21 protein-coding genes and 1 pseudogene (2 of these 22 only partly in view) are annotated in these 57,671 nt (G+C 63.2%); 9 read left to right on the top strand and 13 right to left on the bottom strand.

Translation table 11 applies throughout. The features are described from left to right. The 4 genes from T3A99_RS07810 to tam all read right to left on the bottom strand — a co-directional run. Nucleotides 1–1,296 carry the 5' portion of a glycoside hydrolase family 15 protein gene (locus T3A99_RS07810; protein ID WP_322834187.1) on the bottom strand. 528 nt of this gene lie to the left of the window's left edge, so only the first 1,296 of its 1,824 coding nucleotides appear in the window; its start codon is at nt 1,294–1,296; its stop codon lies off the left edge, out of view. After that, nucleotides 1,289–2,089, bottom strand: a complete 801-nt coding sequence (locus T3A99_RS07805; protein ID WP_076383881.1) for a glucose 1-dehydrogenase — start codon at nt 2,087–2,089, stop codon at nt 1,289–1,291. The genes T3A99_RS07810 and T3A99_RS07805 overlap by 8 nt, the downstream gene beginning before the upstream one ends. A gap of 267 nt (nt 2,090–2,356) precedes the next feature. Beyond that, the gene (locus tag T3A99_RS07800) at nt 2,357–3,490 is read right to left on the bottom strand and encodes a cupin-like domain-containing protein (RefSeq protein WP_322834186.1); all 1,134 of its coding nucleotides are present in this window, start codon (nt 3,488–3,490) and stop codon (nt 2,357–2,359) included. A 76-nt stretch (nt 3,491–3,566) separates the two neighbouring features. Further along, nucleotides 3,567–4,337, bottom strand: a complete 771-nt coding sequence (tam, locus tag T3A99_RS07795; protein ID WP_047230458.1) for a trans-aconitate 2-methyltransferase — start codon at nt 4,335–4,337, stop codon at nt 3,567–3,569. A gap of 145 nt (nt 4,338–4,482) precedes the next feature. On the opposite strand from tam, the gene T3A99_RS07790 reads away from it, so the two are divergent. From T3A99_RS07790 to T3A99_RS07770, 5 genes are all read left to right on the top strand, one after another. Further along, complete coding sequence (locus T3A99_RS07790; RefSeq protein ID WP_047230459.1) at nt 4,483–5,217, top strand: thioesterase II family protein; 735 nt, start codon at nt 4,483–4,485, stop codon at nt 5,215–5,217. Between the two features lie 263 nt (nt 5,218–5,480). Continuing rightward, on the top strand, nt 5,481–17,999 hold the full coding sequence (locus T3A99_RS07785; protein WP_322834185.1) for a non-ribosomal peptide synthase/polyketide synthase: 12,519 nt from the start codon (nt 5,481–5,483) through the stop codon (nt 17,997–17,999). Next, the gene (locus tag T3A99_RS07780) at nt 17,999–31,528 is read left to right on the top strand and encodes a non-ribosomal peptide synthase/polyketide synthase (protein WP_322834184.1); all 13,530 of its coding nucleotides are present in this window, start codon (nt 17,999–18,001) and stop codon (nt 31,526–31,528) included. The genes T3A99_RS07785 and T3A99_RS07780 overlap by 1 nt, the downstream gene beginning before the upstream one ends. Next, on the top strand, nt 31,525–34,755 hold the full coding sequence (locus T3A99_RS07775; RefSeq protein ID WP_274091407.1) for a non-ribosomal peptide synthetase: 3,231 nt from the start codon (nt 31,525–31,527) through the stop codon (nt 34,753–34,755). The genes T3A99_RS07780 and T3A99_RS07775 overlap by 4 nt, the downstream gene beginning before the upstream one ends. A 493-nt stretch (nt 34,756–35,248) precedes the next feature. After that, nucleotides 35,249–37,717, top strand: a complete 2,469-nt coding sequence (locus T3A99_RS07770) for a TonB-dependent siderophore receptor (RefSeq protein ID WP_274091408.1) — start codon at nt 35,249–35,251, stop codon at nt 37,715–37,717. Nucleotides 37,718–38,879: 1,162 nt separating this feature from the next. Here T3A99_RS07770 and T3A99_RS07765 read toward each other — a convergent pair. From T3A99_RS07765 to pvdM, 5 genes are all read right to left on the bottom strand, one after another. Continuing rightward, a complete protein-coding gene (locus T3A99_RS07765; protein ID WP_322834183.1) occupies nt 38,880–43,037 on the bottom strand; it encodes an amino acid adenylation domain-containing protein in 4,158 nt (1,385 codons plus the stop codon). A gap of 14 nt (nt 43,038–43,051) precedes the next feature. Beyond that, nucleotides 43,052–44,710 (bottom strand): cyclic peptide export ABC transporter, encoded by a 1,659-nt coding sequence (locus T3A99_RS07760; protein WP_274090774.1) that lies wholly within the window; start codon nt 44,708–44,710, stop codon nt 43,052–43,054. Nucleotides 44,711–44,948: 238 nt separating this feature from the next. Then, nucleotides 44,949–45,824 (bottom strand): formylglycine-generating enzyme family protein, encoded by an 876-nt coding sequence (locus T3A99_RS07755; protein WP_047229293.1) that lies wholly within the window; start codon nt 45,822–45,824, stop codon nt 44,949–44,951. Between the two features lie 24 nt (nt 45,825–45,848). Continuing rightward, on the bottom strand, nt 45,849–47,129 hold the full coding sequence (locus T3A99_RS07750) for an aminotransferase class V-fold PLP-dependent enzyme (protein WP_322834182.1): 1,281 nt from the start codon (nt 47,127–47,129) through the stop codon (nt 45,849–45,851). Next, nucleotides 47,126–48,496 carry a pyoverdine-tailoring dipeptidase-like protein PvdM gene (gene pvdM / locus T3A99_RS07745; protein WP_139049535.1) on the bottom strand — a complete coding sequence of 457 codons (1,371 nt, stop codon included), beginning with the start codon at nt 48,494–48,496 and terminating at the stop codon, nt 47,126–47,128. Before pvdM ends, T3A99_RS07750 begins: the two co-directional genes overlap by 4 nt. 244 nt (nt 48,497–48,740) lie before the next feature. Between pvdM and T3A99_RS07740 the strand changes: the two genes are divergently transcribed. After that, complete coding sequence (locus tag T3A99_RS07740) at nt 48,741–50,357, top strand: PvdJ/PvdD/PvdP-like protein (RefSeq protein WP_274090772.1); 1,617 nt, start codon at nt 48,741–48,743, stop codon at nt 50,355–50,357. Between the two features lie 200 nt (nt 50,358–50,557). On the opposite strand, the pseudogene T3A99_RS07735 reads toward T3A99_RS07740, so the two are convergent. The 4 genes and pseudogenes from T3A99_RS07735 to T3A99_RS07720 all read right to left on the bottom strand — a co-directional run bounded on the left by T3A99_RS07735 (nt 50,558) and on the right by T3A99_RS07720 (nt 55,487). Beyond that, nucleotides 50,558–50,863 (bottom strand): annotated as a pseudogene (locus T3A99_RS07735) (DUF6124 family protein). A gap of 96 nt (nt 50,864–50,959) precedes the next feature. After that, nucleotides 50,960–52,354 carry an efflux transporter outer membrane subunit gene (locus tag T3A99_RS07730; protein WP_322834181.1) on the bottom strand — a complete coding sequence of 465 codons (1,395 nt, stop codon included), beginning with the start codon at nt 52,352–52,354 and terminating at the stop codon, nt 50,960–50,962. Nucleotides 52,355–52,364: 10 nt separating this feature from the next. Further along, nucleotides 52,365–54,335, bottom strand: a complete 1,971-nt coding sequence (locus T3A99_RS07725; protein ID WP_274090770.1) for a MacB family efflux pump subunit — start codon at nt 54,333–54,335, stop codon at nt 52,365–52,367. Beyond that, nucleotides 54,336–55,487, bottom strand: coding sequence for an efflux RND transporter periplasmic adaptor subunit (locus T3A99_RS07720; RefSeq protein ID WP_107322215.1), 1,152 nt, complete (start codon nt 55,485–55,487; stop codon nt 54,336–54,338). Nucleotides 55,488–55,609: 122 nt separating this feature from the next. Between T3A99_RS07720 and T3A99_RS07715 the strand changes: the two genes are divergently transcribed. From T3A99_RS07715 to T3A99_RS07705, 3 genes are all read left to right on the top strand, one after another. Then, nucleotides 55,610–55,927, top strand: a complete 318-nt coding sequence (locus tag T3A99_RS07715) for a hypothetical protein (protein WP_274090769.1) — start codon at nt 55,610–55,612, stop codon at nt 55,925–55,927. Nucleotides 55,928–55,954: 27 nt separating this feature from the next. Then, nucleotides 55,955–56,437 carry a sigma-70 family RNA polymerase sigma factor gene (locus tag T3A99_RS07710; protein WP_173406737.1) on the top strand — a complete coding sequence of 161 codons (483 nt, stop codon included), beginning with the start codon at nt 55,955–55,957 and terminating at the stop codon, nt 56,435–56,437. Nucleotides 56,438–56,582: 145 nt separating this feature from the next. After that, nucleotides 56,583–57,671, top strand: partial view of a lysine N(6)-hydroxylase/L-ornithine N(5)-oxygenase family protein gene (locus T3A99_RS07705; RefSeq protein WP_274090768.1) — the 5' portion only. It continues 246 nt past the right edge of the window; 1,089 of the gene's 1,335 nt are visible here — the first part of the coding sequence; its start codon is at nt 56,583–56,585; the stop codon falls past the right edge of the window.

Genomic DNA, 57,671 nt, shown 5'->3' with positions numbered 1-57,671 from the left:
GGGCAAGGAGCGTTTGACCGCGAGGCGGATGGCGCGATCGACGGCGACCCAGCACATCAGCCGCGAATGCAGGAAGTGGTGCTTCTCCCCGCGCATTTCCCAAATACCCACGTCTTTGTCCTGCCAGATATCACAGACCTGATCGACCACATTGACGACGTGTTTCCAGCCCTGATGGGAAATGGCTTCGCCGTATTTGTTGACCAGGTACACCGCGTCCATCAATTCGCCGAAGATATCCAACTGCACTTGTTTGTAGGCCAGGTTGCCGATGCGCACCGGCTTGGCATGACCAAAGCCGCTGAGGTGTGGCAGTTCGACTTCAGGTAGCTCCAGCCTGCCGTCCAGGCCGTACAGGATGTTGACTTTGATCGGCTGATCGCAGCAGTCGCTGACCCGGCTCCGCAGAAAACGCATGTAGGCGTTGGCTTCTTCAACGAAGCCCAGGCGCATGAACGCGTAAACGGTGAAGGACGCGTCGCGGATCCAGGTGTAGCGATAGTCCCAGTTGCGCTCGCCGCCACGGGTTTCCGGCAGGCCGAAAGTGGCGGCGGCGAGGATGGCGCCGTGTTTGCGTGAGGTCAGCAGTTTCAGCGCCAAGGCCGAGCGGTTGACCATTTCCCGCCAGCGCCCGCGATAGGTGGATTGGCCAATCCAGCCGCGCCAGAACGCCAGGGTTCGCTCCAGGCATATTGCGCTGATGTCATCCTGAAGCCGCGGGTCGTCAATCCCGCCCAGCAGGAACTCGGCGCTCTGGCCTTGTTCCAGCGTGAACTCGGCCACCGCCGCCCGGTCGTCCAGGGTCATGGCCTGATCGGAACACAAACGCAAGCCAGGTTGCCCCGGGGCTTCGAAGCAGATGTGATCGCCGTCACGGTGTGCGCTGGTGAGGCTGCGGGCGTAGTCGTGGCGGACCGCGCAGCGCATGCGAAACGTCGCACTGCCGAGGGTCATGCTCACCTTGCGGATCAATACCGGCAGGTCATCCTCGCTGTCGCCGATGGGCAGCAGGTCGGTGATTTCCACCACGGCGTCATCACTCAGCCAGCGGGTTTGCAGTACGTTGGTGTCAGGCAGGTAGATCTGCTGGCGACGGGCGTGGGGCAGGTCCGGCGCCAGTTGAAAGATGCCCGCGTCCGGCGTGTCCAGCAGCGAGCAGAAAATTGATGGGCTGTCGAATTCCGGCCAGCAGAAAAAGTCGACACTGCCTCGGTCATTCACCAGCGCAGCACTGCGCATGTCGCCGATGATGCCGTGGTTCTCGATAGGGCTTTGGGTTTCGTGATAGTCAGCCATTGCCGTGGAACCCCGGATAAAGGCTCATCCCGCCATCGATGAACAACGTGGTGCCTACCACGTAATCGGACAAGTCCGACGCCAGCCAGACCACCGCGTTGGCGACATCTTCCACATCGCCGATACGCCCGTAAGGAATCAGCTCTAGCAATTTCTGCTCCTGTTCGCCTTCAGTGACCTCGCGGTTGATGGCCGTGCGGATCGCGCCGGGCGCGATGCTGTTGATGCGGATGCGCTGGTGGCTGATTTCCTGGGCCAGACTCTGCATCAGCAGATGGACGCCGCCCTTGGAGGCAGCGTAGTTGATGTGACCGGCCCAGGGGATGCGCTGGTGCACTGAGCTCATGTGGATGATTTTGCCGGCGGCCCGGGACACGCCCTGGCGAATGCCCTGCTGATTGAAAATCCGCAGGGCGGCACGGGCGCAGAGGAACTGGCCGGTCAGGTTGGTGCCGATCACGGTGTTCCAGTCCTCCAGGCTCATGTCGACGGCGGCGGCGTCTTTTTGCAGGCCGGAGTTGGCGACCAGGATGTCCAGCGTGCCAAAGGCTTCGACAGTCTGGGCGAACAGTCGCTCGACATCCGGCTCCTTCGACACATCGGCACCGACGGCGATGGCGCGTCCACCGTTGGCGTTGATTTCACGGGCCAGGTCTTGCGCCGGGCCGGCGCTGGAGTGGTAGTTGAGCACCACCGCGGCACCGGCGTCTGCCAATGCCCTGGCCGCGCCTGCACCAATGCCGGAACTGGCGCCGGTGACCAGGGCAACCTGTCGGGCGAGGGATATCTGCATGGTCTAGCACCTTGAGTTGAGGGCTTTACCTGCTGACTGGTATGAGGTGCGTGGAGTTCATTTGGGTGAAGCAGTCTTCACGATGGAATGAACGCGCCACCCATGGCGAACACAAAACCTGTGGCGAGGGGATTTATCCCCGCTGGGCTGCACAGCAGCCCCAGAACCTGGCAACGGTGATGTGGCAGACAGTTTGAATGGGGCCGCTTCGCGCCCCAGCGGGGATAAATCCCCTCGCCACAAAGGCCGCTCGCCTCAAGTCAGCGCTCACCAACCCCGCCCCGAATTCACCCAGAAGTTCACTGACAACGAAGTGGACACCGACTCCACCTGATGGAACCAGCCTTCAGGCAGGAACAGCAGATCCCCGGCCTCCAGCGTCACCCGCAGGAAGGTCACGTCACGGGCGCGGGGGAAGCGCTGGTAGTCCGGCGCGTCCGGGTTGAAATCGCAACCGTCCAGGCCGCCTTGGGGCGCCGTGGACCAGGTGCCGAGGGCTTCTCGGTGATGGGGGGCGGCGAGGGTGAAGATTTTCTGGCCCCAGACCTGGGCGAACAGGTTGTCGGTGTCGTCGCGGTGCAGCGGGGTGAGGGTGCCCTTTGGGCCGATCCAGATGCGTGGCGGGATGAACAGAGACGGGTCGAAATAGGGCGGGTAGTTGATTTGCTCCATCAATTGCGCCGGCAGGATGTTGTTGCCCATGTAGGCCGGCGGTTCACCATCGGCGTCCTTGACCGCCGGGCTGTCCAGAGAAGCAATGAAATCGGCCATGGACGTGGAGCGGAAGTCCCGCTCGGTGGAGAAGGTTTTCTTCACGTAGTCGCCGTGGCGGGTGATGCCTTGCAGCTCGGCAAAATGCACCAGGGATTCTTCGCGACTGAGCTTGAACAACGGCCAGTCCTGCAAGGCATTGCTGATGACCACCGGAATGCCATGGGGCAGGTAGCGCGCTTGAAACGCTTGCACCGACAGCTCGCTGCGCGGGCGACGCTCCACGCTGCGCTGGGTCGGCAGGCTGGCGGTGAGCTTTTCGCTGAAGCGCGGCGGGGTGGGATAACGCTTGTTCATGTCGACCTTTTCCACCGCGCCACTGCCGTGGCGGGCATGCTCGATGATCTGCGGCAACAACGTCGCCAGGCCCATGTTGCCGCCGATCTTCAGGCGTCCGCTGGCAAACAGCTCCTCGACATTGGCCAGGCCGGCCATGATCCCGAGAAAGTCCTTTTCCGCCACTTCAATGGTCACGTCGGGGCTGCTGTGGCGACCGGCCTGGGTGCGGCTGCTGGTTCTGACCTCCGACCAGTAAGCCTGCTGGGGGCCGAACACGAATTGGAAAACACCTTCGATACCAACGGCGCCCGCGTTGGCGAACAGTTTGCCCAGAATGGTTTGCAGGTCCACGGCGGTCACTCTTGTGGGTTTTGGTCTGAGCAGGTAACGAGGGCCGGGACCGGAAATTTAACCCTCGCTGCTTCGTTTAGCGGGTCGCGACCATGAACACACGGGGGAAGGGCAGCAGTACCGTTCCATCGTCCATGGCCGGATAAGCCTGTTCAACGGCGTTGAGATACTGTTGCAGGTATTGCCCGCGTTGCACCTCATCCAGCGGGTCGAGAAACGGCCGCAAGCCGCTGCCCTTGAACCACTCCACCACGCCGGCGGCGCCCCCGGCCAGCGGGTGATGGTAGGTGGTGCGCCACACGTCGACACGGGTGCAATGGGGCTTGAGGATCGAGTAGTACAGGCTGGCATCGGCCACTTCCGTGCGCGTATCGGCGGCTCCGGCCAGTTGGCTGGCCCAGGGCCCATTGGCGGCGATTTCCCGCATCAAGCGGTGGGACGGCTGGTGCAGGGTGTCGGGCATCTGGATCGCCAGGTTGCCACCCTCGGCCAGTTTGCTGACCAGTGACGGCAGCAGGGTTGCGTGGTCGGGCAGCCATTGCAGCACCGCGTTGGCGAAGATCACATCGAAGGGACCGGGTTCGTCCCATTGGCCGATGTCTGCGGTGTCGAAGGCCACTTCGGGCAAGCGCTGACGGGCGGCCTGTATCATGTCGCTGGAACTGTCCAGGCCACGCACCGTTGCCCCGGGAAAGTGCTCCACCAATAATTCTGTGGAATTGCCGGGGCCGCACCCCAGGTCGATCACCGAGCGCGCCTGCCCCGGCGGGATGGCCGCCAGCAGGTCCCGGGCCGGACGGGTGCGTTCCTGTTCAAACGTGACGTATTGCTTGGCAGACCAGGTCATGGCGTTCTCCTTTGCGATGGGGCGAGCCGAGATGCCGCCAGTATAGGGGGCGTGTGAGGCCATGGGGCAGGTACGGCGACACTGACTAATTCAGACTGTCGCCAGTTCGTTATCTTCCATACACAACTGATCGGAGAAAACCGCGGTGACTCAACTGACCTTGCTATGCCTGCCGTATTCCGGCGCCAGCGCCATGGTTTACAGCCGCTGGCGGCGCAAGGTGCCGCAATGGCTGCAGGTGCAGCCGGTTGAGCTGCCAGGGCGCGGGGCGCGTTTCGGCGAGCCGCTGCACACCGACATGGGCCCGTTGGCGATGCAACTGGCCCGGGAACTGCGCCCCACGCTCCAGGCCCCTTATGCGCTGTTCGGCCACAGCCTGGGCGCATTGCTGGCCTGCGAAATCGCCCATGCCTTGCGTGAGCTGGGTTGCCCGGAACCGGTAGCGCTGTTCGCCTCGGGCACCGCAGCGCCGACGATGCGCGCCGATTACGACCGCGGTTTTGCCACACCGAAAACCGATACTGAATTGATCGAACAACTGCGCACCCTCAATGGCACCAGCGAAGAAGTCCTGGCCAATGAAGAATTGATGGCCCTGACCTTGCCTGTGCTGCGGGCGGATTTTCTGCTGTGCGGGCGCTTCCAGCCGCGAACCCGAGCACCGCTCAAATGCCCGGTGCACGTGCTCGGCGGCACCACCGACAAGGCCAGCACCGAGCAACTGATCGGCTGGAGCCGGGAAACCTCCGGCAGCTTTTCGGTGGACATGCTGGCGGGCGGGCACTTTTTTATCCATGAGCACGAGGCCAGGGTGCTGCGCCTGATCAAGGATCAGTTGAGCGTGCATCATCGACGGCATGGGTTGGCAATCAGCGCCTGATGCATTGATTCACAAACAATCTGCTTTTGTGGCGAGGGAGCTTGCTCCCGCTGGGTTGCGAAGCGACCCCTACCAGGCGTCGGTTCTTTTGCGGCCGGGAGCTTCTGCGACTGCTGCGCAGTCGAGCGGGAGCAAGCTCCCTCGCCACGGATTTCCCTCTTTCCTGACCTCTATTCTCAAGCGCTAATTTTTCCGGTCTGCATTCGTTTTATAGGGACGACATGCCTTTGTGCCTTGTGCCCACTGATTCCGGATACCCAGAAATGAATGCTGAAGACGCCTTGAAACTTGCTCGCCGGTTTATCGGGTTGCCCCTGGACAAGCGCCGGATGTTCCTGGCGGCGCTGGACAAGGAGGGCGTCGAGTTCAGCGGTTTCCCCATCCCTCAGGGCGTTGAAGCCGAAGATCGCCAAGCCTTGTCCTACGCCCAGCAGCGCATGTGGTTCCTCTGGCAACTGGAGCCCGGCAGCGCGGCCTACAACCTGCCGGGGGCGGTGCGGCTCAAGGGCGCGTTGAGCCTGACGGCGCTGGAGCAGGCCTTCGCCAGCCTCGTCGCGCGTCACGAAACCCTGCGTACGGTGTTCCAGCGTCAGGCGGACGATAGCCTGTTGCAAGTGCCGACCTGCGCGCCGCTGCTGATCGAGCAACAGGATTTCAGTGCCTTGCCGGCCGCCGAGCGCGAACAGGCGGTGGCCGAGGCGGCGCAGCAACAGTCACTGCTGCCGTTCGATCTGGCGGTCGGGCCGCTGCTGCGGGTCAAGCTGCTCAAGCTCGACGAGCAGGAACACGTGCTGTTGCTGACCTTGCACCACATCGTTTCCGACGGCTGGTCGATGAACGTGCTGATCGACGAATTCATCCGCTGCTATGACGCCCATGAGGCGGGGCAGTCGCCGCAACTCGCGCCGCTGCCGATCCAGTACAGCGATTACGCCCTGTGGCAGCGCCGCTGGCTCGAAGCGGGCGAGCAGGCGCGGCAACTCGAGTATTGGCAGGCGCAACTGGGCAGCGAGCATCCGGTGCTCGAACTGCCGACCGATCACTCGCGCCCGGCCATGCCGAGCTATCGCGGCAGCCGTCATGAGTTTGCCATCGATGCCGCTTTGGCGGAGCACCTGCGCAGCACCGCCCAGCAGCATGGCATCACGCTGTTCATGCTGTTGCTCGGCGCGTTCAACGTGCTGTTGCATCGCTACAGCGGCCAGTCCGATATCCGCGTCGGTGTGCCGATCGCCAACCGCAATCGCGATGAAATCGAAGGCCTGATCGGCTTCTTCGTCAACACCCAGGTGCTGCGCACCGAACTGGACGGGCAGACGCGGGTTGCCGATTTGCTGCGCGCAGTCAAAGAGACCGCGCTCGGTGCCCAGGCCCATCAGGACCTGCCATTCGAGCGTCTGGTCGAAGCCCTGAAGCTGGAACGCAGTCTCAGCCATACGCCGCTGTTCCAGGTGATGTACAACCATCAGCCGCACGTAGCCGACCTCACCACGGTCAGCACCGCGTCCGGGCTGGAACTCGGCATGCTCGACTGGCAGGGTCGCACCACCCAGTTCGACCTGACCCTGGACACCTACGAAAAGGCCGGCAAGCTGCACGCCGCGCTGACGTACGCCAACGACCTGTTCGAAGCGCCAACCATCGTGCGCATGGCCCGGCATTGGTTGCGTTTGCTGGCGGCGATGGTCGCCGATCCGTCGCAACGCATCGGCGAATTGCCGCTGCTCGACGCCGATGAGCACAAAACCCTGGTGCACGGTGGCAATGCCACGGCCCAGCGCTATCCGACCGACCGCTGCATGCATCACCTGATTGAAGCCCAGGTGGCGCGCACCCCGGATGCACCGGCGTTGTTGTTTGGCGAACAAAGCCTGAGCTACGCGCAACTGGATGCCCGCGCCAACCGCCTGGCCCATCTGCTGCGTGAGCGCGGTGTGCGGCCGGACACGCTGGTGGGGATCTGCGTCGAGCGTTCGGTGGAAATGGTGGTCGGTCTGCTGGCGATCCATAAAGCCGGCGGCGCCTATGTGCCGCTGGATCCGGAGTACCCGCAGGATCGCCTGGCCTACATGATCGAAGACAGCGGCATCGCCTTGCTGCTGACCCAGCGCTCGCTGGCGGCGGAGCTGCCAACCAATGGCGTCAGCGTGATTCTGCTCGATCAGCCGAGTGGCTGGCTCGACGGTTACAGCGAGCGTCGCCCCGAGGTGACAGTTGATCCGTTGAGTCTGGCCTATGTGATCTACACCTCCGGTTCCACTGGCAGACCCAAGGGCGCGGGCAACAGTCACGCGGCCCTGGTCAACCGTGTGTGCTGGATGCAGCAGGCTTACGGTCTGGATGACAGCGATGCGGTGTTGCAAAAAACGCCGTTCAGCTTCGACGTGTCGGTGTGGGAATTCTTCTGGCCGCTGATGGCCGGTGCGTGTCTGGTGGTGGCCGCGCCGGGTGCGCACCGCGACCCACTGCAATTGATCGATATCATCAACCGTTACCGCATCAGCACGCTGCACTTCGTGCCGTCGATGCTGCAGGCGTTTATCCATGAGCCGGGCGTGCAAACCTGTGAAGGGCTAAGGCGCATCGTCTGCAGCGGCGAAGCCTTGCCGCTGGATGCGCAGAAACAGGTCTTCGCCAAACTGCCGAACGCCAGCCTCTACAACCTGTACGGGCCGACCGAAGCGGCCATCGACGTGACCCACTGGACATGCGTCGACGAAGGTGCCGATTGCGTGCCGATCGGTCGGCCGATCGCCAACCTGCGCACTCACGTGCTCGACGCGCAATTGGCGCCGGTGCCGTACGGCGTGCCTGGCGAGTTGTACCTGGGCGGGGCGGGGCTGGCGCGCAGTTATCACCAGCGCCCGGCGCTGACCGCCGAGCGTTTTGTACCGTGCCCCTTCCATGACGGCGCGCGCCTGTACCGCACCGGCGACCGGGTGCGCCAGCGTGCCGACGGGGTGATCGAATACCTTGGCCGCCTCGACCATCAGGTCAAGCTGCGTGGCCTGCGCATTGAGCTGGGCGAAATCGAAACCCGCCTGATGCAGCACCCGCTGGTGCGCGAGGCGGTGGTGTTGGTGCAGGACGGCAAGCATCTGGTGGGTTATCTGGTGCTGGAAAACACCCACCCGCACGAGCAGTGGCAGCAGGACGTCAAAGCGTGGCTGCTGGGCAGTCTGCCGGAATACATGGTGCCGACCTACCTGATGCCGTTGGCCGGATTACCGGTCACCGCCAACGGCAAACTGGACCGCAAGGCCCTGCCGCAACCGGATGTGGCGCCGCAGCAGGCGTTCGTCGCGCCGCAGGATGCGCTGCAGATCGCGCTGGCTGAAATATGGCAGGACGTACTCGGGCTGGAGCGGGTCGGCCTCGAAGACAATTTCTTCGAGCTGGGCGGTGATTCGATCATCTCCATTCAAGTGGTGAGCCGTGCGCGGCAGGTCGGTATCGGCATCAATCCGCGTGATCTGTTCCAGTACCAGACCGTGCGCAGCCTGGCCCTGGTCGCCAGCCTCGACCATCACAGTGCGGTGGATCAGGGGCCCATCACCGGCGCGGCTCTCCTCGGGCCGATCCAGCAGCAGTTTTTCTCGCGGCCGATGAACGCCCGTGAGCACTGGAACCAGTCGCTGCTGCTGACCGCTCGCGAGCCCTTGAATGGGCAATGGCTCGATGCGGCGCTGACCTGCGTGATCAATCATCACGATGCCCTGCGCCTGCGCTTTGTGCCAGGCGCAGACGGCTGGCAGCAGAGCCACGGACCGCTGCGGCAAAGCGCTGATCTGTGGCTGCGCGATGCCCAATCCGCCGAGCAATTGCATGCGCTGTGCGACGAGGCGCAGCGCAGCCTCTCCCTGCAAGAAGGGCCGCTGTTGCGCGCCATGTTGGTGAATCTGGCCGATGGCAGTCAGCGGCTGGCGCTGGTCATCCATCACCTGGTGGTAGACGGTGTGTCGTGGCGGGTGTTGCTGGAAGATTTGCAGCAGGCTTACGAGCAACTGGCGGCGGGTGGCGGCGTGACCTTGCCAGCCAAGACCAGTGCGTTCCAGAACTGGACCGCGCGTCTGAACGCCGAAGCGTCGCGCTTCGACGATCAGTTGGCCTATTGGAAAGCCCAGCATCAGGACGCGCTGGACCTGCCGTGCGATCGTCCCCAGGGCAGCCTGGAAAATGCCCACGGCGCGAAGATCGAATGGCGTCTGGATGCCGAACTGACCCGACAATTGCTGCAACGGGCGCCTGCCGCGTATCGCACCCAGGTCAACGATCTGCTGCTGACCGCGCTGGCCCGCACCATCCGTCACTGGAGTGGGCAGCCGGACACGCTGATCGAACTGGAAGGTCATGGCCGTGAAGCGCTGTTCGATGACATCGACCTGACCCGGACGGTGGGTTGGTTCACCAGCCTGTTCGCGGTGAAACTGACGGCCAGCGACGATCTCGGTGGGTCGATCAAGGCGATCAAGGAACACCTGCGCGGCGTCCCGGACAAAGGCCTGGGTTATGGCGTGCTGCGTCATTTGGCGGCACCTTCGGTGCGCGCCGAACTGGCGGACCTGGCGCCACCGCGCATCACGTTCAACTATCTCGGCCAGTTCGACCGGCAGTTCGATGAGGCGGCGTTGTTCGTGCCCTCCAGCGAAGGCAGTGGCGTCGCCCAGGACCCGACGGCACCCCTGGCCAACTGGCTGACCGTGGAAGGTCAGGTCTATGGCGGCGAACTGGCGATGAGCTGGGGTTTCAGCCGTGAGATGTTCGACCGCGCGACCGTGCAGCAACTGGTCGATCGATACGCCATTGAGCTCAAGGCACTGATCGAGCATTGCGCCAACCTGGTCACGCCGCAAGCCACACCGTCGGATTTCCCGATGGCGCCTGTCACTCAGGCGCAACTCGACGGGCTGCCGGTGCCGGCCGGCCAGCTCGACGATCTCTATCCACTGTCGCCGATGCAACAGGGGCTGTTGTTCCACACCCTCTACGAGCAGGCCGCCGGCGAGTACGTCAACCAGTTGCGGGTGGACGTGCAAGGCCTGGACACCGAACGTTTCCGCGCCGCTTGGCAAGCCACCGTCGATGCGCAGGACATCTTGCGCAGCGGCTTCGTCTGGCAGGGGCAATTGCAGCAGCCGCTGCAGATCGTCCACAAAAAGGTGCAACTGCCGTTCACGGTGCTGGACTGGCGCGAGCATAGCGATCCGTCGCAGGCCCTTGCCGCGCTGGCCGATAGCGAGCGCGCGCAAGGTTTCGATCTGAGCCAGGCGCCGCTGTTGCGCCTGGTGCTGGTGCAGACCGGCGCCGGGCAATGGCATTTGATCTACACCTATCACCACATCTTGATGGACGGCTGGAGCAATTCGCAGCTGCTCGGTGAGGTGATGCAACGCTACAGCGGCCGCACGTCGGCCAGCGCCATCGGGCGCTATCGCGATTACATCGCCTGGCTGCAACGTCAGGACGGGCAATTGAGCGAGGCGTTCTGGAGCGCTCAACTGGCGACTTTGGAGGAGCCGACCCGCTTGGCGCGAGTGATGTCCGCCAGCGAAATCCACAGCGGTCATGGCGATCACTTCCAGACCCTGGATGTCCCGCGCACCCAGGCCCTGGAACAGTTTGCCCGCCAGCAGAAAGTCACCCTCAATACCCTGGTGCAAGCGGCGTGGCTGTTGTTGCTGCAACGCTATACCGGTCACGACTGTGTGGCCTTTGGTGCCACTGTGGCCGGGCGTCCGGCGGACTTGCCGGGCATCGAGCAACAGGTCGGCCTGTTCATCAACACGTTGCCGGTGATCGCCGCGCCGCGCCCGGATCAGTCGGTCGGCGCCTGGCTGCAAGCGGTGCAGGCGCAGAACCTCAGCCTGCGCGATTTCGAGCACACGCCGTTGGCCGACATCCAGCGCTGGGCCGGGCAGGGCGGCGAAGCGCTGTTCGACAACATCCTGGTGTTTGAAAACTACCCCATCGCTCAGGCCCTGCAAGAAGGCGCCGGGCAGGGCGTGGTGTTCGGTGAGGTCACTCACCAGGAGCAAACCCATTACCCGTTGAGTGTTGCGGTGACCATTGGCCAGAGCCTGGCGCTGCACTACAGCTTCGACCGGGCGCATTTCAGCCCGGCGGCCATCGCCGGCATCAGCGAGCACTTGTTGCAACTGCTGGAACGCTTCGCCGAATCGGCGCTGCGCAACCTGGGGGAAATCGCCTTGGCCGGCGCCCAGGAGCAGGCTCGGCAACAGGCGGCCAACCATCCGCAGCCATACCCGACCGACATTGCCGTACACCAGCGCATCGCCCATCTGGCAGCGCTAAACCCGCACAGCACGGCGGTGATCTTTGACGGTCAGCGTTTCAGTTATGGCGACATCGAGCGGCGGGCGAACCAATTAGCCCACGCACTGATGGCCCATGGTGTGGGCCCGGAAACCCGGGTCGGCGTGGCCTTGCCGCGCAGCGAAGGAGTGATTGTCGCGCTGCTGGCGGTGCTCAAGGCCGGCGGTGCTTATGTGCCGCTGGACACCGGCTATCCCCGTGAACGCCTGGCGTACCTGATCGAGGATTCAGGGCTGGCGTTGTTGCTCACCGACTCCCGGGTGTCGGCGCAGTTGCCGTTGGAAGGCGCCGCCCAGGTGCTGGAGCTCGATCGCCTGGACCTGAGCCTGCAACCGGTGAGCGCACCGTCCGTCCAGATCGACCCGCAAAACCTCGCCTATGTGATCTACACCTCCGGTTCCACCGGAAATCCCAAGGGTGTGAGTGTGGCCCATGGTCCGCTGGCGATGCACTGCCAGGCCATCGGCGAGCGCTATGAAATGCACAGCAGCGATTGCGAATTCCATTTCATGTCCTTCGCTTTCGACGGTGCCCATGAGCGCTGGCTCACCAGCCTGACCCACGGTGCCTCCTTGCTGATTCGCGATGACAGCCTGTGGACCCCGGAACAAACCTACAACGCCCTGCGCGAGCACGCTGTGACGGTGGTGGCGTTCCCGCCGGTGTACCTGCAACAACTGGCCGAACACGCCGAGCGCGAAGGCAACCCGCCGAAGGTGCGGATCTATTGCTTTGGTGGCGATGCGGTGGCCAACGCCAGTTTCGAACGGGTCAAGCGCGCCCTGAATCCAGATTTCATCATCAACGGCTACGGCCCGACCGAAACCGTGGTCACGCCGCTGATCTGGAAAGCGGGTCGTGATGAGGTGTGCGGCGCCGCGTATGCGCCCATCGGCAGCCGCATCGGCGACCGCAGCGCCTACGTGCTGGACGCCGACCTGAACCTGCTGCCCCAAGGCATGGCCGGCGAGCTGTACCTGGGTGGCAGCGGTCTGGCTCGTGGTTACCTCAACCGTCCAGGCTTGACGGCCGAGCGGTTTGTCGCCGACCCGTTCAGTGCTGGTGGTGGCTTGCTGTACCGCACCGGCGACCTGGTGCGCCAGCGCGCCGACGGCACGTTCGATTACCTGGACCGCATCGACAACCAGGTGAAGATTCGTGGTTTCCGTATCGAACTGGGAGAAGTCGAAGCCAGCCTGCAAGCCCTCGAGGGCGTGCGTGAAGCGGTGGTGGTCGCCCAGGAAGGCAGCGCCGGCAGCGGCAAGCGTCTGGTGGCCTATGTGGTGGCCGATGAATCAATGGCTCTGCGTGCCGATTTCACCGAGCACCTGCGCGACCAACTCAAGGCCACCCTGCCGGCGCACATGGTTCCGGCCTATCTGCTGCTGCTCGAACGCCTGCCACTGACCCCCAACGGCAAGCTCGACCGCAAGAACCTGCCCAAGCCTGACGTCAGTCAATTGCAGCAACGCTACGTGGCACCGCGCAGCACCCTGGAGCAGCAACTGGCGTCCATCTGGCAGGACGTGCTCAAGCTCGGGCAAGTCGGCCTGCGGGATAACTTCTTCGAACTGGGGGGCGATTCCATCGTCTCGATCCAGGTGGTCAGCCGCGCCCGTCAGGCCGGTATTCACTTCACCCCCAAAGACTTGTTCCAGCACCAGACCATCGAAGCGTTGGCGGTGGTGGCGCGTTCGGGTGAAACCACGCACGTCATCGATCAAGGGCCGGTGAGCGGTACGCTGACCCTGTTGCCGGTGCAACGGCTGTTCTTCGGGCAGGCGATCCCTGAGCGTCAGCACTGGAACCAGGCGGTGATGCTCAAACCCACGCACGCCCTGGATGCCCGCGTGCTGGCGCAAGCCTTGAGCGCGCTGGTGGTGCACCACGATGGCCTGCGCTTGAGCTTCAGCGAACGCAGCGAGGGCTGGCAGGCCAGTTACCGGTCCCCGGCCAACCACTGCGCAGAGCTGCTTTGGGCGGTGGACGTGCCTGACGCCCAGGCGCTGGAAAACATTGCCAACCGCGCGCAACGCAGCCTGGACCTGCAAGACGGGCCGCTGCTGCGGGCGGTGCTGGCGACGTTGGCCGATGGCAGTCAGCGGCTGTTGCTGGTGATCCATCACCTGGTGGTGGATGGCGTGTCGTGGCGGATTCTGTTCGACGATCTGCAAAGCGCCTACCGGCAACTGGCCGACGGCGGGATGCTGCAGTTGCCGGCGAAAACCACCTCGGCACAGGTCTGGGCCGAACGTTTGCAAGGTTATGCCCGCAGCGCGTCGTTGCAGGAAGAACTGGCCTACTGGCAGACCCGGCTGGAGGGTGTCGATGGGCGGTTGCCGATGGACAATCCCCAGGGCGGCCAGCACAACCACCTCGCGCTGACGGTACGCACCCGGCTCGATGCTCCATTGACTCGCCAATTGCTGCAAGACGCGCCCAAGGCCTATCGCACCCAGGTCAATGATCTGCTGCTCACCGCTTTGGCCCGGGTCATGGTGCGCTGGACCGGCACCGACAGCGCGTTGATCCAGCTCGAAGGCCATGGCCGCGAAGCGTTGTTCGATGACGTGGACCTGACCCGCACCGTTGGTTGGTTCACCAGCCTGTACCCGGCCAGACTGACGCCGTCGATGGACCTGGGGAGCTCTCTCAAGCAGATCAAGGAGCAGTTGCGCTCGATCCCCAACAAAGGCCTGGGTTTCGGTGCCTTGGCTCATCTGGCGGATAACCCGACGCAGGCGATCCTTGCCCGGCTGCCGGTACCGCAGCTGACCTTCAATTACCTGGGGCAGTTCGATGCCAGCTTCAGCGAAGCGCAAGGTGCCTTGTTCGTGCCGGCCAGCGAAGGCGCCGGCGATGAATTGAACGCCCAGGCTCCGCTGTCCAACGTCCTGGCGCTGAACGGCCAAGTGTTTGGCGGCGAACTGAACCTGGGCTGGACCTTCAGCCGCGAGCAGTTCAACGAAGCCACCGTCCAGGCCCTGGCCGACGATTACGCCCGCGAGCTGCAAGGCTTGATCGAACATTGCTGCCACGGCGAGCATGGCGGCGTGACGCCGTCGGACTTCCCCCTGGCCCGCCTGAACCAGCAGCAACTCGATGATTTGCCGGTGGCGACGGCGCAGATCGCCGACCTGTATCCACTGTCGCCGATGCAACAAGGGATGCTGTTCCATAGCGTCTACGGCGACGCCACGGGCGACTACATCAACCAATTGCGCCTGGACGTTGAAGGCCTGGAGCCGCAACGTTTCCGTCAAGCCTGGCAGGCGGCGGTGGACGCCCATGACATCCTGCGCACACGGTTTGTCTGGCAGGGTGACCTGCCAGATCCGGTGCAGATCGTCAGCAAGCAATTGGACTTGCCTTACCGCTTGCATGATTTGCGGGACGATGCGCAGCGCGATGAAACCTTGCAGGCCCTGGCCGAAGCCGAGCGTCGGCAGCTGGACCTGAGCGCGCCGGCCCTGTTGCGACTGCTGATCGTGCGGCTCGATGAGCAGCGCTATCAGTTGATCTACACCCATCATCACATCCTGATGGACGGCTGGAGCAATTCCCAGTTGCTGGGGGAAGTGTTGCAGCGCTACAGCGGCCAGAGCGTCTCGGTTCACGGCAGTCGTTACCGCGACTACATCGCCTGGCTGCAACGCCAGGATGGCGCCGCCAGCGAAGCGTTCTGGAAGCCTGCGCTGCAACGTTTGGAGGCCCCGACGCGGCTGGCCGATGCCATTGCGCAGTCCGGGGAGGCCGCCACGGGCTACGGCGATCACGTGCAGGTCCTGGACGAGACGCTGACCCGCCGTCTGGAAGCTTTCGCCCGTACCTCGAAAGTCACCGTCAACACGCTGGTGCAGGCCGCGTGGCTGCTGCTGTTGCAGCGTTACACCGGCAAAGACACCGTGGCCTTCGGCGCGACGGTGGCCGGTCGTCCGGCGGACTTGCCCGGCATCGAGCAGCAGATCGGCCTATTCATCAACACCCTGCCGGTGATCGCCAGCCCTCGGGCCGAGCAGTCCCTGGACAGTTGGCTGCAAGCGCTACAAGCACAGAACCTGGCGCTGCGCGAGTTCGAGCACACCGCGTTGCTGGACATCCAGCGCTGGGCCGGGCAGGGCGGTGAAGCGCTGTTCGACAGTTTGCTGGTGTTCGAAAACTATCCGATTGCCCAGGCCCTGGAGCAAGGCGCGCCGGATGGCCTGCGCTTTGGTCCGGCGGCCACCCAAGAGCAGACCAACTACCCGTTGACGCTGTTGGTGGGCCTGGATCGGCAACTGTCGGTGCACATGAGCTACCAGCGGGCCAGTTTCGAACCCGCCACAGTGACGCGACTGGCGACCCATCTGGCTCAGTTGCTGGGCCAGATGACCGCCCAAGGCGAGCGTTGCCTGGGTGAACTGTCGATGCTGGAGTTCGATGAGCATCAGCGCCTGACCCATGATTGGAACCCGGTTGATGCGCCGTTCGAGCAAAACCTGTGCATTCACCAGATGATTGCTCGCCAGGCCGAGGCTACACCGGATGCCCTGGCGGTGACCTTCGCCAATACCCGATTGAGCTACAGCGAAGTCGATGGCCGCGCCAATCGCCTGGCCCACAAACTCATCGAAATGGGCGTGGGCCCGGAAGTGCGCGTGGGCGTGGCGATGCCGCGCTCCGAGCACCTGCTGATCGCCTTGCTGGCGGTGCTCAAGGCCGGCGGCGCCTACGTGCCGCTGGACCCGGATTACCCGGCCGAGCGCGTGGCCTACATGCTCGACGACAGCCGCGCCAAAGTGCTGCTGACCGAACAGACGGTAGTGGCAACGCTGAGCGTGCCGGCCGAAACCGCTGTGCTCATGCTGGATCAGCTCGACCTGGCGGACTACCCATTGAGCGCACCGCGCACAACCGTGACGCCCGACAACCTCGCCTACGTGATCTACACCTCCGGTTCCACCGGCCAGCCCAAGGGCGTGGCGATTGCCCATCGCAACGTGCTGGCGCTGATCGACTGGTCCAGATCGGTCTACAGCCGCGATGACATCCAGGGCGTGCTCGCTTCGACTTCAGTGTGCTTCGACTTGTCGGTGTGGGAGCTGTTCGTGACCCTGGCCAACGGCGGTTCGCTGATCATCGCCCGCAACGCCCTGGAGCTGCCGCAGCTGCCGGCCCGCGATCAAGTACGGCTGATCAACAGCGTGCCCTCGGCCATTGCCGCGTTGCAGCGCAGCGGCGAGATTCCGGCCAGCGTGCGCATCATCAACCTGGCCGGGGAACCGCTGAAGCAAAGCCTGGTGGATGCGCTGTATCAGCACCCCATCGGTGGGAGCGAGCCAGTGGAAGCAAAACCAGTAGGAACAGAGCCTGTGGGAGCAAAGCTTGCTCGCGATAGCATCCTATCGGCTGGCCCATGTGTAACTGACCCACCGCCATCGCGAGCAAGCTTTGCTCCCACAGACTGTGCTTCCACAGGAGTGCTCCCACAAGGGATTGAGCACGTCTACGACCTTTACGGCCCCTCGGAAGACACCACCTATTCCACCTGGACCCGCCGCACTGCCGGCGGCACGGCGAACATCGGCCGGCCCGTAAAGCACACCGCCAGCTACCTGCTCGACGCCAACCTGCAAGCGGTGCCCCAGGGCGTTTCAGCCGAGCTGTACCTGAGCGGCGCGGGCATCACCCGTGGCTACCTCGGCCGCGCAGCGATGACCGCCGAGAAGTACGTACCCAACCCGTTTTCCACAACCGGCGAACGTCTGTACCGCACGGGTGACTTGAGCCGTTATCGCGCCGATGGCGTGCTCGAGTATCAGGGCCGCATCGACCATCAGGTGAAGATCCGCGGCTTCCGCATCGAGTTGGGAGAAATCGAAGCACGGCTGCTGCAACAGCCCCAGGTGCGTGAGGTGGCGGTGCTGGCCCAGGACGTGTCGGGCGGCCAGCAACTGGTGGCCTACGTGGTCGCTCCGTCCCTGAATCTGGATGACACCGAGGAGCAACGCGCACTGCGCGATGAACTCAAGGCCAGGCTCAAGGAGCACCTGCCCGACTACATGATCCCGACCCATCTGCTGTTCCTCGAGCAATTGCCGCTGACCCCCAACGGCAAGCTCGACCGCAAGGCCCTGCCGGCTGTGGACACTGGCTGGTTGCAGGCCGGTTATGTCGCTCCGGTCACTGAGCTTGAGCAGCAGGTCGCGGCGATCTGGGCACAGGTGCTCACGGTGCAGCGCGTGGGCCTGAACGATCACTTTTTCGAGCTGGGCGGCCATTCGCTGCTGGCGGTCAATGTCGTCTCGCGCATGGCGCTCGAACTGGGGCTGACCCTGACCCCGCAACTGCTTTTCCAGCACCCCGTCCTGAGGGATTTTGTCGCGCAACTGGACACCGGGGATGCGCCAATCAATGAACAGAAACTCAGCAAGCTGCAAGCCCTGCTTGATGAAATGGAGGAAGTCTGATGGACAAGAGTGTTGCTTTGACGATTGCCAAGCGCTTTATCACTCTGCCGCTGGACAAACGTAAGCTGTACCTGGAGAAAATGCTCGAAGAGGGCGTCTCGCCGGCCAATCTGCCGATTCCCCAGGTCCGTCTCGGGTTCGAACACATCCCGCTCTCCTACGCCCAGGAACGTCAATGGTTCCTCTGGCAAATGGATCCCCACAGCTCGGCTTACCACATCCCCAGTGCCCTGCGCCTCAAAGGGCAGTTGGACGTGCCGGCCCTGGAGCGCAGTTTCAACGCACTGCTCGAGCGCCACGAAAGCTTGCGCACCACCTTCGGCGAGAACAGCGAGCAATCCGTGCAGGTTATCCACCAGCATATGTCCCTGGGCATCGCCGTGCAGGCCTTGCCCGCCGCTCCGTCGGCCAGCCAGGACGACGCCATCAAGGCGTTCGTCGAGGCTGAAACCGCACGCCCGTTCGATTTGCGCCAGGGGCCGTTGCTGCGGGTTTCGCTGTTGAAAATCGCCGAGGACGACCACGTGCTGGCGCTGATCCAGCACCACATCATTGCCGATGGCTGGTCGATGCAGGTGCTGGTGGATGAGTTGGTGCGTCACTACGCGGCCGACACCGCCAGCCAGCCGTTGGCGTTGCCAGCGCTGAGCGTGCAATACGCCGACTATGCGATCTGGCAGCGTCACTGGCTCGAGGCCGGTGAGCGTGAGCGGCAGTTGGCCTATTGGGTGCAGACCCTGGGCGACGAACAACCGGTATTGGAGTTGCCCCTCGATCATCCGCGTCCGCCCGTGCAGAGTTTTCGCGGTGCGCGCCTGGACCTGAACCTGCCGCCGGAACTGGGCGCGGCGCTCAAACAGTTGGCCCAGCGCGAAGGCGCCAGTCTGTTCATGGTCTTGCTGGCCTCGTTCCAGGCCTTGCTGCATCGCTACAGCGGCCAGCCGCAGATCCGCGTCGGCGTGCCGGTGGCTAACCGCAATCGGGTCGAGACCGAGGGCCTGATCGGCTTTTTCGTCAACACTCAGGTGCTCAACGCCCATGTGGATGGACAACTGCCGTTCGACCGCTTGCTCGCGCAGGTCAAGCAGTCGGCCATGGCGGCCCAGGCTCATCAGGACTTGCCGTTCGAGCAGTTGATCGAGGCCCTGCAACCTGAACGCAGCCTCAGCCACAGTCCGATCTTCCAGGTCATGTTCAACCACCAGACCGCCAGCGACACCCAGGATCGGCAACTGCAACTGCCGCACTTGAGCGTCGAAGACCTGGTGTGGGAAGGGCGCACCGCCCAGTTCGATCTGACCCTGGGCACTTATGAAACCGGGCAGGGTGTCGCGGCGGAGCTGACTTATGCCACCGACCTGTTCGAACCCCACACCATCGAACGCCTGGCCCGCCACTGGCAGAACCTGTTGCAGGGCATCGTCGATGCGCCGCAGCAGCGCATCGGTGAGTTGCCGCTGCTCGACACCGCCCAGCAGCGCCGCACACAGCAAGACTGGCACCGCGTGGTCGACCATGGCAGCGATGCCCTGTGCGTGCACCAGCGCATCGCCGAACAGGCGCGGATAACGCCAGATGCACTGGCGCTGATCATTGATGGACAGGCCCTGAGCTACGGACAACTGGATACCCGCGCCAACCAACTCGCCCAGCGCTTGATCGGCCTGGGCGTGACGCCGGACCAGCCGGTGGGCATCGCGGTGCAGCGCAGCGCCGAGATGCTTGTCGGCCTGCTGGCGATTCTCAAGGCCGGCGGCGCTTATGTGCCGCTGGACCCAGCGTACCCCGAGGATCGCCTGGCCTACATGATCCAGGACAGCGGCATCGAGTTGCTGCTGACCCAGGCCCGCTTGCAGGCTCAACTGCCGATCCCGGCGACCCTGCGCACCCTGTTGCTGGACCAGCCGGACGCCGCGTGGCAGGCCGCACCGTCCACATGCCCGGCGGTGCCATTGACCACCGAGCACCTGGCCTACGTCATCTACACCTCCGGGTCCACCGGTAAACCCAAGGGCGTCATGGTCCGCCATGGCGCGCTGAGCAACTTCGTCACCAGCATGATCGCCCGGCCAGGCATCACGGCCAGCGATCGCATGCTGTCGCTGACGACGTTTTCCTTCGACATTTTTGGCCTGGAAATCTACGGGCCGTTGTCGGCCGGGGCCAGCGTGGTGCTGACCGGCCAGGACGTGCATCAGGATCCACAAGCGGTGCTGGCGCTGATCGAGCGTCACGATGTGAGCGTGCTGCAAGCCACACCTTCGAGCTGGCGCATGTTGCTGGATCATGAGCACTCGGCGGTGCTGGCCGGTCGCACGTTCCTCTGCGGCGGCGAGGCGTTGCCCCTGGAGTTGGCGCAACGACTGCTGGCGCTTTCGCCGAAGGTCTGGAATCTCTATGGCCCGACCGAAACCACGATCTGGTCGGCGGTGCATCCGCTGAGTCTGGAAAACAGCCGTCCGTTCCTGGGCAAGCCGCTGGACAACACCGCCCTGTACATCGTAGGCAGTGACCTGACGCTCAACCCTCCGGGCGCCCCGGGTGAGTTGCTGATCGGCGGCGACGGGCTGGCCCGCGGCTACTTTCAACGTCCGGCGTTGACCGCCGAACGGTTTGTGCCGGACCCGTTCTCCACCTGTGGCGAGCGGCTGTACCGCACCGGCGACCTGACCCGTTATCGGGCCGAAGGCGTGGTCGAGTACATCGGACGCATCGACCATCAGGTCAAGATTCGCGGCTTGCGTATCGAGCTGGGTGAAATCGAAGCCGCATTGCTGGCCCAGGACACTGTGCGGGAAACCGTGGTGGTGGCCCATGAGGCCCCGACCGGTGCGCAACTGGTGGGTTACGTGGTGCCCGCGATCGGTGAAGCAGCGGACGAGGCTTCGTTACGCGCTTCGCTCAAGGCCGCGCTCAAGGCGCAATTGCCCGAGTACATGGTTCCGGCGCACCTGGTGTTCCTGGCACAACTGCCGCTGACGCCCAATGGCAAGGTCGATCGCAAGGCGTTGCCGGCGCCCGATGTGGGCGATGTGCAGCGGCTTTTCGTGGCGCCCCGCAGTCAGCGTGAGCAACAGGTGGCGGCGATCTGGCAGGAGGTGCTCAAGCTTGAGCGGGTAGGGCTGGAGGACAACTTCTTCGAATTGGGCGGGCACTCGCTGCTGGTCACCCAGGTGGTGTCTCGGGTCCGTCGAACGTTGGCTATCGAAGTGCCGCTGCGCAGCCTGTTCGAACACAGCACATTGCAGGACTTCGTCAATGCCCTCGACGCCGGCCAAGGCGAACTGGCGCCTGCGATGGTGCCGGTGTCGCGTGACGCACCGCTGCCGCTGTCGTTTGCCCAGGAACGCCAGTGGTTCCTGTGGAAAATGGACCCCGACAGTGCCGCCTACAATATTCCGACCGCGCTGCGGATGCACGGTGCGCTGGACAAAATCGCCCTGCGCCAGAGTTTTGAAGCGCTACTGCAACGTCACGAAAGCCTGCGCACAGCGTTCGTGGAGGACGATGGCCACACCTGCCAGGTGATTCGTCCGCAGGGGCAGGTCCACTTCGTCGAGCAACGCCTGGCAGTGGCTGACGAGGCCAGTATTCAGGCGTTCCTCGAGCAGCAGACGCAACGCCCGTTCGATCTGCTGAGCGAGGCGCTGTTGCGCGTGGCGCTGCTGGAGTTGAGCGAGCAGGAGCACATTCTGGTCCTGACCGTGCATCACATCGTTGCCGACGCCTGGTCGTTGCAGGTGATGGTCGACGACCTGATGAGTCTGTATTCGGCGTTCATTCAGGAACAGCCTGCGCAGTTGCCGCCTCTGGCGGTGCAATACGCCGACTATGCCGTCTGGCAGCGGCAATGGATGGCCGCCGGCGAACGGGAGCGACAACTGGCCTACTGGACCGGGCAACTGGGCAGCGAGCAACCGCTGTTGGAGCTGCCCACGGACCATCCGCGCCCGGCGCAGCAAAGCCTGCGCGGCGCGCGTTTGCCGATTGTGCTGGATCGCTCGCTGAGCGACGCTCTCAAAGCCCTGGCCCGACGGGAAAACGTCACGCTGTTCGTGCTGTTGCTCGGTTCTTTCCAGGCGCTGCTACATCGCTACAGCGGTCAGGCCGACATCCGCGTCGGGGTGCCGATTGCCAACCGTTATCGCCTGGAAACCGAGCGGTTGATCGGTTTCTTCGTCAATACCCAAGTGCTGCGGGCCGAATTCCACCGTGATCTGACCGGCGCGGATTTGCTGCAACAACTCAAGCAGACAGCCATGGCGGCGCAGATGCATCAGGACCTGCCGTTCGAGCAATTGGTCGATGCCTTGCAACCGCAGCGCAACCTGAGCCACAGCCCGTTGTTCCAGGCCATGTTCAACCACCGCAACGAAACCGGTGCGGCACTGGCCAATGCCTTGCCGGGCCTGGCGGTCGAACCGCTTGGCTGGGAACAGCGCACCGCACAATTCGACCTGAGCCTGGATACCAGTGAGAGCCCGCAAGGCCTGCACGCCGCCCTGACCTACGCCACGGATCTGTTTGAGCCGGCCACCATCGAGCGCATGGGCCGGCATTGGCTCAACCTGTTGCAAGGCCTGGTGCAGGACCTGCATCGGCCCGTTGCGCAGTGGGCGCTACTGGACGCTGACGAACGGCGGCGGATGCTGCTCGACTGGAACGCGACGACGGCGCAATACCCCCTCGATCGCAGTGTGCATGGGTTGATCGAAGAACAGGTGCGGCGAACCCCGGACGCCCCGGCGCTGGTTTTCGGCGAGCAACGCCTGACGTATGCCCAGCTCAATGCTCGGGCCAATTGCTTGGCTCACCGGCTGATCGAGCAGGGTGTCGGTCCGGATGTGCTGGTGGGCATTGCCGTGGAGCGTTCCGTGGAAATGGTGCTGGGGCTGTTGGCGATTCTCAAGGCCGGCGGTGCCTACGTGCCCCTGGACCCGGAATATCCACGGGAGCGCCTGGCCTATATGTTCGAAGACAGCGGTATCGGTTTGCTGCTGACCCAGAGCCACTTGCTCGAACAATTGCCGATCCCGCCGGGGCTGCGCAGCCTGGTGCTGGATCTGCCCGATGACGGGCTGCAAGCAGGCCGCGACGCCAATCCGCACGTCAGACTCGACGGCGAAAACCTGGCGTATGTGATCTACACCTCGGGTTCCACCGGCAAGCCCAAGGGCGCGGGTAATCGTCATTCGGCGTTGGTCAATCGGCTGTGCTGGATGCAGGACGCGTATCGGCTGGAGGCGGACGACAGCGTGCTGCAAAAAACGCCGTTCAGTTTCGACGTGTCGGTCTGGGAGTTTTTCTGGCCGCTGCTGACCGGCTCGACACTGGTGGTGGCCGCGCCGGGCGCTCATCGCGACCCGACACAACTGATCGAACTGATCACCGCGCAGCGCATCACCACGCTGCACTTCGTGCCGTCGATGTTGCAGGCTTTCCTGCAAGACCCACACGTGGCCGAATGCACCAGCCTGAAACGCATCGTGTGCAGTGGTGAAGCCTTGCCGGTGGATGCGCAGCAGCAGGTGTTCGCCAAACTGCCGAACGCCGGCCTGTACAACCTCTACGGTCCGACCGAGGCGGCCATCGACGTGACCCATTGGACCTGTGTCGAGGAGGGGCGCGACAGCGTGCCGATCGGTCAACCGATTGCCAACCTCGGCACCTGCATCCTCGATGATGAACTGTCACCGGTGCCAGTGGGGGTGATCGGCGAGCTGTACCTGGCGGGCGAGGGCCTGGCCCGTGGTTACCATCGACGTCCGGCGCTGACGGCCGAGCGGTTCGTGACCGGCCCCTTCGGCAATGGTCAGCGCCTGTATCGCACCGGCGACCTGGCGCGCTACCGCGCCGATGGCGTGATCGAATACGCCGGGCGGATGGATCATCAGGTGAAGATCCGTGGCTTGCGCATCGAGTTGGGTGAAATTGAAGCGCGCCTGGCCGAGCACGACGACGTGCGTGAAGCCGTTGTCATCGCTCAGGACGGGAGCTTGCTGGTGGCCTACGTGGTGCCGGCGCGCGCCGAGTTGCTGGCCGCCGAAGACATCGTTCGCCAGACACTGCAAGGTCATCTCAAGGAGCATTTGAGCCAGGCCTTGCCCGACTACATGGTGCCGCAGCACTGGTTGTGGCTGGAAAAAATGCCCGTCAGCCCCAACGGCAAACTGGAGCGCAAGGCGCTGCCCAAGGCCGATATCACCGCCAACCCCAAGGCTTACATCGCACCGGTCACCGCCATCGAACAGGCGTTGGCCGGTATCTGGCAAAGCGTGCTCGGGCGCGGGCAAGTGGGGCTCAGCGACAACTTCTTCGAGCTGGGGGGCGATTCGATCGTCTCCATCCAGATGGTCAGCCGGGCCCGTCAGGCAGGCATCCATTTCAGCCCCAAGGATTTGTTCATACATCAGACCATCCAGGGTCTGGCCAGCGTGGCGACCCTGGGTGACAGCGGGCTGGCTATCGATCAGGGGCCGGTGACGGGAGAGACGCTGCTGCTGCCGTTCCAGCAATGGTTTTTCGACCAGCCCATGGCCGAGCCTCATCACTGGAACCAGTCGGTGCTGCTCAAGGGGTTGCGGCCTTTACACGCCGGGCATCTGGAGCAGGCGTTGCAGGCATTGGTTTCCCATCACGATGCCTTGCGCCTGGCCTTCAGGCGTGAGGACGACGCCTGGGCCGCCCGCCATCAAACACTCGCTGAACAGCAGGCGATCTGGCGTCGCTCACCGCTGTTGTGGACGGCTGAGGTGGCAGATGCCCCGGCGCTGGAGCGCCTGGCCGAACAAGCCCAGCGCAGCCTGGACCTGGAAAGCGGCGCGTTGTTGCGCGGTGTCCTGGCGAACCTGGCCGATGGCAGCCAACGGCTGTTGCTGGTGATCCATCACCTGGTGGTGGACGGGGTGTCCTGGCGCATTCTGCTGGAAGACCTGCAACAGGCTTATGAACAATTGCAGGCCGGCCAGGCGCCGAAACTGCCGGCCAAAACCACTGCCACACAGGCCTGGGCGCAACGCTTGAAAACCCATGCGGGCAGTGCAGCGTTCCAAACCCAGATGGCGTACTGGCAAGGGCAACTTGAGGGTGCTAACGGCGATTTGCCCTGTGACCGGCCGCAGGGCGAACTGCGCAGGTGCCATGGGGCGCAGGTCCAGACGCGGCTGGATAAAAACCAGACCCGCCAACTCTTGCAGCAAGCGCCAGCGGCCTATCGCACCCAGGTCAACGATCTGCTCCTGACGGCCCTGGCCCAGGTGATCGGTCGCTGGACCGGGGAGGCCTCGACCTTGATTCAGTTGGAGGGCCATGGCCGCGAGGCTCTGTTCGATGATCTGGATTTGAGCCGCAGCGTCGGCTGGTTCACCAGCCTGTTTCCGGTCCGGTTGACACCGGCCGCGACCACCGAGGATTCGATCAAGGCCATCAAGGAGCAATTGCGCGCGATACCCGACAAGGGCCTCGGATTCGCCGTGCTGCGCTACCTGGGTGATGAGTCGACGCGGCGTGCCCTGCAGGCGTTGCCGGTGCCACGCATCACCTTCAACTATCTGGGCCAGTTCGACAGCGGATTTGCTGATGACGCCGCTGGGCTGTTTGTTCCGGCCGACGAACCGGCGGGCGCGCCACAGAGCCCGCTGGCGCCGCTGGACAATTGGCTGACGCTCAATGGCAGCGTCTACGCGGGCGAATTGAGCATCGACTGGACATTCAGCACGCAGATGTTCGATGAGTCGACGATCCAGGCGCTGGCCCTGGATTACGCTCAGGAGCTGCAGGCGTTGATCGAGCACTGCTGCCAGACCCGGCATCAGGGCTTCACACCGTCGGACTTCCCGCTGGCCGGGTTGACTCAGGCCCAGCTGGACACGTTGCCGCTGGCTGCGCGGCAGATCGAAGACATCTATCCGTTGTCGCCCATGCAGCAAGGCATGCTGTTCCATACGCTGTATGAGCAGCAGGCCGGCAATTACATCAATCAACTGCGTGTTGATGTCGCAGGCTTGGACGTCGAGCGCTTCCGCCAGGCCTGGCAGGCGGCCATGGACACCCATGAAGTGCTGCGCAGCAGTTTCGTCTGGGACGGTGATTTCAAGCGGGCGTTGCAGGTTGTACACAAGCAGATGGAGGTTGCATTCCTGTTCCACGATGGAGGCGCCGCAGCGAATCCATCCCAGGACCTGGACGCCCTGGCGTTGGCGCAGCGCGAGCAGGGTTTCGAGCTGGATGCGGCGCCGCTGTTGCGCTTGCTGGTGGTGCGCGTGGCGGAGGACCGCTATCACCTGATCTACACCAGCCATCACATCCTGATGGACGGCTGGAGCAACTCGCAGTTGCTCGGGGAAGTGTTGCAGCGCTACAGCGGCCAGGCACCGGCCCGACCGTCTGGACGTTATCGGGACTACATCGACTGGTTGTCGCTTCAGGACCCACAGGCCAGCGAGCAATTCTGGACGGCACAACTGGCCGAACTGGACGAGCCGACCCACCTTGCGGGGGCCTTTGCCCGTGACCATCGCGGCGAGGCAAGCGACGGCCACGGCGAATATGAGCAGGTGCTCGATACCCATGCCACGGCCCGGCTGCATGCCTTTGCCCGCGAGCAGAAAGTGACGGTCAACACACTGGTGCAAGCGGCCTGGCAGCTATTGCTGCAACGTTGCACCGGGCAGTCAGTGGTTGCCTTTGGCGCCACCGTGGCCGGACGTCCCGCGCATATTCCCGGCGTGGAGCAACAGATCGGTCTGTTCATCAACACCTTGCCGCTGGTTGGCAGCCCGCGGGCGGAGCAGAGCATCGGCCAGTGGTTGCAAGAGGTCCAGGGGCGGAACCTGAGCCTGCGCGAGCACGAACACACGCCGCTGTTCGACATCCAGCGCTGGGCCGGGCAGGGCGGTGCGGCGCTGTTCGACACGTTGCTGGTGTTCGAGAACTATCCGGTGTCCCAGGCGTTGCAGCAGGGCGCCCCGGACACGTTGCGCTTCGGTGAAGTCGCCAATCATGAACAAACCAACTATCCACTGACCCTGGCGGTGAACCTGGGTGACACGCTGTCGTTGCTCTTGAGCTACAACCACGCCAGCTTCGCGCCAGACGACATTGTCGGTATCGGCCAGTCCCTGCGTTATCTGCTGGAGCAGATGGTGCTCGGCGGCGAGCGCTCGGTGGGGCAACTGTCGTTGCTCGATGCAGGACAGCAACGGGTTCAGCAGGCTTGGAACGCCACCGCGACGCCGTACCCGCACGATTGCAGCGTGCAGCGACTGATTGAAGCGCAGGTGGTCAAGACGCCTGATGCGTGTGCCCTGGTATTTGCCGGGCACCGGCTGAGCTATGCGGCCCTCAATGCCCAGGCCAACCAACTGGCCCATGTACTGATGGAGCAAGGCGTCGGGCCGGATGTGTTGGTGGGTATCGCCGTGGAGCGTTCGGTGGAAATGGTGGTCGGCCTGCTGGCGATCCTCAAGGCCGGTGGCGCCTACGTACCGCTGGACCCTGAGTATCCACAGGATCGCCTGGCCTATATGTTCGAAGACAGCGGCATTGGCTTGTTGCTGACCCAGCGCCACTTGCTTGAACAATTACCGCTGCCGGCGGGCCTGCGCAGCCTGGTGCTGGATCAGCCGGGCGACTGGCTGGCTGGCCGCAGCGAGGCCAATCCGGTGGTCGAACTCAGCGGCGAAAACCTGGCCTATGTGATCTACACCTCCGGTTCCACCGGCAAACCCAAGGGGGCGGGCAACCGGCATTCGGCCCTGGTCAATCGGTTGTGCTGGATGCAGGACGCCTATCAGCTAGACGCGAGCGACCGTGTGCTGCAAAAAACACCGTTCAGTTTCGACGTATCGGTCTGGGAGTTTTTCTGGCCATTGCTGACCGGTTCGACCCTGGTCATGGCGCCACCGGGTGCCCACCGCGATCCGGAGCAACTGATCGAGCTGATCACCACGCAGCAGATCACCACCTTGCACTTCGTGCCCTCGATGTTGCAGGTGTTCATGCAAGATCCCGCAGTCGGCAGTTGCCGGAGCCTGACGCGGATTATTTGCAGTGGTGAAGCCTTGCCGGTGGACGCCCAATTGCAAGTGTTCGCCAAGTTGCCGGCGGCCGGTCTGTATAACCTGTACGGTCCCACCGAAGCGGCCATCGACGTGACCCATTGGACGTGCGTGGACGAGGGCCGCGACGCGGTGCCGATCGGTCAGCCGATTGCCAACCTGAGTACGTTTATCCTCGACCACAACCTTTCACCGTTGCCGGTGGGGGTGACGGGCGAGTTGTACTTGGGCGGTGAAGGCCTGGCTCGCGGTTACCATGCTCGCCCGTCGTTGACGGCTGAGCGCTTCGTCACCAGCCCGTTCGGAGACGGCTCGCGCCTGTACCGGACCGGCGATTTGGCGCGCTACCGTGCCGACGGCGTCATCGAGTACGCCGGGCGCATGGACCATCAGGTGAAAATCCGTGGCCTGCGCATCGAGTTGGGGGAGATCGAGGCGCGGCTGGCCGAGCATGCGCAGGTCCGCGAAACCGTAGTGATCGCCCAGGACGGTGCGGTGCTGGTGGGCTATGTGGTGCCACAGCGTCAGGCGTTGTTGAGTGCCGAAGACGACATCCGCCACGAATTCGAGCAGGCATTGAAGGCCCACTTGAGCCAGCATTTGCCGGACTACATGGTTCCGCAGCACTGGGTATTGCTTGAGCGCATGCCGGTGAGCCCTAACGGCAAACTGGAACGCAAGGTGCTGCCGCGGTTCGACGCCAGCCAGTCGCAGCAAGGCTTCGTGGCGCCGGAAGGGGCGCTGGAGCAACAGATTGCCGGTGTCTGGCAAGAGGTGCTGGAGCTGGAACAGGTCGGTCGCAACGACCACTTCTTCGAGCGCGGTGGTCACTCATTGCTGGCGACCCAGGCCGTTTCCCGCTTGCGCAAGCTGACCGGCTATCCGCTGAGCCTGCGTGACCTGTTCGATCACCCGCAGCTCAAGGCGCTGGCGGCGCTGATGGCCGGCACCGTCGATGGACCGGTCCGGGCGAGCGATTCCCGTGGGGTGCGGCTCCAGGCCCATGGGCCACGCCGTTCCGCGCCGCTGTCGTTGGTGCAGCGACGTTTGTGGGTTGCCGAACAATTGTCCGGCGGCACTTCGGCGTATGGCATGCCCATGGCGCTGCGCCTGTGCGGCGAGTTGTCGGTGGAGCGTCTGATGAGTAGCTTTGCCGACGTGGTACGCCGTCATGACGTATTGCGCACTGCGTATCGCCAAAACGAAGAAGGGGATCCGGTGGCGCTGATTGCCGATGAGGTCCGACTGGACTTCCCGGTGATCGACCTGTCTGGTCTGTCGCCCAGTGCCCGGCAGGAACAAGTGGCCCAGGCGACGCTGGAAAATGCCCGCACCCCGATCGATCTGGAGCAGGCGCCGCTGCTGCGCGGGCGGATCCTGCACCTGGGGCCGACCGAACATGTGTTGCTGTACGCCATGCATCACATCATCTCCGATGGCTGGTCGATGGGGCTGCTGATCAACGAACTGGTGCAGGTCTACGAGGCATCCCTCAAGGGTGAGCCGATGCCGTTGGCGCCCCTGGAGATTCAGTACCATGACTTCGCCTTGTGGCAGCAGGCGCTGGAAGAGCAGGGCGTACTGGCGCGTCAGGCCGACTACTGGAAACATCGGCTCAGTGGCTACGAGGGGCGCCTGAACCTGCCGCTGGCCCGCCCTCGGGGCCAGACCGCCTCCTATGACGGCGATGCGCTGCAGTTCCAGCTTCCCACCGGGCTGACCGGAGCCTTGCGCCGGTTGTCCAGCGAAGCCGGGGTCACGCTGTACAGCACGCTGCTGGCGTCCTTCCAGGTGTTATTGCATCGGCTCTGCGCTGCGCAAGATCTGGTGGTTGGCGCCGACGTGGCGGGTCGTGAACAGCCGGAGCTGGAGCGGCTGATCGGTTTCTTCGTCAACGTGCTGCCCCTGCGTTCGCGCTTGGACGCCGATGCCACGTTCGCAAGCTTCCTGGCGCAAACCCAGGACAACCTGCTTGGCGCCCTGGAGCATCAGGACTTGCCGTTCGACCAGATTGTCGAGGCCTCGGGCGTGCCACGACACAAGGGCATGAATCCCTTGCTCCAGGTGTTGTTCGTGATGAACAACGTGCCGGTGCGCACCCGCTCCATAAAGGGGTTGAGCGTGGAATTGCTGCCGGCGTTGGAGACCCATTCTAAATTCGACATGGCGTTGTTCGTTGACGAAGAAGAAGGGCAATTGCGCGGCACTTGGCAATTCGCCACAACCTTGTTCGGACATGAGCACATTCAGCACCTGATTCAGGCCTGGACCGCCCTGTTGGAACAGATCGTCGCTGATCAGGACATTCAATTGGGAGCTATCAGCATGCCAGTCGACAACTTGGCGGCCGCCGCCAAGCCTGCCACCGTCCAGGGGCCCAAGGCCGATAAGCTGGGCAAGTTTCTCAAACGCTCGGTGACACCGCTCGCCAAGCCTCGACCGGCGCGGGTGCGTGAATCACTGGTGGCAGCACCGCAGCGATTCCCGTTGATGCTGGAGCCGGGTGAACCCCAGCTGGATGTCATCGAGTGGATTCATCAGAACCGGCCGCTGATCGAGCAAAAGCTGGCCGAACATGCGGGCATTCTGTTCCGCGGTTTTGAACTGGATGGCATCCAGGGCTTTGAAGCGTTCGCCGAAGCGATCCAGCCCGGCCTTTATGGTCAGTACGGCGATTTGCCGAAGAAGGAAGGGGGCAAGAACACCTACCGTTCCACGCCGTACCCGGAGCGCAAGATGATTCTGTTCCACAACGAAAGCTCCCATCAGGACCGCTGGCCGCGCAAGCAGATGTTCTATTGCGAGCAAGCCGCGCCTGTGGGCGGTGCGACTCCAGTGGTGGATTGCCGGTTGATGTACGAAAAACTGCCGTCGGACCTTCGCGAGAAGTTCGAAGACAAAGGGCTGCTGTATGTGCGCACCTTCACCGACAAACTCGACGTGTCGTGGCAGCACTTTTTCAAGACCGAGGACCGCCGCGAAGTTGAGGCCCGGTGTCGGGCGGGCGGTATCCAGTGGCGCTGGCTCGACAACGACGAGTTGCAGACCCGCACACCGGGGCCGGCGATCATCACGCACCCGATCACCGGGGAGAAGTCGTTCTTCAATCAGGTGCAATTGCATCACATCTATTGGCTGGAGCCGGATGTGCGGGAGGACCTGCTGTCGATGTTCGGTCTGGAGCGCATGCCTCGGCATGTGTATTACGGCGATGGCACACCGATTGAGGATGAGGTGATGGCGCGCATCGGTGATTTGTATGAAGCCTGTGCGGTGCGTTTCGACTGGCGCAAGGGCGACGTGATCCTGCTGGACAACATGCTGGTGGCCCACGCCCGCGACCCGTTCGAGGGCCCCCGCAAGATCGTGGTTGCCATGGGCGATATGTATGAGCGCAGCGCGCTGGAGGGCCAGGTCGATGCCGGGGCCACCATCCAGGGCATCTGCAACCTGGAGGAAACCGGAGCATGAACGAGGTATTGATGGACCAGCAGGACCCCGGCTTTGCCTTGACCCCCGAACAACAAGCGATGCTCGAGCAACTGTCGAGCACGGCGACCTGTGGTGAGGCATTGCGTTGGCTGAACGTGGTCATCGACGGCGATCTCGATCCGCAGCGATTGCAGATCGCGTTCGATACGCTCCTGGCACAGCAGCCAATGCTGCTGGCGCGGCTGGACAAAGTGGCCGGTTTCCACGGCTTGCGTCAGGTCGCCAGCGGCGCCGCTCGTTTCCCGCTGACGATACAGGCAGGCGAGCAACGGACCGAGGATGTCCAGGCGCAGATCAAGGATTCGCTGGGCTGTGCTTTTGTGGTGGGCGAATCGCCAAACGTCCAGGCCGTGCTTTATCGTCTGGCGCCGCAGCAATGGCAACTGGTGCTGGGTATCGCTCGCTACAGTGCCGATGCGCAATCGCTGAATCTGCTGCTGGAGCAAATCCAGCAAGCGTACGCCGCAGTTCAGGCGTCGGAAGACGAAGCACCGGGCGAGTTTGCCCAGTACCTGGAATGGCGCAGTGAGGTGGTGCTTGATGAAGATGCCGCCACCGGACGAACCTATTGGCAGCATTACCTGCAAGGCGTGCAGACGGACATCGCCACACCGTGGTTGGCTGCGCGCAGCGCCGGCAGTGAGACGGGGGCCGCTGATACCTGTGTGTCGCTGACCCTGGAGCCGGCCCAGCGCGATGGGTTGCAACGGTTGGCCGAGCAGCTCGATCAGCCGCTTGCCACGCTGCTGCAAGGCGCATGGTGGGTGTTGCTGGGACGTTTGAGCGGCCTTGAGCAGGTGCTGGTGGGCGTGCGTCATGACAGCCGTGGCGACTATGAATACTTCGCCAATGCTGTGGGCGTGTTCGAGAAAACCCTGCCGCTTAGCGTTTCATTGCCCGCGACGGTGTCGTTCAGCGAGTGGCTGGACGAGCTGGCGGCGCGCCTGGAAGCCCATCGCACCTGGCAGGAATACTGGGCGCCGGAACTGTCGCCTGAGGCGGCGCGCCCGGCCTACGGCTTTACGCTGGGGCAGGCTAACCGGGCCGGCAACAGTGGCGGCCTTAACTGGGCTGTTGCAGAGTCCGTGCGGGTGCCGGCAGATCCATTCGAGTTGCTGTTGCAGGTGCAATTGAACGCTGCCCAGCAGCTTGCCGCGGTCAATCTGCATTACGCCAGCTCGCGTTACTCGCCAGCCTCGGCCAGCGCCGTGTTGGAACAGTACGGCGTGCTGTTGGCGTCGATCCTTGCCGCTCCACACACCGCATTGGCGCGGCTCGATCTGTTGAGTCGCACCGCAGAGCAGCGCTTGCTGGCAATCAACCCCGCCATGCACGCGTTAGCTGATGGCCGTTATCTGCCGCAGCGCATCGCCGATCTGGCGTCGCATACACCGAACGCCATTGCCCTGACCGACGCCCGTCAGCAAATGAGCTACGGCCAGTTGCAAGCCCGGGTCGACAGCATGGCGCAGGGCCTCAAGCAGCAAGGCGTGGGCGCCGGTTCGATGGTCGCGCTGGCGTTGCCGCGCTCGGTGGATCTGGTGATTGCAATGCTGGCGAGCTGGCGCCTTGGTGCGGCGTATCTGCCCCTTGATGTGCAGTGGCCCCAGGCGCGTCAGGCGTTGATGCTGGAACAGGCCGGCGCGGCGTTGTTGTTGACCGATGCGGCGCATCTGCCGGCCTGGCAGGATCAGCCGTATAAGGCGCTGACCGCGGCTGAGCTGAGCCATCCGGCTACGCCACTGCCGGCGCTCGCCACCCAGGGCAACGATATCGCCTATGTGTTGTTTACCTCCGGCTCCACCGGTGTGCCCAAAGGCGTGGTGATCGAGCATCGGCAACTGCTCAACTACACCGCCCAGGCCAGTCAGGCGCTGGGGCTTGCCCAGTGCAAGAACGTCGGTTTCAGTTCCAGCGTGGCGGCGGACCTGGGTAATACGGCGTTGTTTGGCGCGTTGTTCAACGGCGCGACCCTGCATGTGGCCAGCGATGAGCAGATGCAGGACGGCGTGTTGTTTGCCCAGTACCTGCAACAGCAGCAGATCGACTGCCTGAAAATCGTGCCCTCGCACCTCGCGGCGCTGCTCGACGGTGAACGGGCGCTGCTGCCGGGCACCCTGGTGCTTGGCGGTGAGCCGATTGCGCCGACCTTGGTCGAGCGCATCGCCCGGTTGCGCAGCGATTGCCGGGTGTTCAACCACTACGGACCGACCGAAGCCACGGTGGGGGTGATGATTCATCCGCTGTCTCTGAACGGCGCGGCCAGCGACTGTTCGGCGCTGACCCAGGTGCTGGGCAACAACCAGGTTTACGTGCTGGACGCCGATCTGCGTCTGGCGCCGGTGGGCGTGCTGGGTGAGGTGTATCTGGGCGGAGCGCAGTTGTGCCGGGGCTATCTGAATGCCGAGGCCGATGCGCAGGCGTTCATCCAGAGTCCCTTTGATCCGGCGCAGCGGTTGTATCGCACCGGTGACCTGGCGCGTTATCGGCCGGACGGGGCGATCCAGCTATACGGACGGCGCGATCAGCAGGTCAAGGTGCGTGGGTTCCGTATTGAACTGGCGGAGATCGAGGCCGTGCTTGTGCGCATGCCACAGGTGGCCGAAGCATTGGTGTTGCCGGCAGCGTCGGCCGAGCAGGGGCTGTTGGCCTTTGTCGTGGCGCAGCAGGGACTGTCGACGGGCTTGCTCGACGCCGCGCGCGCTGAGCTGAGCGCCCGCTTGCCCAGCGTGATGGTGCCGCAGCACGTGCATCTGATCGAACGATTCCCGCGACTGGCCAACGGCAAGATCGATCGCCACGCACTGCAGCAGTTGGCGGTGGCTACAGCGGACGATGAAGACGCCGCGCCACGCGATGCGTTGGAGCAGTTGCTCGCCGCGCGCATGGCGCAGTTGCTTGGGCTTGAGCGATTGGGCATCGATCGCGACTTCTTCGCCGCCGGAGGTCATTCGTTGCTGGTGATCAAACTGGTGGCCGGTATTCGCAAGTTGTTGCAGTGCGAAATTCATCCGGGACTGGTCTTCGATCATCCGACCGTGGCGTCGTTGGCCCTGGCCTTGCGGGCGCTGGAGAGCAGTCCGGGGCAATTGGAAAAAATGGCCCAGGTGCGCCTGCGCATGGAGGCGATGAGTCCCGAGGAAAAGGCCCTCCTGACCGAACAGGCTCGGCAGCTGCAAGCCGCCAAGGCGGCCCAAGGCAGCTGACATGGCATGAACAAAAAGGCCTTTTTTAAGTTCTCGTTCCCCCGCTCTGCGTGGGAATGCATTCCGTGACGCTCTGCGTCACCTTCCAGGGGCGGAACGCGAAGCGTCCCTGGCGGCATTCCCACGCGGGAGCGTGGGAACGATCGAAAGGCAGCTGACACTCGCATGAAACAAAAGGCCGGCGCCCCTCTGCGCCGGCTTTTTTTTAACTTTTTTCGCGAATGATAAATAAACTCATTCCGGTTTTTGGCAGGTGCTGCGTCTTACTTAGGTATGTGGACAAATCGGGTCGGGCAGGACGCTCAGGCACCGGATGTGTTCAGCAAAAATTTCGCCGTCGTCCAGCCGGATGACCGTGCCCGGGGAGGGGCCGGTCGGCCCCGCACTGACACATTGCCCTTGGGGCAATCGACCGTGCGGGTTCTCTCGTGCTGGCGAGCGGCGGGCCTTTCGGCCCCATGGACTTTTACTTCTACCAATAATAGAGAGCACGATGTCATCCATTCATGAGTTGAAACCTCTGTTCAAGGCACTCGTCATGTCCCGCGGCCTGCGTTCGCGTCGGGTGTTGACCGGTCTGGGGCTGGTCTGCCTGCTGCCACTCAGCGCTCAGGTGATGGCTGAAGACGTCAGCGTCGACATCCCTGCGCAATCGCTGCCCCAGGCACTGCAAGCGTTCGGTCAGCAGACCAACCAGCAAGTGATCTACAACGCCGGCGATATGGCCGGGCTGAAAAGCAACCGCGTCAGCGGCAAGATGAGCCCGCAGGCGGCCCTCACCGAATTGCTCAAGGGCACGGGGGTGCGGTACAGCGTTGAGGGCAATACCCTGATGCTGCTGCGCGGTTCTGCCACTGGGTCCCTTGAGCTGGGCGCGACCACCGTCAAGGCACAGGAGCTGGTGGCGACGACCGAAGGCAGCAAGTCATACACCAGTAACGCCGTGACCATCGGCAAGGGCACCCATACCCTCAAGGAAATTCCTCAGTCGATCACCGTGATGACGCGTAAGCAGATGGATGACCAGAACCTGGTCAACCTCAAGGACGCCGTCAACCAGACCACCGGCATCGTCGGCCTGCAGGGCGTTGGCCAAGGCATGATCCTGTCGTCACGCGGCTTCCAGATCGACGATTGGCAATACGATGGTGTGCCGATCCTGCGTAACAATTATTCGCTGGGCAACTGGGCGACCCAGGACCTGATCTTCTTCGACCGCCTGGAAATCATGCGCGGCGCCTCCGGCCTGCTGCAAGGCACCGGCAGCCCCGGTGGTGCCGTCAATCTGGTGCGCAAGCGTGGCCAGAACGCACCGACCGTGACCCTGACCGGCAAGGCCGGCTCCTGGGATCACTACGGTCTGCAACTGGACGCTGGCGGCCCGCTGAACCAGGCCGGCAACATCCGCGGTCGCATCGTCGTCGACGAAGACCAGAGCAATTCATTCGTCGACCATGCGTGGAGCAAGACTCACTCGCTGTACGGCGCGCTGGACGTCGACCTGAGCGAAGACACCACCCTGGGTTTCGCGGTCAGCCAATCCAACGGCGAATCGCGGGGCAACATCCGCGGCCTGCCACGCTACGCCGATGGCAGGATGCCGGACGTGTCGCGCTCGACCTACACGGGGGCGCGCTGGAACCGCTCCGAAATCGACGTCACCACCCTCTACGCCGATCTGGAGCACCGCTTCAATGAGGACTGGGCGTTCAAGGTCGGCGCGGTGCACATGAGCGAAGACAACCAGGCGAAAAACCAGCGCGTCCAAAGGGGAGGTGGTCTCCTGCCTGATGGCAGCGGCGTGCAATATGCCGACTTCCTGACCGATTTCCAGTCCACGAAGGCCGGTCTCGACATGAACCTGACCGGCAAGTTCGAAGCCTTGTCGATGGAGCAGGAAGTCATGCTGGGCGGCAACTACTCCCAGCTGGAAACCGATGACCGCTACGCCCGTACATTCAACAACACCAGCGACTCCATCTTCGACATCGACAATGACCGTCCGGACATCAGCTACGACAGTTTGATCGCCGCGGGTGGCCAGGGCACCCTCAGCAAATACGATATTCGCCAGAAGGGCGTGTACGGCACCTGGCGCGTCAAGCCGGTGGACGATCTGACGCTGGTGCTGGGTTCCCGGGTCAGCTGGTATGACTACAGCTACAAGTCGAAAACCGAAAACTCAGCCGGTATCACAGGCAACGCGCCAAGCACCGGAACTGAAACCGGAGTGGTCACGCCCTACGCGGGCATCATCTATGACCTGAGCCGTGAATGGGCCGTGTATGCCAGTTATACCGACGTGTTCCAGCCGCAGACCAATCGCGATGCCAACGGTTCGGTGCTCAAGCCGATAGTCGGCACCAACTACGAAGTCGGCCTCAAGGGCGAGTTGATGGACGGTCGGGTCAATACCTCCCTGGCGATCTTCCGCTACGACCATGAGAACCGTGCCATCAACGACGGTGGTTCGGGGTGTGGCGGCTCGGGTTGCTCGGTAGCCTCGGGCAAAGTGCGCAGCCAGGGTATCGACGCCGAAATCAGTGGTGAAGTGATAGACAACCTGCAGCTGTTCGCGGGTTACACCTACAACACCACCAAGTACCTGGAGGACCCGGACAATGAAGGGAGTATTTTCAGCACCTGGACGCCGAAACACATGCTGCGCGTGTGGGGCAACTACCAGTTCACCGGCGACTGGAGCCGTGTCAGCACCGGCTTGGGCTTCACCAGCCAAAGCCACACGATGGTTTACGACTACGATCGTGAAGTCCCGGGTTACACCGTATGGAACGCCCGCGTCGGCTACCAACTGACGCCGGAAATCGCCTTGGCGGTCAACGCCAACAACCTGTTCGACAAGACGTACATTACGTCCGCCTACAACCAGCTCAATGGCAACAACAACTTCGGTGATCCACGCAACCTGATGTTCAGCGTGACGTACAAACCGCAGTTCTGATCCTCGCGGGAATGAATAGACCTGCCTTGTGGGTGGTGCTGTTCACTTAAGGAAACGGCGCTTTTCGAGACGGGAAAGCGCCGTTTTTTTTGCCAAGGTGCCCACTGCGCAATGCCTGCGTTCGGCCAGCGTGGTTAACGGGGCGCCGAGATCAACGTCCGACGCGAGGCGGCCTTATAGCCGACCTGTTCTTACGGGGGAACTCAATCCAATTGTGGGAGCGAGCTTGCTCGCGAAAGCGGCGGGTCAGCTTGCGAGGATGTTGGATGTGCCGACGTCATCGCGAGCAGGCTCGCTCCCACATGAGTTTGCTGGTGTCCTCAGCATCTGCAAACGACACNNNNGGATGTTGGATGTGCCGACGTCATCGCGAGCAGGCTCGCTCCCACATGAGTTTGCTGGTGTCCTCAGCATCTGCAAACGACACAAAAACCTGTGGGAGCGAGCTTGCTCGCGAAAGCGGCGGGTCAGTTTGCGTTGATGTTGGATGTGCCGACGTCATCGCGAGCAAGCTCGCTCCCACATGAGTTTGCTGGTGCTCTCAGCATCTGCAAACGACACAAAAATCTGTGGGAGCGGGCTTGCTCGCGAAAGCGGCGGGTCAGTTTGCGTTGATGTTGGATGTGCCGACGTCATCGCGAGCAGGCTCGCTCCCACATGAGTTTGCTGGTGTCCTCAGCATCTGCAAACGACACAAAAACCTGTGGGAGCGAGCCTGCTCGCGAAAGCGGCGGGTCAGTTTGCGTTGATGTTGGATGTGCCGACGTCATCGCGAGCAAGCTCGCTCCCACATGAGTTTGCTGGTGTTCTCAGCATCTGCAAACGACACAAAAATCTGTGGGAGCGAGCTTGCTCGCGAAAGCGGCGGGTCAGCTTGCTAGGATGTTGGATGTGCCTGCGTCATCGCGAGCAGGCTCGCTCCCACATGAGTTTGCTGGTGTCCTCAGCATCTGCAAACGACACAAAAAACTGTGGGAGCGAGCCTGCTCGCGATAGCGGTGGTTCCGGCACACCGAGCCTAAGTGAGGTGCCGAGTGGTGGGCAGAAGCGCTTTGGCTACTTTCGCCTGGGCCGGCTTGCGGATTTTCGAAAGTGACCCGCCGTAACGGCGGAACCCTAAGTGGCGGTTACCTCAGCAACGGATATACACCGACCCCAAGCGCTATTCCCCTTCTATCGTACTGGCCCAAAAAGCCTCGACCAACGAATCAAGCAACCCATCATCAAAAATCATACTGCGGTGACGCAACGGCGAATGCATCGAGCATTGCAGCTCCCCGGTCAGGCTGCAGCTCTTGATCAAGGCTTCGCAGAATGCCAATTCTTCCGGGGTTTTTTCTACCTGTGTCCACCAGCAGCTAGGCCGAACCCGTACCGGTTTGAAGGTGAACCCGTCGAAGGCTTCCAGCAAACGATCATGCACCGAGAACGCCTGGGCGTTCATGACTTCATCCTTGACGCTCTGCACGATCGCCAGCAAGTCGCCTCGTCCCGGCTCGATCTGGCTGGCGGCCCACTCATGGAAGGCCTTGACCGTGCTTTCGGGTTGCTCACGCCGATAAGTCGCCGTGCGTTCCGTGAGGGTCGGAAACAGCAGGTCGAAGTATTCGATGGCCTCCAGCAGATCCTGAGAGGCCGGGTCGGCTTGTTCAGCGCCTGGTAAATGCCGATGACGCGACAACGTTGTCGGATATAGATGCTCCGGGATCGTGCTATCCACCAAACCGAGAAAACTCACGGTGTGGCCCAGGCTTTCCAGCGTCGCGGCGATGTCCAGCGCAATGGCGCCGCCCAACGACCAGCCCATCAGGTAATAGGGACCTTGCGGCTGGGCCTTGACGATTTCCTGGCTGTAATCGGCGATCATCTCGCCCCAGGCTTCAGGCCCGGCATGCGGTTCACTGAAGCCGCGATGCATGACGCCAAAGGTGCGCGCTCGCTGTTGGAGTTTGCGCGCCAGTGGCTGGTAACAGAACACGATGCCGCCGCTGGGGTGCAGGCAAAATAGCTGCGGTGCGCTGGCCGGTGCGTTGTTCAGTTCGACCAGGCATTGGGTCTGTTCCCGATGTTTTTGCGAGATGAACAAGGCCAGCTCGGCGACGCTCGGGTTCGCCAGCAACTCTTGCAGCCGCACGCTGATATTCAGGCGTGCCTTGAGGTTGGCAATCAGTTCGATCGCCAGGATCGAATGCCCGCCCAGTTCAAAGAAGCTGTCGTTGACACCGACGCGCGCAACCTTGAGGGACTGTTGCCAGAGCTGTGCCAGGGCTTCTTCCAACTGAGTGCGAGGCGCCAGGTAAAGGGAATGCCAAAGACCGGCGTCGGGTTCCGGCAAGGCCTTGCGGTCGAGCTTGCCATTGGCATTGAGCGGGAAATGATCGATGAACAGCAGGTGGCTGGGCACCATGTAGTCCGGCAACTGCGCTTTGAGTGCGCTCAACAAGCCTTCGCGTAACTCGGCCGTGGCCGGTTGTGCGGCAATCACGTAGGCGACCAGTTGCAGGCCGCCCGGGCCTTCATGGGTCAACACGACACCGTCTTGCACCGCCGGCAGCGTTTGCAGGCGCGCCTGGATTTCCCCCAGCTCGATGCGGAACCCGCGAATCTTGACCTGATGATCCAGGCGTCCGATGTACTCGATGCTGCCGTCGGTGCGGTAGCGGGCCAGATCCCCGGTGCGATACAGACGGCCACCCGGCAGCGGGTCGAACGGGTCGGGGATGAAGCGGGTAGCGGTCAGGTCGGTGCGTCGGTGATATCCGCGGGCCAGGCCGGCCCGGCCAACGTATAGCTCACCGATGCAACCCTTGGGCACCGGGTTAAGATGAGCGTCGAGCAGATACCAGGACAGGTCGACGATGGGTTCGCCGATGGGGCTTGCGGCCTCGCTGTGCAAGTCAATCATCGACAACGGCCGCCAGGTGACATGCACGGTCGTTTCCGTGATGCCATACATATTGATCAGTTGCGGCGTCTGGTCGCCGAAACGTTCGAACCAGGGGCGAAGACTCTGTACATCGATCGCTTCGCCGCCAAAAATCACCTGTCGTAACCGGTGGGCAAGAGGTTGCCCAGGCTCGCAGGCGACCTGCAGCAACGCCTTGAACGCCGAAGGCGTCTGGTTGAGCACCGTGACGTTTTCCTGGCAAAGCAAGGCATGGAAATCCTCCGGCGAACGGCTCACGGCGTGGGGCACGATGACCAATCGGCCGCCGTGCAGCAGGGCGCCGAAGATCTCCCACACGGAAAAGTCGAAGGCATAGGAATGGAACAGGCACCAGACATCCTGATGATCGAAGCTGAACCAGTGGTCCGTGGCCTGGAACAATCGGCTGACGTTGTGGTGCGCCAGCAGTGCGCCTTTGGGTTGGCCGGTCGAGCCTGAGGTGTAAATCACGTAGGCCAGGTTATCCGGGTCCATCGGCACATTCGGATTGTGCTCGGGATAGGGGCTATTGGCATCGACCGAATCCAGCAACAGACAGTTGATGTCAGCGGGCAGCGCCAGCGATTCCCGCAGATGAGCCTGGGTCAGGATCTGCGTGACGCCGCTGTCCGCGATCATGTAAGCCAGGCGGTCGGCCGGGTAGGCCGGGTCCAGCGGCACGTAGGCGCCCCCGGCCTTGAGGATCGCCAGCAGGCCGATGATCATCTGTGGCGTACGCTCGACGGCAATGCCGACCAGCACATCGGGACCGACACCTTGCTCGATCAGCCGATGGGCCAGTTGGTTGGCCTGTCGGTTGAGTTCGGCATAGCTCATGTGCTGCCCTTCAAAGGTCAGGGCGATGGCCTCACCTGTGCTGGCGGCGTGGGTTTCGATCAACCGGTGCAGACACTGTTCGCTGCGCAGTTGGGTCGGCTGACGGTTCCAGTCGCCCAAGGTTTTTCGGTGTTCATCGGCGCTCAACAGTTGCAGTTCGCCAAGCGCGCATCCAGGCGTCTCGACCAGGCCCCGCAACAGGTTCTGCCAGTGGCCGGCCATGCGCTCGATGGTCTCTGCGCGGTACAGATCACGGCTGTATTCGAACGTTGCCAGCAGCTGTTGCTGCGAATAATCGACATCCAGCGACAGGTCGAACTTGGCCTGGTTGTCACCGGTACTGAGAAACTCCAGCGTCAGTTGACCCAGGTTTGGCGCCGACGGTGAGGACGACCCGGTGCGCCAGTTGAACAAGACCTGGAACAGCGCACTGGCGCCCTGTGCGCCGGGACGTTGCAACTGATCCAGGATCAGTTCCAGCGGGTAGTCGGCATGTTCCAGCGCGGCGAGCGACTGCGCGCGCAGGTCCCGGAGGAAATCCAGCGCGCTGCGGGTCGAGTCGATCCGCGCCCGATACACCTGGCTGCTGACGAAAAATCCCACCAGCTCCTGGCTCTCGTGGCTGTTGCGGTTGGCGTTCGGGACGCCGACGGTGAAGTCGTTCTGGTTGCTGTACCGAGCCAATAACAATTGCCAGGCCGCCAGCGCCACGACAAAAGGCGTAAGCCCCTCCCGCTGACAGAACGTATCCAAGGCCTGGACCATTGCCGGGTCAAGTGACACCTGCACGCGTCCGGCCATGTGTTGCTGATTGGCGGTGCGCGCAAACTCCTGAGGCAGTTCCAGCGCCGGCAGCTCATGGCCCAGGTAGTCGCTCCAATAGGCGCCACTGCGGTGGCAGGCCGGGCTCTGCACATAGTCGCCGCGTTGCCAGCTCGCGTAGTCGGCGTATTGCAGGGGCAACGGCGGCAGCGTTGACGGATCGCCGAGCAAGGCTCGGGCATAGGCCATGGCCATGTCTTGCATGAGGATCGTGTTGGACCAGGCATCGGAAACGATGTGATGCATGTTGAGCAACAACACATGCTCGTCACTGCCCAGTCTGAGCAACGTTGCCCGCATCAGCGGCGCCTGGGTCAGATCGAACGGTTGTCGGGCGTGCTGTTCGATGCGCTGTGAAAGCGCCAGCTCCCGTGTTGGCTGATCGAGCGCGGCGAGGTTCTCCCGGTGCACGATCAGGCTGGCGTTACGCTCGATCACCTGGGTGGCGGCGCCGTCGATTTCAGTGAAGGCGGTGCGCAGGATGTCGTGCCGGTCGATGACGCGATTGAGTGCCTGTTCCAGGGCGTCGGCATTCAGTTTGCCGGTCAGGCGCAGGGCGCGCGGCAGGTTGTAGGCTGATCGGCTCGGGTCGCGCTGTTGCTCCAGCCACAAGCGCTGCTGGGCGAAGGACAAGGGCGCGCGGTCCGGCCGGCTGCGGCTGGAGCGGGCTTGCATGGCGTCAGCGTCCTCCTCCAGCAGCAGGGTCAGCAGGTCATCATCTAGCATTGGGTTCATGGTGTTCTCGCGGTTCAGGCAAAGGCGGCGGGGGCTTTTTCACTGATGACCTGACCGGCCTGCATCCGGACCAGTTGATCGGCGATGTCGAAATAGCGGTCGTCGTGGGAAATGACGATGATGGTTTTGCCCAACGCCTTCAGCTCCGGCAGCAGTTCGGTATAGAAAACCCGTCGGAACACCGGGTCCTGGTCGGCGGCCCATTCGTCGAACACCAGCACTGGGCGCTCCTCAAGCCAGGCGTTGAGCAACGCCAGGCGTTTGCGCTGGCCGGTGGAAAGATCGGTAGTGCTGAAGGCGCCGTCCTGAATGCGAACCTTATGAGCGATTTCCAGGCGCTCCAGGTAGCGATTGGCGTCGTCAGGTACCTGCTGGTCACCCTGAACCAGGTCATCGAACAGGTAATAGTCGGCAAAAATCGTAGTAAACAACTGGCGATAATCGTCCCGTTGCGCGGCCCCTACCGGCGCGCCGTCGAGGAGGATTTCGCCGCCCTGGGGGAAATAGAGGCCCAGCAGCAGTTTGATCAGCGTGGTCTTGCCGCCACCGTTTTCACCGACGATGAACACAATGTCGCCCTGGGCGATGGAGAGGTTGACCGGTCCCAGGGCGAAGGGTTGGCTGCCTTCAACCGCCGGGAAGGCGTAGTGCACATCACGCAGTTCAAGCTGCTGGAGCGCTGGTCTGGAAACGCTCTTGTCGTCCAGCAGCAGGTGCGGCTCCGGTGAGGAAAACTGCTCGTCCAGCTCGGCGATGCGCTTGAAGGCAATGTTTGCCCGGCTGATGACCGGCAAGGTCATCACCAGGTATTCCAGCGGGCCCTTCATGTACAGCAGCACCAGCACGAAGCCGCTAAGCACGGCCTTGTCGGTGCCCAGCCACAGCGATTGCAGGGCCAGCACCAGGCCAATGACCACAAAAAACAGCATCGAGCCGAAGGTCTTGGCCACCACGAAGGTGTTGACCGCGCGAATATTGGTGTCGCAAATATTATCGGCGGTGGCTTCGATGCGCTGGCTGAACATGCGCTGGCGGCGTGGGCGATGAATGCGCAGTTCCTTGGCGCCAGCGGCGATCGCGCTGTAGTGTTTTTGCAGCGCGTCTTCGGCCTCGCGGGCGGCTTCGAACCCCCTGATGCCACGGGCTCGGGCCAGGTATTGCACGACCGTGCCGATCACCAGCGCCACCAGCAGCAGCAAGAACATCGGCAGTGACAGGTAGGCCAGATAACCCAGGCAACCGAGGGTCACGGTGAAGGCGATGGCCAGCGGTGCGAACGAAAACGCGAAATTACTGACGGTGTTGACGTCGTGGGTCAGTACCGGGATGAGCCGGTGGCTGCGATAACGTTCGATCTGTTCGATGGGCGCCAGCAGCACCTTCTTGCCCAGGGACTTACGCAACCCGGCGATGATGTTCTGACCGACGTGGTTGCTACCGATGTCCGAAAGAATCGAGGTCAGCAGCGCCACCGCGCAGAGCACCACGAACGTTACCAGCGTCTGGGCTGTGGGTTTGGCCGCGGCGTTCAGGGCGTCGTTGATGGTCGCCAGCAGGGCGGTGATGCTCAGGCCGCCAAGCATGCCCAAGAGGATGGAGCCTACGACAATCAGCCGGAAAGGTTTGAGCAGGATGAACAGTTCATTGATCACCCCGCGTTTTGGTTGGCTCATGGAGGTTTCCCTGCTTGATGAAAAGGGCGAAGGCCATCGCGGGTGGTCGCCGGGAGGGCTTTAGGACGCAGGCACGCTGGATTGGGTTGTGCCCATCTTTAGAACGATTGGAGGGCAGGGGAATTTATCCTGTGGGAGCAAGGCTTGCCCGCGATGAAGGCGACGCGCTTTTCTGTGAAATCGAGGTGTCTGCATCGCGAGCAAGCTTTGCTCCCACAGGGGCCGAGCTGTGCTCGGCCTACATATCCCGCGCCACCCGAAAACCAATCCAGTCACCCCGATTGCCCGGCACCAGCGCGTTGCGGTTGCCGGAGCGGGAGAACACCGGTGCCTCGCCCCAATCGTTGCCGCGGATACGCTTGAACTCGCATTTGCCGGTCAACCAGGCGCTGCCATCGCTCGGGGCGCCGATGTAGTTTTCGTTATAGCAATCGGCCGTCCACTCGTAGACGTTGCCGTGCATGTCGTACACGCCGAAGGCGTTGGGCGCGAAGCTGCCGGCCGGGGCGGTGAAGTTGTAGCCGTCGGCCGCGCCATAGGTGTTGGCGTGTTGGGCGATGCTGTATTCCTTGCCCTCGTCGAAGGGGAAGGGGAACGGCCCGCTGGTGCCGCCGCGTGCGGCGTACTCGCGCAGGGACTCGCTGACCAGGCGGTATGGCTTGCCGGTTTTTTTCGACAGCCAGGCCACGTAAGCGTTGGCCTCTTCGAAATTCATGCACACCGCCGGGTGCCGGTCAGTGTATTGCTTGCGCGGGTCACTGCCCTGATAGTCCGGGATGCCGGCCTTGCACGCGCGGCCGGGACGTTTATCGCCGTCGGGCATCGAGTACCCGGTGTCGCGCAGGTAGGCGAACCATTCGCCCTTCAAGACCTGGAAGCGGCTGATCGCCAGCGGTTTGGCGAAGGTCACCGGGTGCATCGGGCCTTCGTCGGGCTCGCGGCCCACTTCATCTTCCGGGGTGCCCATCTGAAAGGTGCCGGTGGGCAGCACGACCATTTCCGGGCAGTCCTTGCAGTCGCGAAAGACCTGGCCCGGTTGTGACGCCTGGGCGCCGGAGGGCAGCAGGGCGGCGAGGGCCAGTGCCGGGAATAGCTTCAACGAAAAACTGTTCATCCATCTCTCTCGATAAAGTCAGGTTCAGAGTGTCTTGCCCAGCAAGCCCATGAAGCGATCGATCTCGGCTTCGGTGTTGAGCAGGCCCGGCGCGGTTCGAATGACAGGCCCGGCGTCGCGATGCACGGCGTCGGCGATCACCCGGTTCTGCATCAGGTATGCGGCGATCTCGTCGCTCTTGCGGCCCTTGACCCGGAAGAAGGTGAAACCGGCCGACACGTCCGGGCTTATGGGCGTGACCAGCTCGATTTGCGGCAACGCCAGCAGCTGTTTTTTCAAGTAGGTGTTGAGCGCGTGAATGCGCGCCTGCACCTCGGCCTTACCCAGTTGCAAGTGCAGCTTGAACGCCTCGTCCGCCGCCCAGCGATGCTCGAAGGCGTGGTAGCCGCCGGGCGTCATGGTGGTGGAAAACGCCGTGGCTTCGGAGAAGGTCGGGATGATCGGCGTGACGTACTTGAGCTCTTCGCTGCGGCTGCACACCAGACCGGTGCCGCGGGGGCCGAACATCCATTTGTGGGTGCCGGCGATGAAGAAGTCGCAATTCATCGCTGGGAAGCTCAGGTCTTCAACACCGAAGCCGTGCACGCCGTCCACCACGTAAATGATGCGTTGCGTATCGCTGCGGCCCTGGTTGTGCTTGTCCACCAGCGCGCCGATCTTGTCGATCGGCAGCTTCACGCCGCTGCCCGAATGCACCCAGGTCATGCCCAGTACGCGGGTTTCGGGACGGATGTTGCGGTCGATGGCGCTCAGGATGTCATCGTGGCTGGCGTTGTGGGCGTTCTCGAACAGTTTGATCTTGCGCACCCGGGTGCCGTCGCGTTGGTTGCGTAAATCAAGGATGGTATGGGTGGCGTAATGTTCGTGGGCGGTGCTGAGGATTTCCTGGTCGGCTGCCACATGGACGCCGCCGTAGATGATCGACAAACCTTCGGTGGTGCTGCCGGTGAGGGCGATCTGCTTCGGGGTCGCTTGCAGGTAACGGCCGGCCCAGGTGCGGACGTTTTCCTCGCGCTCCTCGGTGACGCCCAGGTCCCAGTCCATCAACAGTCCCGGGTTTTTATCCAGCGCGGCGCGATGCCGGTCGATGGCCTCACGTACCGGGCGCGGGTGGGTGGTGACCAGGAAATTGGAGAAGTGCAGGTAGTCCGGGTCCTGGTTGAACAGCGAGCGCAACTGCGCCCATTTGTCCCGGGGCAATGGCGGCAGGGGATCGGCAATGGCCGGGGCGGGAAAACTGGCGGCCAGCGGCAGGCCGGCGGCCAGGATTCCGGCCTGCTTGAGGAAAGTCCGGCGCTCATTCATGGCTGGACTGCCTTCTGGGTCGAGGCCACGGCAGGCCGCGCGGCTTGCTGGACCTGATCCCAGACCCGCAGAAAGTTGCCGCCCCACAGTTTGGCGATGTCCGCTTCGGAGTAGCCGCGGGTCAGCAGTTCGGCGGTGACGTTGCGGATCTCGCCCACGTCTTCCCAGCCTTTGACTCCGCCGCCCTCGTTGAAGTCCGAACTGATGCCGACATGGTCGATACCGATCTTGCGTACGGTGTAATCGATGGCGTCGCCCAGGTCCTTGAGGCTGGCCTTGGGTTCCTCCTCCAGAATGCCATAGAGCTGGCCGGCGTATTCACCGAATTTCTGTTCCGGCCACGCGGCGATGATCGGATCGCCCGGCATCAGCGCCATGGCCAGGTTGGGCAGCGGTGGCAGGTCGAAACGCTTGCGCAGGTCGTTGAGTTTGTCCTGGGTTTTTTGCGTCAGCGGGCGCAGGTATTGGGAGAAACCGACGACCTGTACCACGCCGCCGCTGGCCTTGATCAGCTGCATTTCCTTGTCGCTGAGATTGCGCGGGATATCCACCATGGCCCGGGGTGCGGAATGGGAGGCCACCAAGGGTGTGCGGCTCAGTTGCGCAACTTGCTCCAGGGCCTGGGTCGACATCTGCGAGACGTCGATGATCACGCCCAGGTCGTTCAGGCGCGTCACCGCTTGCTTGCCAATCTCCGACAGGCCGCCGAGGGCGTCAGGTGAGTCGTTGAAGAACGGCAGTGGGCGCGAGGAGTCGGCCCAGTCGTTGTTGCCGATGTAACTGAAGCCGAACATGCGCATGCCGCGTGCCGTCCACAGATCCAGCAGGCTCAGGTCATGGCCCAGGGGATAGGCGTTGAGCATGCTGATGAAAATCGCGAACTTGCCTTCGCCGTGCAGGCGCCGGAAGTCATCCGGGGTGTAGGCGATGGCGACCTGGTTGGGAAAGTCGCGGACCATGCCGGTGATGATCTTGAAGCGCACTTCCTGCTGATTGCGCGCTTCCTCGACGAAGCCGGCGGTGGGCTTGTGCGGCGCGTTGGGGCCGTTCCACAACTCCGGCCAGCCGAAGATCGTCAGGGCCGCGCCGGACAGGTGCCCGCGGTTGGCTTTGACCAGATCGAACTGGCCTTTACCGTCTTTGTCCGCCTCGTGACCGGCGGTGCCGAAATTCAGTGGCACGGAGATGTGGCTGTCGAAGGACAGCAGGCGCTCGTGCAGTTCCCTGGCCTCTTTCATCACCTTGACCGGGTAGCCGGGGTTGTCCCGCCACCAGTGGTCCCAGGCCGCCAGGCCGCCACCGACCGCCAGTGCAAGGGCCAGGGGCACGCCGATGAAGAGAGCTTTTTTCGAACGTGGTGTTGTCATTGCCGATCTCAGTCAGGTTCGCTGCGGGGGGCTTTGCTATCTGGGGAGAACGAGTGATCGGCGGGGAAATTTAGGTGCGGCCAATGGCCCTATCGCGAGCAGGCTCGCTCCCACATTGGAACGTGCTCACCTGTGGGAGCGAGCCTGCTCGCGATGAGGCCCTCGCAGCCCCTATAAATTTGTCAGTCCCCCCATCGTTCTAGCTTGGATAAAGCCCGCTCCAGGGCCGAACACAGGTAAGGCAATGACGATTTCTCGACGATGGTTCATGGCGGGCCTGGCGCTGACCGGTGCCGCCGTGCCTGCGGTGTATTACGGGCATCGCGAACTGACCCGGCCGGACCCCACCATCACCCCCGGCGAGGCCTCATTCGATGTGGCGGACGTGGCGGGGCAGCGCCGGGCCGATACGCTGCGGGGTATCTGGGCGATCCGTTTTTCAGGAAGCGACGCGGGCCTGGACGGTTTGCCCGGCGACGGTCTGCAAGTGTTCCTCGACATCGCCCACAAGGGCCGTGGGCTGGTGGGCTGTCTCGACACCGCCGAGCGGTTGCGCGCCGATGATGAGCCGCGTTATCGAGTGCTGGGCGACTTGGCGGGGGATGACAAGAAACAATTGAGCTGGCGCCTGATCGGGACCCGGCAGGACGCGCCGGTCTACGAATTCATCATGACCCTGGACGAAGTCTGGGCCGGCTTCGGCAATGCCGGCACTGCCACCCTAAGCGGTCGCGTGTTGCGCCTGGATCGCCCGCTGGCGCTGCCGGAACTCGACAATCAGTTCATCGCCCGCAAGCTGCCGTTCCCCGAAGCCCGGGAACGCACGCCGCTGAGCCCGCCATTGCTGGCCTGGCTGGTGTCGCCGGAGCATCGGTTGTTCCATCAGCTCTGGCACGCCTCGCGGGACAAATGGCACAGCCTGGACGAAGACAAGCGCAATGCCTTGCGAGGCATCGGCTGGCAGCCCGGCCCACGGGACCATGAACGTGACGCTCGGGGCAAGCGCAAGGATCGCAACGGCTCGGGCGTGGATTTCTTTTTCATGCACCGGCACATGCTCGGCACGGCCCGTTCGTTCCAGCCGCTGCCGTCGTGGCCGCGCTTCCCGTTGCCGCAACCGGAGCTGGAGCGTGATCGCCTGGGCTTTGCCCGGTATTTCGATAACCACGATGGTACGGCTTTGCCGCCCACCTGGCTGGCCAGCGGCGACGAGCAGTACGCCCAATGGGTGAGTGACATCAAGACTGCCGAGACCTATCACAGCAACTTCCAGGTCTGGGAATCGCGCTACCGCGACCCGCGCTACCTGTCGAAACTGACCCTTGGCCAGTTTGGCTCGGAAGTGGAACTGGGCCTGCATGACTGGCTGCACATGCGCTGGGCTTCGGTGCCCCGCGATCCTTCCAACGGCCACCCGGTGCCCTTCGCCCGCGACCCGGCCGACTTCGCCCAGCGCTGGTATGAACCGGAAAATGACTTTCTCGGCGACCCGTTTTCCTCCCATGTGAACCCGGTGTTCTGGGCCTTCCACGGCTGGATCGACGACCGCCTCGAAGACTGGTTCCGCGCTCACGAACGTTTCCATCCGGGGGAGGTGAGCCGGCTGGAAGTCAACGGCGTGCCCTGGTTCACCCCCGGCCGCTGGGTGGAAATCGCCGACCCCTGGCTGGGCCCGGTCACCCACGGCTGCAGCACCACGCCGGGTTTGCAGCCCGGACGTTCGGTGGAAATGGACCCGGAAACCATGAAACTGGCCCTGCGCATCACCTTCGGCAGCGACGACAAAAAGCTCTCCGAACTGTTCCGCCGCGTGCCGCAGCGGCCGTGGTATGCGCGTAATCTCAAGAGTAAGCCGGTGTAAAGCGTCGCTTCCCAAAGAAAACCAAAGCGAACGCTGTTGTGGCGAGGGGATTTATCCCCGCTGGGGTGCGAAGCAGCCCCTTTAGCCGGCACCTCGGTGAGTCAGTTGCTTTGAGTGCGCTGGTTTGGGGCTGCTGCGCACCCCAGCGGGGATAAATCCCCTCGCCACAAATATCACTTGGCTTGAGAGGGCATGCGCCTTTAACGCGGCACTGCGATGTCCAGGGCGCGGTTCGCCAGCAGCTCACTCAGCTCGACCATCTGCTGGATCCCCAAGGCAAAACTCCGTCGCGCGCCGTCCAAATCAAATGCCAGGTCGCTGGCCATGACATTGACTGACGCAAGGGTTTCGCTGAGGTTGGCCTACAGGCATTCCAGGTCCGCACCTTCCGCAACGGTGAACAACTGGCCCGGCGGTGGAGTGGGGTTTTCAGGTTTGGGGTCGAGGTAGTAGGAGAGGGCGCGGTCGGCGGCTTCATCGTTCCTACGCTCTGCGTGGGAATGCAGCCAGGGACGCTCCGCGTCCCAAAGAGCAGAACGCAGAGCGTCAGTAGAGGCATTCCTTTGCTGCGCGTGGGAACGATAGAAACGTGTGTTTGACGCTCACATCACCCGCCAACCCCCACCCAGCGCCCTGTACAACGCCACGCTCGCCTGCACCCGCGCCAATCGCAATTGCACGTTCATGTCCTGGGCGGCGTACAGCGTGCGTTGGGTTTCCAGCACCGTGAGCAAATCTTCGGCGCCGGCCTGATAACGGCTCTGGGCGATGTCGAAGGCGCTCTGGGCCTGGTGCAGTTCTTCGCTTTGCCATTGCCGCTGCTGGTCGAGCCCGTGGATGCCGTTCAGGGCTTTTTCGACGTCGGCGAAGCCGTTGATGATGGAGGCGCGGTAGAGCTCCAGCAGTTCTTCCTGGCGCGCGGTGGCTCGGTCGCGTTCGGCCTTGAGGCGGCCATTGTTGAAGATCGGCGCGGCCAAACCTGCGGTGAGGTTGTAGACGTTGTTGCGCAGCAACTGCTCGGCAATGTCGGCGCCGGTGGCGAGGCTCAGGCCCAGGGTCACGGAGGGCAACATCGCCGCGCGGGCTACGCTGATGTCGGCCTGGGCGGCGGTGAGGCGGGCTTCGGCGGCGGCGATGTCGGGGCGGCGACTGAGCAGGTCGCTGGGCACCCCGGCGTCGATGGCGGGCCAGTGCAATCGGTCGAAATTTTCATCGTCGAGTGTGACCGACTGCACCGGTTGCCCCAGCAGCGCCGCCAGGCTGATCAAGGCTTCCCGGGCCTGCTGCTGCACTTGAGGCAACCTGCGCTGTTGCGCCGCCACCAGGCTTTTTTGCTGGGACAACTCCAGGGCCGTGGCACTACCGGCGTCGTAGCGGGTCTGCACCAGATCGAGTACACGTTGGGCGTTGTCCAGGTTCTGTTCGGCGATGCGCTGTTGCTCGCGCAGGGACAGCGCCTGGGTGTAGCTGTTGGCGACGCCGCTGAGCAGGGTCAATTCCACGGTCGCCCGGTCGAACTGGCTGGCTGACAGACTGCTCAGCGCGCTGTCCCTGGCCGCTCGTTTGCCGCCCCAGAAGTCCAGCTCATAGCTGGCGCTGAGGTGGGCGTCGTAGTAGTCGATGGTGCGGTTGTCCCGATTGACGTCCAGTTGGCTGTAACCCTTGCCCCGCAACAACTCTTGACGAGTGCCGTTGAGTCCGGCCGTGACCGCCGGCAGCAACGGCGCGCCGGCGATCACTGCGCTGGCCTCGGCCTGGCGCACTCGGGCCATGGCGGCAGCGAGGTCGTGGCTGTCCCGGCGCGCCTGCTCGATCAAACGGTTCAATTGCGGACTACCAAAGTGCGTCCACCATTGCTGGTTATCGGTTCGAGCGGTGGCGGTGTCGAAACTTTGCCAGGCCGGTGGCGGCTGGATGCCGCTGTCCGGCGTCGGCGGGGGGGTGCCGCAGGCCGCCAGTAACAGGCCTGCGGCCAGGAGGGTCAGGTGCGCTTTCATAAGGTGAGGTTCATTCACTGGTGAGGGCCGCGACCGGGTCGAGGCGAGCCGCCTTGCGGGCCGGCATGAAACCGAAGACAACGCCGGTGACCAGGGCGCAGCCGAAAGCGCCGAACACCGCCAGCCATTCGAAGGCCACGGCGATCTTGCCTAGCAGCAACGCACCGCCCACCAGCAAGGCCAGGCCGATCCCGGCCAACCCACCGACCACCGAGAGCATCACCGCTTCGGTGAGGAACTGGCGCAGGATGTCCCGCTGGCGCGCGCCGGTGGCCATGCGAATGCCGATCTCGCGGGTTCGCTCGCGCACGGTCATGAGCATGATGTTCATCACGCCGATGCCACCCACTAGCAGCGAAATCGCGGCAATGGCCCCGAGCATCAGCGACAGTGTGCCCTGGGTGCGCGCCTCGGCCTGGATCATCGCGGCGTTGTTGGTCAGTTCGAAATCCTGCTTGCCGTCATGCAGGCGCAACAGGGTGCGGGAGACGGCCTGTTCGGCCTCCCTGACCTTGCCCGCGTCCTTGGCGGCGATTACCACGTACTCGGGATGCCGGCTGCCAAACAAGCGCACGCTGGCGGCGGAGTAGGGCACGGCGATGCGGTTGTCGGCGTCCGAATCCCCGGAACTGGCACCTTTTTCCGCCAGCACGCCGACCACCTGAAAGGGCACGTTCTCAATCAGGATGTAGCGACCGATGGGGTCGTCGACCTCCTTGAGTAGCTTGTGCCGGACCTTGTGACCAATCACCGCCACTGCCGCCGCACTGCGTTCATCGGCATCGGTGAAGTAGCTGCCCTGGGCCACCGGCCAATTGAAGATGGTCGGAAAGTTCGTATCGTTGCCGCCGACGTAGCTGGTGTGGTCGAGGTTGCCGAAACGCACGCTGGCGTCAGCGCCGTTGACCGGCATGATGCGCTGCACCTCGGGCAGGGCGGCGAGGGCCGCCAGGTCGTGTTCGCTGATGATGCCCTTGGCGGCGCGCGGGGTGGGCGCGGTGCCGTTGAGGTAGATGATGTTGGAGCCGAAGGCGCCCATCTGGGCCATGACCTGACGTTTGCTGCCTTCGCCCACGGCCAGCATCACCACCACCGAGGCCACGCCGATGACAATGCCCAGCAGCGTCAGGGCGGTGCGGAAGCGGTTGATCCACATCACCCGCCACGCCGCTTGCACGGCGTCGAGCAGTTCGCCTTTCCAGGCGCCGTTGTGTTCGCTGCCGGCGCTCAGGCGCTGGCGCAGGTCCACCGCTTGCAGTGCCTTCGGATTGGCTTGCACGTGGTGCGGCAAAGCGCCGGCGTTGTCGCTGATGATCAGCCCGTCGCGAATCTCAATGATGCGCTTGGCCCGCGCCGCCACCTCGCGGTCGTGGGTGATCAGGATCACCACATGACCCTGGCTCGCCAGTTCATCGAGCAACGCCATGACCTCGATGCCGCTCTGGCTGTCGAGGGCGCCGGTGGGTTCGTCGGCGAGGATGATGTGGCCGCCGTTCATCAATGCCCGGGCAATCGACACCCGTTGCTGCTGACCGCCGGACAGTTGATGAGGGCGGTTGCCGGTGCGGCTGGCCAGACCCAGGCGTTCGAGCAGGGCGCTGGCCCGGGCGTGGCGCTCGGCGGCCGAAGTGCCGGCGTAGATGGCCGGCATCTCGACATTTTCCTGGGCGGTGCCGGACGGGATCAGGTGATAGCCCTGGAACACGAAGCCGAAGGCTTCGCGTCGCAGCCAGGCCAGTTCGTCACTGCCCAGGCCGGCGACGTCTTCGCCGGCAAACCAGTAATCGCCGCTGGTGGGGCGGTCGAGGCAGCCGAGGATGTTCATCAAGGTGGACTTGCCGGAGCCGGACGCTCCGACAATCGCCAGGAATTCCCCGGCGTGAATGGACAAGTCGATGCCGCGCAGTACCTCCACCCGAGGGCTGTCGCCACCGCCGTAAACCTTGCGAATGTCCCGCAGTTCGATCAGGGGCGCGTCCATTCAGCCTCCACTGCCGACGGCCGGACCGATCAGCACCCGGTCGCCTTCACTCAGGCCGTCGAGAATTTCGGTACGCAGCCGATCGCTGGCGCCGGTGCGAACAGTGCGCGGCTGGACATCGCCATTGTCGGCCACCACCTGCACTTGCCTGGCGTTGGCCTGCAACGCAGCGCTGGGCACGGTCAGGACATCGCGTGCCTGGGCGGCAACAAAAAACACCTGGGCGGTCATTTCCGTCATCAGGGCGCGGTCGGCGTTATCCACATCCAGCAACACGGTATAGAGCACCACCCGTTCGCTGCCACTGCGCCCGCCCGTGAGGCTGCCGCCCTGGCTCGCTTCCAGCGGGCGCGGCGGCACCGGCAGGATCTGGCGCACGGTGCTGCTCCAGCGGCGGGCGCCGCCGGCCAGGGTGGTGAAGTAGGCGGTCATGCCCGGTTTGACGTGGCCGATGTCCGCTTCCGAGACTTCGGCCCAGACCGTCATTGGCGACAGGCGCGCGATGCGCAGAATCAACGGGGTTTGCTGCTGGGCGTTAAGAGTCTGGCCTTCCCGGGCACCGACGGCGACCACGGTGCCGCTCATGGGCGCGAAAATGCGCGTGTAACCCAGCTCGGCCTCGTCACTGCGCAGGTTGGCCTGGGCCTGGCGGATCTGGGCCTGGAACATGTCGATGCGCGCCTGGGTCGCCCGCACTTCGGCCTGGGCAGTCTGCACGTCTTCCTCGCGGGTGGCGCCGCCGGCCTTGAGTTGCTGCTGGCGGCGGAATTTCTGCTGGGCCAGATCGTGCTGGGCTCGTTGTTCCTGGAGCTGGGCCTTGAGGTTTTCAATGGAGAAGCGTCCGGCGTCCAGCTTGGCCTTTTGTGTGGAGGGATCGATCTCAACCAGCAATTGGCCTTCGCGAACTTCGTCGCCGGCTTCTACATGAATCTTGCGGATCTGCCCGGACGCCTGGGCGCCGACGTCCACGTAACGCCGCGGTTGCAGGGTGCCCAGGGCGGTGACGCTGTTTTCGATATCGCCACGGGTGACGGGGGCGGTAATAAGCGATTCACGGCTCGGGGCCACCGCTTGCCAGGCGGCAAAGGCCACGGCTGGAAGCAGGGCGAAGGTTAAAAGCCAGGCGCGTCGGGTAGGGCGGGGACGTTTCATGCAGGGTTCCGGCCGGTGGTGTCGGGCCCGTTCCATGAGGGGCAGGGACGGGAGGCTGTCTTGGTAAACGAGCGCTTCGGACGGGAATTTACTGTGTGAAACACTTGGTAGCAGGATGGCGGATGGGCAACGCAACAACCAAGACAGGTGATGTTGTGGCGAGGGGATTTATCCCCGCAGGGCTGCGCAGCAGCCCCAAAACCTGCTACTCAAAACATCTGGCACACCGAGTTGTTGGCTATGAGGGGCTGCTGCGCAGCCCAGCGGGGATAAATCCCCTCGCCACAACATCAGTGTCGGTGCCAGTAGAAATGAACGAATCAGCCTTGATACAAACCAAAGCTTTAAATCTATATGAGAATTACTATAAATTACGCGATGAAATCTGCCACTATCGTGCCATTGCCGATTTCAGGCACGCCGATCTGGCACAGGGATAGCTGTCGCAGCCATTGCGCAGGGGAGTCATGTTGGAAAACTACTATCGCGAGCTGGTGTGTTTCCTGAACGCCAGGCTAGGCAACCGCCAGGCGGCCGAGGATGTGGTGCATGACGCCTATGTGCGGGTACTTGAGCGCGCCAGTGACACGCCCATCGAACAACCTCGCGCGTTCCTGTACCGCACCGCATTGAACCTGGTGATCGACGGGCATCGGCGCAATACCCTGCGCCAGGTCGAATCCCTGGAGGTGCTGGACAGCGAAGAGCGTTTCTTCACGCCATCGCCCCATACCAGCCTAGACCACGGTCAACGCCTGGACATGCTCCAGCGCGCCCTGGCCGAATTGCCACCGCTGTGCCGCGAGAGTTTCCTGCTGCGCAAGCTCGAAGGCCTGTCCCACCCGCAAATCGCCGAACGCCTGGGCATTTCCCGGGCGCTGGTGGAAAAGCACATCGTCAACGCCATGAAGCATTGCCGCACTCGTATGCGGCAGTGGGACGCGCATTAATCCCTCCACGCCGGTCGCATCGCGGTAAATTTTTTTTCACTGTCCTCGTTCCTCTCAACAGACGACTTGCCGGCTTGCCAAAGATCGGTCGGGTCACCCCAGGCTTTTCGCGCCCTGTTGAGGGGCCCTCCAGAGGACACTGGACATGACACAGGCAATTGCTTCGCCCAACGTTCACGACTTGATCGGTATCGGCTTCGGCCCCTCGAACCTAGCGCTGGCCATCGCGCTGCAGGAGCGGGGCCCGGTCCAGGGCGAACTGGATGTGCTGTTCCTCGACAAACAGGCCGACTACCGCTGGCATGGCAATACCCTGGTGACCCAGAGCGAGTTGCAGATTTCTTTCCTCAAGGATCTGGTAACCCTGCGCAACCCCACCAGCCCCTATTCGTTCGTCAATTACCTCAAGCATCACGGTCGCCTGGTGGACTTCATCAACCTTGGCACGTTCTACCCGTGCCGCATGGAGTACAACGACTACCTGCGCTGGGTGGCCGGGCAGTTCACCGGGCAGAGCCGCTACGGCGAAGAAGTGCTGCGCATCGAGCCGGTGTTGCACAACCAGCAGGTCGAAACCTTGCGGGTGATTTCCCGCGACAGCCAGGGCGAAGAGCTCGTGCGCAGCGCCCGCTCGGTGGTGGTCAGTGCTGGCGGTACGCCGCGTATCCCCGACGCGTTCACCGCCTTCAAGGAGGATGCTCGGGTGTTCCACCATTCCCAGTACCTGGAGCGCATGGCGACTCAGCCGTGCGTGAACGGCCAGCCCATGACCATCGCGATCATCGGCGGCGGGCAGAGCGCGGCGGAAGCCTTCATCGACCTCAATGACAGTTTTCCTTCGGTGCAGGTCGACATGATCCTGCGCGGCTCGGCCCTCAAGCCTGCCGATGACAGCCCGTTTGTCAACGAGGTGTTCTCCCCGGAATTCACCGATCTGGTGTTCCAGCAGCCCCACAGCGAACGCGAACGGCTGGTCAACGAGTACCACAACACCAACTATTCGGTGGTGGACATCGACCTGATCGAACGCATCTACGGGATTTTCTATCGCCAGAAAGTCTCGGGCATCGCCCGTCATGCCTTCCGTACCCTCACCACGGTGGAGAAAGCCACGGCCACCGATGCCGGCGTGGAGCTGGCGGTGCGCAACAACGCCACCGGCGAGCTGAGCGTGCGCCGTTATGACGCGGTGGTGCTGGCCACCGGTTACGAACGGCAGATGCACCGCACATTG

It is taken from the genome of Pseudomonas sp. N-137, assembly GCF_034555295.1.
Lineage (GTDB): Bacteria > Pseudomonadota > Gammaproteobacteria > Pseudomonadales > Pseudomonadaceae > Aquipseudomonas > Aquipseudomonas rhizophila.
Note: the sequence above shows the minus strand (reverse complement) of the source record. Positions and strands in the feature narration are given on the sequence as shown.

What these genes read in the sequence shown, in the direction of transcription:
- T3A99_RS07805 (WP_076383881.1), bottom strand. Translation starts at nt 2,089, where the DNA reads ATGCAGATATCCCTCGCCCGACAGGTTGCCCTGGTCACCGGCGCCAGT.
- tam (WP_047230458.1), bottom strand. Translation starts at nt 4,337, where the DNA reads ATGACCTGGTCTGCCAAGCAATACGTCACGTTTGAACAGGAACGCACC.
- T3A99_RS07785 (WP_322834185.1), top strand. Translation starts at nt 5,481, where the DNA reads ATGAATGCTGAAGACGCCTTGAAACTTGCTCGCCGGTTTATCGGGTTG.
- T3A99_RS07780 (WP_322834184.1), top strand. Translation starts at nt 17,999, where the DNA reads ATGGACAAGAGTGTTGCTTTGACGATTGCCAAGCGCTTTATCACTCTG.
- T3A99_RS07775 (WP_274091407.1), top strand. Translation starts at nt 31,525, where the DNA reads ATGAACGAGGTATTGATGGACCAGCAGGACCCCGGCTTTGCCTTGACC.
- T3A99_RS07770 (WP_274091408.1), top strand. Translation starts at nt 35,249, where the DNA reads ATGTCATCCATTCATGAGTTGAAACCTCTGTTCAAGGCACTCGTCATG.
- T3A99_RS07765 (WP_322834183.1), bottom strand. Translation starts at nt 43,037, where the DNA reads ATGAACCCAATGCTAGATGATGACCTGCTGACCCTGCTGCTGGAGGAG.
- T3A99_RS07760 (WP_274090774.1), bottom strand. Translation starts at nt 44,710, where the DNA reads ATGAGCCAACCAAAACGCGGGGTGATCAATGAACTGTTCATCCTGCTC.
- T3A99_RS07755 (WP_047229293.1), bottom strand. Translation starts at nt 45,824, where the DNA reads ATGAACAGTTTTTCGTTGAAGCTATTCCCGGCACTGGCCCTCGCCGCC.
- T3A99_RS07750 (WP_322834182.1), bottom strand. Translation starts at nt 47,129, where the DNA reads ATGAATGAGCGCCGGACTTTCCTCAAGCAGGCCGGAATCCTGGCCGCC.
- pvdM (WP_139049535.1), bottom strand. Translation starts at nt 48,496, where the DNA reads ATGACAACACCACGTTCGAAAAAAGCTCTCTTCATCGGCGTGCCCCTG.
- T3A99_RS07740 (WP_274090772.1), top strand. Translation starts at nt 48,741, where the DNA reads ATGACGATTTCTCGACGATGGTTCATGGCGGGCCTGGCGCTGACCGGT.
- T3A99_RS07730 (WP_322834181.1), bottom strand. Translation starts at nt 52,354, where the DNA reads ATGAAAGCGCACCTGACCCTCCTGGCCGCAGGCCTGTTACTGGCGGCC.
- T3A99_RS07725 (WP_274090770.1), bottom strand. Translation starts at nt 54,335, where the DNA reads ATGGACGCGCCCCTGATCGAACTGCGGGACATTCGCAAGGTTTACGGC.
- T3A99_RS07720 (WP_107322215.1), bottom strand. Translation starts at nt 55,487, where the DNA reads ATGAAACGTCCCCGCCCTACCCGACGCGCCTGGCTTTTAACCTTCGCC.
- T3A99_RS07715 (WP_274090769.1), top strand. Translation starts at nt 55,610, where the DNA reads ATGGGCAACGCAACAACCAAGACAGGTGATGTTGTGGCGAGGGGATTT.
- T3A99_RS07710 (WP_173406737.1), top strand. Translation starts at nt 55,955, where the DNA reads ATGTTGGAAAACTACTATCGCGAGCTGGTGTGTTTCCTGAACGCCAGG.